This is a genomic window from Veillonella parvula (assembly GCF_042850485.1).
GTDB classification, from domain to species: Bacteria; Bacillota; Negativicutes; order Veillonellales; family Veillonellaceae; genus Veillonella; species Veillonella parvula_Q.
Genome location: NZ_AP031417.1, coordinates 599,041 through 656,711, shown reverse-complemented (window position 1 = coordinate 656,711; position 57,671 = coordinate 599,041). Strand labels below are relative to the sequence as shown.

General features: G+C 38.9%; 50 protein-coding genes (2 of these 50 only partly in view). All 50 read right to left on the bottom strand.

The window, feature by feature from the left end:
* On the bottom strand, positions 1-511 hold the 5' portion of the coding sequence (locus ACGHIY_RS02810) for an aspartate carbamoyltransferase catalytic subunit (protein WP_004698511.1). The gene continues 440 nt to the left of window position 1, outside the view; the window shows 511 of its 951 coding nt (coding positions 1-511); the start codon lies at positions 509-511; the stop codon falls past the left edge of the window.
* A 351-nt stretch (positions 512-862) separates the two neighbouring features.
* A complete protein-coding gene (locus ACGHIY_RS02805) occupies positions 863-3,772 on the bottom strand; it encodes an ATPase (RefSeq protein WP_390525658.1) in 2,910 nt (969 codons plus the stop codon).
* 12 nt (positions 3,773-3,784) lie between these two features.
* Entirely contained in the window at positions 3,785-4,732 is a 948-nt protein-coding gene (gene whiA, locus ACGHIY_RS02800) for a DNA-binding protein WhiA (RefSeq protein WP_390525657.1), read from the bottom strand.
* 15 nt (positions 4,733-4,747) lie between these two features.
* Positions 4,748-6,097 carry a gluconeogenesis factor YvcK family protein gene (yvcK, locus tag ACGHIY_RS02795; protein WP_004698495.1) on the bottom strand — a complete coding sequence of 450 codons (1,350 nt, stop codon included), beginning with the start codon at positions 6,095-6,097 and terminating at the stop codon, positions 4,748-4,750.
* Between the two features lie 12 nt (positions 6,098-6,109).
* Complete coding sequence (gene rapZ / locus ACGHIY_RS02790) at positions 6,110-7,024, bottom strand: RNase adapter RapZ (protein WP_004695526.1); 915 nt, start codon at positions 7,022-7,024, stop codon at positions 6,110-6,112.
* A 12-nt stretch (positions 7,025-7,036) separates the two neighbouring features.
* Complete coding sequence (locus ACGHIY_RS02785) at positions 7,037-7,849, bottom strand: Cof-type HAD-IIB family hydrolase (protein WP_004698428.1); 813 nt, start codon at positions 7,847-7,849, stop codon at positions 7,037-7,039.
* A 286-nt stretch (positions 7,850-8,135) separates the two neighbouring features.
* Positions 8,136-9,377: a putative porin gene (locus ACGHIY_RS02780; protein WP_004698453.1), complete on the bottom strand. Its 1,242-nt coding sequence runs from the start codon at positions 9,375-9,377 to the stop codon at positions 8,136-8,138.
* Positions 9,378-9,986: 609 nt separating this feature from the next.
* On the bottom strand, positions 9,987-11,249 hold the full coding sequence (locus tag ACGHIY_RS02775) for an S-layer homology domain-containing protein (RefSeq protein ID WP_390525656.1): 1,263 nt from the start codon (positions 11,247-11,249) through the stop codon (positions 9,987-9,989).
* Positions 11,250-11,826: 577 nt separating this feature from the next.
* Entirely contained in the window at positions 11,827-12,411 is a 585-nt protein-coding gene (gene lepB / locus ACGHIY_RS02770; protein WP_118091618.1) for a signal peptidase I, read from the bottom strand.
* A gap of 9 nt (positions 12,412-12,420) precedes the next feature.
* A complete protein-coding gene (locus ACGHIY_RS02765; protein ID WP_039965494.1) occupies positions 12,421-13,290 on the bottom strand; it encodes a YitT family protein in 870 nt (289 codons plus the stop codon).
* Complete coding sequence (locus ACGHIY_RS02760; protein ID WP_008603431.1) at positions 13,280-13,807, bottom strand: hypothetical protein; 528 nt, start codon at positions 13,805-13,807, stop codon at positions 13,280-13,282. The genes ACGHIY_RS02765 and ACGHIY_RS02760 overlap by 11 nt, the downstream gene beginning before the upstream one ends.
* A 117-nt stretch (positions 13,808-13,924) precedes the next feature.
* Positions 13,925-15,139: a DUF3084 domain-containing protein gene (locus tag ACGHIY_RS02755; RefSeq protein WP_315307529.1), complete on the bottom strand. Its 1,215-nt coding sequence runs from the start codon at positions 15,137-15,139 to the stop codon at positions 13,925-13,927.
* A gap of 33 nt (positions 15,140-15,172) precedes the next feature.
* The gene (locus tag ACGHIY_RS02750) at positions 15,173-16,264 is read right to left on the bottom strand and encodes an LptF/LptG family permease (RefSeq protein ID WP_008603435.1); all 1,092 of its coding nucleotides are present in this window, start codon (positions 16,262-16,264) and stop codon (positions 15,173-15,175) included.
* A gap of 8 nt (positions 16,265-16,272) precedes the next feature.
* The gene (gene lptB / locus ACGHIY_RS02745; protein WP_008603437.1) at positions 16,273-16,992 is read right to left on the bottom strand and encodes an LPS export ABC transporter ATP-binding protein; all 720 of its coding nucleotides are present in this window, start codon (positions 16,990-16,992) and stop codon (positions 16,273-16,275) included.
* Positions 16,993-17,001: 9 nt separating this feature from the next.
* On the bottom strand, positions 17,002-17,724 hold the full coding sequence (locus tag ACGHIY_RS02740) for an LptA/OstA family protein (RefSeq protein ID WP_008603439.1): 723 nt from the start codon (positions 17,722-17,724) through the stop codon (positions 17,002-17,004).
* Between the two features lie 12 nt (positions 17,725-17,736).
* On the bottom strand, positions 17,737-18,273 hold the full coding sequence (gene lptC / locus ACGHIY_RS02735; protein WP_004698432.1) for an LPS export ABC transporter periplasmic protein LptC: 537 nt from the start codon (positions 18,271-18,273) through the stop codon (positions 17,737-17,739).
* Positions 18,260-19,192 carry a lysophospholipid acyltransferase family protein gene (locus ACGHIY_RS02730; protein WP_004698446.1) on the bottom strand — a complete coding sequence of 311 codons (933 nt, stop codon included), beginning with the start codon at positions 19,190-19,192 and terminating at the stop codon, positions 18,260-18,262. The genes lptC and ACGHIY_RS02730 overlap by 14 nt, the downstream gene beginning before the upstream one ends.
* A 14-nt stretch (positions 19,193-19,206) precedes the next feature.
* A complete protein-coding gene (locus tag ACGHIY_RS02725; RefSeq protein ID WP_008603441.1) occupies positions 19,207-19,728 on the bottom strand; it encodes an HAD family hydrolase in 522 nt (173 codons plus the stop codon).
* Positions 19,728-20,699 (bottom strand): SIS domain-containing protein, encoded by a 972-nt coding sequence (locus ACGHIY_RS02720; protein WP_004695498.1) that lies wholly within the window; start codon positions 20,697-20,699, stop codon positions 19,728-19,730. Before ACGHIY_RS02720 ends, ACGHIY_RS02725 begins: the two co-directional genes overlap by 1 nt.
* Before the next feature lie 11 nt (positions 20,700-20,710).
* Entirely contained in the window at positions 20,711-21,529 is an 819-nt protein-coding gene (kdsA, locus tag ACGHIY_RS02715) for a 3-deoxy-8-phosphooctulonate synthase (RefSeq protein ID WP_004695496.1), read from the bottom strand.
* Positions 21,530-22,261: a 3-deoxy-manno-octulosonate cytidylyltransferase gene (kdsB, locus tag ACGHIY_RS02710; protein WP_004695494.1), complete on the bottom strand. Its 732-nt coding sequence runs from the start codon at positions 22,259-22,261 to the stop codon at positions 21,530-21,532.
* A 44-nt stretch (positions 22,262-22,305) separates the two neighbouring features.
* The gene (gene lpxK, locus ACGHIY_RS02705) at positions 22,306-23,418 is read right to left on the bottom strand and encodes a tetraacyldisaccharide 4'-kinase (protein WP_077708249.1); all 1,113 of its coding nucleotides are present in this window, start codon (positions 23,416-23,418) and stop codon (positions 22,306-22,308) included.
* A gap of 54 nt (positions 23,419-23,472) precedes the next feature.
* Positions 23,473-24,777: a 3-deoxy-D-manno-octulosonic acid transferase gene (locus ACGHIY_RS02700; protein ID WP_390525655.1), complete on the bottom strand. Its 1,305-nt coding sequence runs from the start codon at positions 24,775-24,777 to the stop codon at positions 23,473-23,475.
* A gap of 2 nt (positions 24,778-24,779) precedes the next feature.
* Entirely contained in the window at positions 24,780-26,510 is a 1,731-nt protein-coding gene (locus ACGHIY_RS02695) for an ABC transporter ATP-binding protein (RefSeq protein WP_390525654.1), read from the bottom strand.
* Positions 26,503-27,645: a lipid-A-disaccharide synthase gene (gene lpxB / locus ACGHIY_RS02690; protein ID WP_390525653.1), complete on the bottom strand. Its 1,143-nt coding sequence runs from the start codon at positions 27,643-27,645 to the stop codon at positions 26,503-26,505. Before lpxB ends, ACGHIY_RS02695 begins: the two co-directional genes overlap by 8 nt.
* Positions 27,645-28,481 (bottom strand): LpxI family protein, encoded by an 837-nt coding sequence (locus ACGHIY_RS02685; RefSeq protein ID WP_390525652.1) that lies wholly within the window; start codon positions 28,479-28,481, stop codon positions 27,645-27,647. The genes lpxB and ACGHIY_RS02685 overlap by 1 nt, the downstream gene beginning before the upstream one ends.
* Positions 28,482-28,809: 328 nt before the next feature.
* Positions 28,810-29,622 (bottom strand): acyl-ACP--UDP-N-acetylglucosamine O-acyltransferase, encoded by an 813-nt coding sequence (gene lpxA, locus ACGHIY_RS02680; protein ID WP_004695481.1) that lies wholly within the window; start codon positions 29,620-29,622, stop codon positions 28,810-28,812.
* A gap of 20 nt (positions 29,623-29,642) precedes the next feature.
* Positions 29,643-30,068, bottom strand: a complete 426-nt coding sequence (gene fabZ / locus ACGHIY_RS02675) for a 3-hydroxyacyl-ACP dehydratase FabZ (protein WP_004695477.1) — start codon at positions 30,066-30,068, stop codon at positions 29,643-29,645.
* Positions 30,065-30,904, bottom strand: coding sequence for a UDP-3-O-acyl-N-acetylglucosamine deacetylase (gene lpxC / locus ACGHIY_RS02670; RefSeq protein WP_316604132.1), 840 nt, complete (start codon positions 30,902-30,904; stop codon positions 30,065-30,067). The genes fabZ and lpxC overlap by 4 nt, the downstream gene beginning before the upstream one ends.
* Before the next feature lie 263 nt (positions 30,905-31,167).
* Positions 31,168-32,070 carry a lysophospholipid acyltransferase family protein gene (locus ACGHIY_RS02665; protein ID WP_004695471.1) on the bottom strand — a complete coding sequence of 301 codons (903 nt, stop codon included), beginning with the start codon at positions 32,068-32,070 and terminating at the stop codon, positions 31,168-31,170.
* Between the two features lie 6 nt (positions 32,071-32,076).
* A complete protein-coding gene (gene lpxD / locus ACGHIY_RS02660) occupies positions 32,077-33,108 on the bottom strand; it encodes a UDP-3-O-(3-hydroxymyristoyl)glucosamine N-acyltransferase (protein WP_004695469.1) in 1,032 nt (343 codons plus the stop codon).
* 31 nt (positions 33,109-33,139) lie between these two features.
* Positions 33,140-33,667, bottom strand: coding sequence for an OmpH family outer membrane protein (locus ACGHIY_RS02655; RefSeq protein ID WP_004695467.1), 528 nt, complete (start codon positions 33,665-33,667; stop codon positions 33,140-33,142).
* Between the two features lie 11 nt (positions 33,668-33,678).
* Positions 33,679-34,650 (bottom strand): hypothetical protein, encoded by a 972-nt coding sequence (locus ACGHIY_RS02650; RefSeq protein WP_008715796.1) that lies wholly within the window; start codon positions 34,648-34,650, stop codon positions 33,679-33,681.
* Between the two features lie 29 nt (positions 34,651-34,679).
* A complete protein-coding gene (locus ACGHIY_RS02645; protein WP_004695463.1) occupies positions 34,680-35,168 on the bottom strand; it encodes an OmpH family outer membrane protein in 489 nt (162 codons plus the stop codon).
* A gap of 106 nt (positions 35,169-35,274) precedes the next feature.
* Positions 35,275-37,443, bottom strand: coding sequence for an outer membrane protein assembly factor (locus tag ACGHIY_RS02640; RefSeq protein ID WP_038125908.1), 2,169 nt, complete (start codon positions 37,441-37,443; stop codon positions 35,275-35,277).
* A gap of 176 nt (positions 37,444-37,619) precedes the next feature.
* Positions 37,620-41,909: a translocation/assembly module TamB domain-containing protein gene (locus ACGHIY_RS02635; RefSeq protein WP_123138502.1), complete on the bottom strand. Its 4,290-nt coding sequence runs from the start codon at positions 41,907-41,909 to the stop codon at positions 37,620-37,622.
* A 179-nt stretch (positions 41,910-42,088) separates the two neighbouring features.
* On the bottom strand, positions 42,089-43,549 hold the full coding sequence (locus tag ACGHIY_RS02630) for a TolC family protein (protein WP_038125910.1): 1,461 nt from the start codon (positions 43,547-43,549) through the stop codon (positions 42,089-42,091).
* 42 nt (positions 43,550-43,591) lie between these two features.
* Complete coding sequence (locus ACGHIY_RS02625; protein WP_024061015.1) at positions 43,592-44,851, bottom strand: MlaD family protein; 1,260 nt, start codon at positions 44,849-44,851, stop codon at positions 43,592-43,594.
* Positions 44,851-45,609, bottom strand: a complete 759-nt coding sequence (locus ACGHIY_RS02620; RefSeq protein WP_004695454.1) for an ABC transporter ATP-binding protein — start codon at positions 45,607-45,609, stop codon at positions 44,851-44,853. The genes ACGHIY_RS02625 and ACGHIY_RS02620 overlap by 1 nt, the downstream gene beginning before the upstream one ends.
* Before the next feature lie 21 nt (positions 45,610-45,630).
* Positions 45,631-46,392, bottom strand: coding sequence for an ABC transporter permease (locus ACGHIY_RS02615; RefSeq protein ID WP_004695453.1), 762 nt, complete (start codon positions 46,390-46,392; stop codon positions 45,631-45,633).
* 30 nt (positions 46,393-46,422) lie between these two features.
* Positions 46,423-48,405 carry a SpoIVB peptidase S55 domain-containing protein gene (locus ACGHIY_RS02610; RefSeq protein WP_004695451.1) on the bottom strand — a complete coding sequence of 661 codons (1,983 nt, stop codon included), beginning with the start codon at positions 48,403-48,405 and terminating at the stop codon, positions 46,423-46,425.
* Between the two features lie 12 nt (positions 48,406-48,417).
* Positions 48,418-48,702 carry a biotin/lipoyl-containing protein gene (locus ACGHIY_RS02605; protein ID WP_004695449.1) on the bottom strand — a complete coding sequence of 95 codons (285 nt, stop codon included), beginning with the start codon at positions 48,700-48,702 and terminating at the stop codon, positions 48,418-48,420.
* An 88-nt stretch (positions 48,703-48,790) separates the two neighbouring features.
* Entirely contained in the window at positions 48,791-50,131 is a 1,341-nt protein-coding gene (locus ACGHIY_RS02600) for a phosphodiester glycosidase family protein (protein WP_123138501.1), read from the bottom strand.
* Positions 50,132-50,358: 227 nt separating this feature from the next.
* Positions 50,359-51,744, bottom strand: coding sequence for a rod shape-determining protein (locus tag ACGHIY_RS02595; protein WP_119562099.1), 1,386 nt, complete (start codon positions 51,742-51,744; stop codon positions 50,359-50,361).
* Positions 51,725-52,990, bottom strand: a complete 1,266-nt coding sequence (gene murA / locus ACGHIY_RS02590; RefSeq protein WP_004695444.1) for a UDP-N-acetylglucosamine 1-carboxyvinyltransferase — start codon at positions 52,988-52,990, stop codon at positions 51,725-51,727. The genes ACGHIY_RS02595 and murA overlap by 20 nt, the downstream gene beginning before the upstream one ends.
* Positions 52,991-53,190: 200 nt before the next feature.
* Entirely contained in the window at positions 53,191-54,153 is a 963-nt protein-coding gene (glpX, locus tag ACGHIY_RS02585; protein WP_004695442.1) for a class II fructose-bisphosphatase, read from the bottom strand.
* Between the two features lie 59 nt (positions 54,154-54,212).
* Positions 54,213-54,857 (bottom strand): fructose-6-phosphate aldolase, encoded by a 645-nt coding sequence (gene fsa, locus ACGHIY_RS02580; protein WP_060919858.1) that lies wholly within the window; start codon positions 54,855-54,857, stop codon positions 54,213-54,215.
* Positions 54,858-54,870: 13 nt separating this feature from the next.
* Positions 54,871-56,151, bottom strand: a complete 1,281-nt coding sequence (gene serS, locus ACGHIY_RS02575; protein WP_270279375.1) for a serine--tRNA ligase — start codon at positions 56,149-56,151, stop codon at positions 54,871-54,873.
* Positions 56,152-56,276: 125 nt separating this feature from the next.
* A complete protein-coding gene (locus ACGHIY_RS02570) occupies positions 56,277-57,230 on the bottom strand; it encodes a cation diffusion facilitator family transporter (RefSeq protein ID WP_119562103.1) in 954 nt (317 codons plus the stop codon).
* Positions 57,231-57,472: 242 nt separating this feature from the next.
* Positions 57,473-57,671: the 3' portion of a guanine deaminase gene (gene guaD, locus ACGHIY_RS02565; protein WP_119562106.1), read on the bottom strand. Its footprint extends 1,082 nt past the window's final position; 199 of the gene's 1,281 nt are visible here — the last part of the coding sequence; the start codon falls outside the window, past its right edge — the gene reads right to left on this strand; the stop codon is at positions 57,473-57,475.

Here is a 57,671-nt window from a genome sequence, read left to right as displayed (position 1 = left end):
TATGCATTATATCCCCAAGGATAACCACCTTTAGGCCTTCAATAGATTTCTTTTTCTCTAAGATAGAATACATATCTAGTAATGCTTGTGTTGGATGCTCATGAGCGCCATCGCCTGCGTTAATGATAATAGGATCTACGGCTTTCGTAGCATATAAAGGTGCACCTTCTGCGCTGTGTCGCATTACGATAGCATCTGTGCCCATGTAGGACATAGTTAACAATGTATCGCGGAAGCTTTCACCTTTACCCATGGAAGATCCACTAGGAGAAAGATTGATCACGTCAGCCCCTAAGTATTTGCCGGCTAACTCAAAGGAACTACGGGTACGAGTACTTGGTTCCATAAAAAGGTTGATAATGGATTTCCCCTTTAATAGTGGAACCTTCTTGTCATCAGAAAGAACGATTTTCTTCATTTTCTTTGCCACATCTAAAATCAATTTGATTTCTTCAGGTGACACATTTTGCAAACCCAATAAATCTTTGCCTTTTAGGCTAACTTGTCCCATGATTTCCTCCTAACTCACGTAACAAAAAAGACCTTTTGCCCAGGGCAAAAGGTCAAATAGTTTGCACAAAGAAGCCCCTATGGGCACTTCAACTATATTCCTTTCTCAGCCTCTCTGGACTAAATTAAAAGGTATTGTATTATGCAATGGTCTCTCGTACCATATATGCATTTCTTTATTTATTGTACTGAATCCACCTTTGAAAGTCAATGTAAAACACAAAATTCATATGGATTTTAAAAAGAGGACAAGCATATAAAATTGCTTATCCTCTCTATATTTAAACAGCTATTAAGCCACTACTATATCTTAAACTTTAATCTAACATTTCTTTTTTAGAAATTAAGAACCTTAACCTAGTGGATATAGTCTTGGTGGATTTTCTTCATCATTTTGCTGTTCATTTTGTGGAGTATACGGCATTTGGTCTTGTTGCGACTCATTCGCTACAGGATTTATCTGCACATTTTGCTGATTTGGCAACAATTGAGGCTGACGTTGCTCACGACGACGTGTATTTTGGGATGCCGTCGGTCTAGGTTTTGTTAACTCATCAATGGATACAGCATTTGGAATAGTTACATTTGATGTATCCCCATGAATATCATCAAGTTCACTGAAGGAAGGAGTCCTCTTAGATGCTTGAGCAGCCTTACGTTCGGCTTCAAGTTGTTGACGGGCAAGTTCTGCACGACGACGAGCGCTTTCTTGTTGATCTCGAACACGTTGAATCGCTTCAGCACGCTCTTTTGCTTTACGCTCTATTTCAGCTTGAGCCAACGCTTGTTGACGGGCAGCTTCAGCTTTACGTTCTGCCTCTAGTTGCGCTTTATATCGTTCCTCAGCAAGACGTCGTGCCTCGGCTGCTTGACGTTCTGCTTCAGCTCGTTCTGCAGCAAGTCGCTCTTGCTCCGCCTTACGAGCTTCCGCCGCTATGCGAGCCGCCTCTGCTTTACGAGCCTCTTCGGCACGTCTTGTTTCTTCTATGCGACGAGCTTCTTCGGCTCTACGTGCTTCTGCTGCTAAACGAGCTTGTTCAGCTTTACGCGCCGCTTCAATTCTTGCAGCTTCTGCTTTGCGTGCTTCCTCTGCTCGTTTTGCTTCTGCTGCTAAACGAGCGGCCTCAGCTTTACGTTCCGCTTCAATTCGAGCTTCTTCTGCTCTACGCGCTTCCTCCGCACGACGAGCCTCTTCTGCTTTTCTTGCTGCTTCCATTTGTTGTGCTTCCAAAGCAGCCTTAGCCTCTGCCGCTCTACGAGCGTCTTCTTGGCGCTTCGCTTCAAGAGCGGCTTGCTCGGCAGCACGTTGTGCTTCTAAAGCAGCTTTCGCTTCTGTTGCTTTACGAGCTTCTTCGGCACGTCTTGCTTCCAATGCTTCCTGCTCAGCTTTACGTTGTGCTTCTAAACGAACTCTAGCCTCAGCAGCCAAGCGTTCCTCTTCGGCCTTTTTGGCTTCTAAAGCAGCTTTTTCTGCTGCTCGTTGCGCTTCAAAGCGAGCCTTAGCTTCGGCCGCTTTTCTTTCTTCCTCCGCTTTGCGTGCGGCCTCAATACGAGCAGCTTCAATTCTACGTTCTTCTTCAAGACGTTTTGCTTCCGCTGCTAGTCGAGCTTCTTCTGCTTTACGAGCCGCCTCTAGTCGATCCGCTTCCGCTTTTCTCGCTGCCTCGATACGTGCCATTTCAGCTTTACGAGCCGCTTCCGCCTTTCGAGCTTCCTCTGCTTTACGCTCTGCTTCGGCTTTTTCAGCCATCTTGCGCTCAATTTCAGCATGCTTGGCTTCTGCAGCCTTTCGCAACATTTCAGCTTTTTCTGCAGCTAGTCGAGCCTCTTCGGCTTTTTTACGAGCTAAGGCTTCTTTCTCGTCTTTTGCTTTTTTAAGTTGCGCTTCTTTTTTTACATCTGCTGCAGCTTTATCGCTCATCTTTTTAGTTTCTTCATGAGCAATTTTTTCTGCCCGTTTAGCTGGACTTTCAACAGTAGATTTTTTAGTATCTACTGTCCCTTTATCTCCATCTTTCCCCCCTACAGGACCTACAGGTATTTGTGTCCCCCCTTGAGTTGGGTGCCCTAAGATATCTTTAACATCTTTCGGTACATTAACAGCAATGGTTTGATGTTTTTGTGGATTTGCAAGAGATTCAGGAATCAACAAGAAACGAATTGGCAAATTCGATGCACCAGCTGGCATAAAGTTTAACGTTAATAAATCGCCCGCATTATAGTTCCCTAAAAGACGGCTATCTAATATAGTACCTTCCCCTAATGCGGAAATACCATCTGCACCACCAATGTGATAAGTCCGTGTATCTGTCTGTCCCCTTCTAGCACCTTGTTGATGTAATGTTTTTACCGTAAAGGAACCAGAATAAGGTCCCCCAAGAGGGTTAAAATACAGTCTAAACGGTTCATTACCCTTAGTAGGAATTTTTAGCGTATATGATACGCCATAGTTACCACGATCTCGAACAAATGCTTTATTTTGCATTTCGTCTACACCATTAATAAACGTATCTTCTCGGTCATTACCAATTTCTACAAAGGCACCACCTAAAGCGGTGTCGAATGGTGTAGCAACCTCCATATTACGTTTAGCACCAGTATAGGTACCGCGCAATTGTATTTCATCTATGGGAAGATTTTTCACCCAATGTGACGCATCTACGGGGTCCATCCCCATAGGCAGCATCATAACACGCGCAAATATAGGCCCTTCTGTTTTAATATCTACAATACCCGTAAATAATGCATCTCGATTTACCGGTGTATTTTCTAAGTCACTAAAGATTAATTGGCGCCCTTGTGGTGGAATGCTAAGAGAATATAATGGTCTTGCATCTGGGCTTTCATTAAGAGGTTGCTCCAAATCCTTTCGAGACAAATCACGACCTGCTGCAAAATAATCAGGTGTAGCTACAGATTTTAATTGTCTCATGACATGTACTGAAGTTGGATAAGCCGTTTGGTTTTCTAAGACGATAGCAATCTTGTGAGGTAAATCCATTTCATTTACATGATAGAAATAGATACGACCATTGCCATTAATTGTACCTGCACTTAACGTACCTCCTACAGGTCCTACATATTCAGGACTATCTGATAGGAGCAATGTATCCGTTTGAGACACCAACGATGGTGGCAACGGAGAAAACTGAAAATATCCAATTGATTGTAAATCTATATCACGAGCTTCTACATGGCCTGTAAGGGCAGCCATGGCGGCCATAGCCGCAGCTACACAATATCTTGATTTATAGGAAAACATATATTATTACCTCTATACTTCTTCGAGCCCCAATGGGTCATACGTAAGTGCTAATGCTTCAATCTTCTTTAGTCGATGGCCAATTCCAGATTTAGATAGTTTCCCCTCCATCAACTCTTCAAGTTCTTTTAAACTCGCTTCAGGATTCTCCCACCGAAGTCTTGCAACGACGCGCAACTTTTCTGGTAATTCTTCAATGCCGATTTCTCTATCAATAATACGGATTGCTTTTACCTGACGAACTGCTGCATCCACAACCTTCTGTAAATTTGCAGTCTCACAGTTGACTTGACGATTAATTTGATTCCGTACGGTTTTCATAATCCGCACATTTTCAAATTCCATAAGCGCCGATTGAGCACCCATGATTTGCAAACAATTTGTTACTGCATCCCCTTCTTTAAGATATACTACATACTCTTCCTTCCGCTCCGTTAAGCCTGCATGAATGTGAAAAAGCCGTAATACATGGATAATTTCCCTCGCAAAAATCTCGTTTCCCGTCATAAACTCAAGATGGTAATCACTTTGTGGTTTATTAACAGAGCCTCCCCCTAAAAAAGCTCCCCTTAAAAAGGCACGTCGTGCTTCCATTGATTTGAGCCAACTGCGAGGAATTTGTTCGGTTACAGGCCATAAAGCGAGATCCTCTAAAGCCCGTCTCCCCTCTATAGAAGGTTCCACAGAGAGCGTATACATATTTTTTTTACGCAGGTTTAAACCTTGTCGTACTAATACATTTGTAGGTAATTCGTATTGCTTTTTCAAAATCCCAAGCAACCGACGAGCTACTGCATTATTAGCCGTAGCCAAACGAATGCCAACGGCACCTTTCATCCCCAAAATGATAGATCCGCCCATACGCAATAAGCAAGACGCTTCAATTTTCATGGCCACATCCGCATCACTAGAGGCTTCATATTGGCATAATTCATTTTTTACATCTTCTGCAAATGACATGGGCATCCCTTCTCATTAATGATCATCTCGTTGAAGATAATACTCTAAGATATGCGGTTCAGTGTTAGATTGCATAGCATGAATAATATCCATAATAACTTTACCTAGCCGTTCAGGATCGTGAACAGCTGGTTTTTGAGGGTTAATTAAGGTAGCTCGTATAGTGCGGATTCCTTTGTCTTGTAACTTCTTAGTATCTAATACCAATGGTTCAGATCCTACAGCACTATATTGTTCAACCATTTGAATTGGCAACGGCCCATCATTGGCAAGAACAGTATCTATAATTCCTTCTCCGCCATGAGCAATTAAAGCCTCTACATGATCATTTAATGTGTAGCCTGTGGTTTCACCCGGTTGTGTCATAACATTAGCAATATAGATTTTATTAGCCTTACTGGCACGTACATGAGAGGCCAACTTATCGGTTAGTAAATTTGGGATAATGCTTGTATATAAACTACCAGGACCTAAAATAATTACATCCGCTTCATCAATGGCACGTAATGCAGCCCCCTCTGGCTTAGGCAATGCTGGATCACTATAGATATGACGAATTCGTTTACCCGAGTGTGGTATATTACTTTCACCTTCTACAATAGTGCCATCTGTCATCTCTGCACGCAATTTAATGAACTCTGTAGAGGAAGGAATTACACGACCACGGACACGCAACAATTTACTAGCCGCTTCAAGAGCTTCTTCAATATCTCCATCATAAACTTGAGCAAGCGCAGTGATAAAGAGATTACCAAAACTGTGCCCAGAAAGCTCATTTTCACCATCGAAACGATAACGGAATAAGTTCTCCATTACTCCTTCTTGTTCAGCTAATGATACTAAACAGTTTCGCAAATCACCAGGAGCTATCATTTGAAAGTCTTCTCGCAAGCGACCAGAAGAACCTCCATCATCAGCGACAGTTACAATCGCAGATAGGTTTGATGTATGTGATTTTAAACCACGCAATAAATTTGATAAGCCCGTACCACCACCGATTACTACAATTTTTGGGCCCTTATCGAGTCGGATATTTTGAAAAATAATATCCGATACCTTGCTGTCAGGATTAGGTAGTACCGCACGAATAATCGTTTTAATAACTTTACTCGTACCGATGAGCATTAATACAGCACCAATCGATAATACTACAGTCCCTACAGCAATGAGTACATTATAATTGTAAAAGCCCGTCATATTATAGGAAAAGGCAAGTACAATATCTTCAAGAACCGCAAGCCATTGATAGTTAAAAATCAAAGAAATACCAATAATTAAAAGACCTACACCACAACTAAATAGGGCAAGCCAACGTTTTATATTTAGACCCGGAATTAGCCACCGGAACCATCCTTTTCGCAACATAATCCCCCCTACCTAGTTATCAAGTGTTATAATTTCATGAGGATTATAATCTTCTTCTACATTATTTTTCATCATATCTCTATGTTCAACAGTTACACGATATCCTTTTTCTAACAAGTGGGAGTATAGAGCCTCTGCCATAGCTACAGATCTATGCATACCACCTGTGCAACCTACTGCCACAATAAACTGAGATTTCCCTTCTTGTTCATAATTTGGTACAAGGAAGTCCATGGTATCAAAGTAACGTTTTTTAAATTCCTCGGTTACTTCAAAGGAATGGATATATTCATTCACTGCTTTCACACGACCTGTTTTATGACGAAACTCAGGAATATAAAATGGATTAGGTAGAAAACGAACATCCCATACCATATCTGCATCGAGAGGAATACCATACTTAAAACCAAAGCTCACTACAGTAATCGCCATACCATGAGCTTCATCAACTTGAGCAAAGCGCGTTTTTAAATACTCTTTCAAGCTAGCCGTCTTCATATTAGTGGTATCAATAATAAAATCTGCTTTATGGCGCACAGAGTTAAGAATTTGGCGTTCTTTTTTTAGCCCTGTTGTAATTAGCCCATTAGGAGCCAATGGATGACTCCGTCGACTTTCCTTATATCGACGAATCAAAGTCTCATCTGTAGCATCCATAAATACAATTTCAAAATCTACCTTCATATCTTTTAATGTATCTAAAGATGAAGAAAGAGCTTCAAAAAATTCGCCCCCCCGAATATCTACAACAAGAGCAACGCGATTAGTCCGTTCTCCACCTTGTCGGCAAATTTCACTTAATTTAGGAATCAGCACAGGGGGAATATTATCAATACATAAATACCCCATATCTTCTAAAGCTTGCAATACTTGAGTTTTGCCGGCACCTGACATACCTGTAACTATTAACAAACGAAATGCTTCCATAGTTTTACTCCATTATAAAAGATTATCTTTAATCCAATGGGCTACTCCATCGTCATTATGATGGCCACAAATTGTATGAGCCACAGATTTTACATGATCTGTAGCGTTTTCAACAGCTACAGAGTAACCTGTTTTACGTAGCATAGAAATATCATTTTCTGCATTACCAAAAGAAACGATATGTTCTAAACTAATATGATTATCTAAAGCTAGTTGTGTCAAAGCACGCCCCTTTGACACATTAAGGGCAACGATTTCTAAAAAGTCTTTTTGGCTACGAACTAGATTAACCAAATCGCCCACTTCAGGAGTCAAAGTATCAATAATTTGATCAATCCCCTCTACTGTATCAATAGCGATTAGCTTATTTGGTTCAGACTCTAAAGTATATAACCCATCACCTAAAAACTCTGCTTTCGCTCCCGTTTGAACTTCATAGAGATCGGACTGCCATGTTTTATGATGACATAGCAAATGATCATCTATATAGGATTGTATATGCCAATCATATTGTTTTGCTAATTCATAAATACGCTGTACAGCCTCAACAGAAACGGTCTGCTCAAATAGTTTACACCCTGTTTCTAATTCTTGAATGAGTCCTCCAGAGAACAAAATCATGGGTACATTACCAAGCTTTAAAGCAGAACCAATAGGCTTTGCCGTTTGATACATCCGTCCCGTAGCAATGGTAACAACGATGCCCCTTTGCTGTAAACGATGTAACACATCTACTGTATAGTCAGATACAGTATTATCACTGCGTACCAAGGTTTCATCACAATCAATGGCAACCATTTTAATATGAGAAAAAGAAGGATTCATGTTTGCCTCCTTTATAAAAATTTTAAATACTCTTTATTATACCATTAATAGTGGCTATATAGATAGAAATTAGCGGTAAGAACTCTAATAATGATTAGAAAGTATAGTCATAAAACTTTCATTAAATGCAAAATCCTCTATTATCAATTAATTATTATTTCTTAATCAATTGTATAATATTAATAAAACACTATAATAAACACTTCATATAATTTTCATTTAACTTTATATTAAACACAAAAAAGAGACTCCCGAAGAAGTCTCTTTCATATAATTAACTATCAAATTAGAATTTGTAGTTAAGGTCTGCACGGTAAAAGTCACCTTTGTCAGTACCATCTTGAGTTTTCCAGTCGAAACCATAGTTAGCAGATAAACCAACGTTATTTTGCAATGCATAGTCAACGGAAGCCATCCAACCTTTAGCATCTGTAGTGTAGAATTGATTATAAGTAGTATCTACAATTGGTGCATTTTTCTTTTGGTTGAAGTATTGACCTTTTACGCCCCAAGTACCTGCTTTTTTGATGTCGTAGTTACCAAAGCCAAGACCTGCAGTCCAAGCTTGAGAGTCGTCTACATGGGAATCTTTCAACCATTCGCCACCAACCCAAACTTTGTCGAAGTTAGCATCAGCATTGAAGCCATAGATGTTTTTGTAACCATTATCAGTATCTTGATTTACACGGTCGTAGAAACCGCCTACCATAGTGTGTTTACCTACTTTACCAGTTAAACCAATATATGTGTTAGTTACATTTTGATCTTTTGTTAATTCGTTACCATTGGTATTATTGGCAACAATTCTACCATTATCACCGGATACCATGTAACCGTATGCAGCTTGTACATTAATTTTATCGTTGCCAACATTCAATTGAGCACCGTCGAATGTGCCGTCGAACATCAAGCCGCCACCGAAGGATTGACCGAAACGACCAGCTTTAGCGGATACGCGTTCGCCGAATTTATGGTTTACATAAGCGCGGTCAATTGTAGCATCTGCTTTATCTTCATTTTCAGAATTGCCTAATTCGAAGTTACCAGAAGTCAAACGAACTACAGCGTCTGTACGATCGTTTACTTTTGCGTTGAATTGTACACGTGCACGAGCGTCAAATTTGGATTTAGCATGTTCAGCATCTTTGTAACGAAGACGAGCATCACCAGTAACTTTTACATTACCAACGCGGTCTTCCAAGCGAGCTACACGAACGCCCAAGTTGTTCAATTCGTTGGAGAATTCATCAGCCAAACGGTTGATCATAGCTTGTTGTTCAGCGTTAGCGCGGTCTTGATTAGCCATAGCTTTAGCTACCATTTGAGCCATTTCGTAACGAGTGATGTTATTTTGGCCTTTGAAAGTACCATCTGGGTAACCATTGATAACACCAGCGTTAGCCAATTGAGAAACTGCTTGGTATGCCCAAGAATCTGGAGTTACGTCGGAGAATGGGTTAGCTGCGAATGCAGTAGTTACACCCAATACTGCTGTTGCTGCAAAGATTGCTGCGAATTGTTTTTTCATAGTTAAATTCCTTCTTTCTGAAAAAAATAGAAAATAAAATGTTACAAGTCATAACATTCACATTCTACTCAGTTCTTCAGATTAAGAATCTTTGGGAGTGTCCACGTTTCCTCGCCACATTCTACATCGAAGTTCTTCATTTCATGTGTTTGCTACTTCTCGTACGGTGATATTAGCACAACCACTTTTTCGTGTAAACCCTTTTTTCTCAATTGTGTTCTCATTATCTTGTTTTTATAACTTAAAATGCTTGCTAAGTTAGATTTTATCTAGTTTTATAGGATATAATTTTTTTCATAAAAAAATTTAATTTTATATCCTTTTCTATTAATTGAGAATTTTTATTATATTTTTCATTAAGTTAAACTTATTAATATATATATAATTAATAAGAAATTTATCTTTCTATACAGAAAGATTTTATAAATATATCCTACAATATAAGGGATATAATTCTTGATAACCACTAAATTATTCGATTACTTTTAATATTATGTATTTATAAAACATTTTACTATATATATATACTATTATATATAAAATAATTCATAATACTTTTATGCAACAAAAAAAGACTTCCGAAGAAGTCTTTTTTTGTTTGTGAGGGAATTAGAATTTGTAATTTAATTCTGCACGATAGAAATCGGAAAGATCATTACCGCTTTGGTCTTTAGAGTTGAAGCCATAACCTGCGGATAAACCTACGTTATCTTGTACTGCGTAGTCTACGCTAGCCATGTAACCTTTGTAACCATTAGATGTATTTGTTAAATCATATGCTTGATCCCAAGTGGAACTTACGATTGGTGCATTAGCTTTTTGGTTGAAGTATTGACCTTTCACATCCCATGTACCTTTTTTAGCGATGTCGTAGTTACCATAGCCAAGACCTGCTGTCCAAGCTTGAGAATTATCTACGTTGGAAGCTTTCAACCATTCACCGCCAGCCCACAATTTATTTTTACGGAAGTCCGCATTGAAACCGTAAACATCTTGTTTATCGGAATTAACTGTTACACCATTATGGTTCAAGTTGCCGCTAGATAATCTGGAGTAGAAACCACCAACGGAGGATTCTTTACCAACTTTACCTTTTAAGCCTACATAGGATACAGATGGGTTATCAGATTTGGAGTTGCCATCAGCAGCACCATCAATCATATAACCATACGCACCTTGTACTTGAACTTTATCATTACCTACGTTCAATTGTGCACCATCAAATGTATCATCGTACATCAAACCGCCACCAATTGTTTGTTGGAAACGACCAGCTTTAGCAGATACGTTGCTACCAAATTTGTGATCTACGTAAGCACGATCGATTGTTGCTTGAGAACCTTTAGTAGAGTCACCAAATTCGTAATTACCTTTTACACGAACAACTGCTTGTGTTTTATCATTTACATTAGCATTGAATTGTACACGTGCACGGCCGTCAGTTAAAGATTTACTATTAGCTTTGTAAACACCTTTGTCTTCAGAACCTTGATAACGGATACGAGCATCACCAGTTACCTTTACATTACCTACACGGTCTTCTAAGCGAGATACTCGAACTCCGAGGTTGTTCAACTCGTTAGAGAACTCATCTGCCAAGCGGTTAATCATAGCTTGTTGTTCAGCGTTAGCACGATCTTGGTTAGCCATAGCTTTAGCTACCATTTGAGCCATTTCATAACGAGTGATATTGTTTTGGCCTTTGAAAGTGCCATCTGGATAACCATTAACGATACCAGCTTGTGCTAATTGGGATACTGCTTGGTATGCCCAACTATCTGGAGTTACATCGGAGAATGGATTTGCAGCAAATGCTGTTGTTACACCTAACACTACTGTTGCTGCTAACATTGTTGCGAATTGTTTTTTCATAATGAATTCCTTCTTTCTTATAAATAAGAATTTATATTTGCAGAAGACATTCACTACATAAGTAGTATCACTATGAAAGATGTATTAGGAGTGTCCATGTTTCCTCAACTAAATTATCTATCTTAGCTCCACTTCTTTGTAGCGTAGCCTTTCTGTTGATGTGAATATACCACCACCCCAAAACTTTGTAAAGCATTTTACACAACTAAATTTTATGAAATTTCTTTCATGAATAAAAATTATACCAAAAACATAGATTATTACTGCATTTTTAAAAATTTAATTTTACAAAATTTCATTTTATAGTCTAAAAAAATAGATAATTTTATTATCTATAACCACAAATTTAATAATTATCACTTATTAAATTCAGCTATGCTTATAATTTATATTAATTCATTTGTTTGAATTATTTATTTTCTATAAGATTGATAAGTGATATATCTAGATTCGACCTAGCCGTCTTGCTAAATTTTATTTAGTATACATTTCACAAGATACAACATAACTTAATCCTTCTTAACTTATAAAAAGCCTATCTACGATGAAATTTATCGTAGATAGGCTTTCACGATTATTAAATTGCGTAAGAAACAAATCCTAGAATATGATCAACAGGAACTGGGCCGATAAAACGACTATCACTAGAATGGTTGCGATTATCCCCCATTACAAATACATGACCTTCAGGAACTGTTACAGGTGTAGACCGAGTATAATTGATTTTTGTATCTTTTGTATATGGTTCTTGTAATTTTTCTCCATTACGCCATACATAACCATCTTTAAACTCTAGTACATCACCAGGTCTACCTATTACACGTTTTACCCATACATCATTTGTTTGAGCGGATTTATTAAAAACAGATGCATAGTTCATCAGTGGTTCTTTTACATCATCCACCCATGTACGAATACGATTAACACGACTATCAATAATAACGATTTGTCCATATTCGGGCATATCATTCATAATATGATGCCATTTGGTAACAATCAAATATTGTCCATTGTGTAATGTATCATCCATTGATTCCCCAGACACTCTAGTAGGTTGAATCAAGAAAATATGAATTACCATAGCAATGATTAATGCCAATGCAATAGCATAAATCCAATCTAATATTTCTTTTACTATTGTACTACCTAATTTATTACTCATAGTTTCCTCTTAATGACCACCTTTCGTAAATCTCCCACCAAAGACATCATGTACGTCTTGGATCGTAATAAATGCTGTAGGATCTACTTCATAAACGGTATCCTTTAATCTTGTAATTTCTAGCCGCGTTACTACAGAATATAATACATGTTTCGGTTGTTTTAAATACCCGCCTTCTCCATACATAATAGTAACACCACGATTAAGATTAGCATTTAATGCATCAGCAATAATCTTGGAATTATCTGCATCGGTAATAATCATAACCCCTTTAGATTCTTCAAGTCCAGTGATGGTCACATCAATCATCTTATAAGCAATAAAATAAGCAATTAAGGAATACATGGCACTATTCCAACTATATACAAAGCCCGCTGCTCCAAGAATAACTAAATTCATGGCCATTACAATTTCGCCTACAGAAAAGGTGGACCGTTTATCAAAGATAATAGCTACGATTTCAGATCCATCTAATGAGCCACCATTACGAATAATAAGCCCTACTCCAATACCTAAGATTATACCACCAAAGATTGCCCCTAAAAATGGGTCAGTTGTAATAGGTGTAAAGCGGTGTGCAATGGTAGAAAATATTGCCATCCATATAATAGAGAACAAAGTAGACAAGGTAAATCCTTTACCAATTACTTTATAGCCTAAATATAAAAAGGGTAAGTTGAAAAGTACTACGAAAATACTAAAGGAAATACCTGATAGTTCCGCAGCCATCAAAGAGATACCAACTATACCGCCGTCGATGATGCTATTTGGTACTAAAAACAAATCTAAGCCCACCGTATATATTAGGGCGCCTAGAATCATCATTACACAGCGCATAATAAGATTTGACCAGTTACGCGTTGAAGTTTCACTTGTCATGATTATCTCCTTTTCCGTATAACTGCTCCATAGCATGTAATCTTTTCTCTTCTAACTCACTTGAACTCATAGTTTCTTCTTTGATTGCCGCTTCGTTCTGAGCTAACTGCTTCGTATAGCGCAATCCAATAACGAGAGCCGTCAAATCATCTACAGGTTCTGGTGGAAATTGCATAGATGTAGGAATAATCTTGCGCCACCCTGTAGGAGGATTATATTGCCAATATAATTTACGGGCCTCCTCTGTACTATGAGATTCGTCGATTAAACTAGTTGTAATTTTATGATTACGTCCAATTTGTTGAAGCGAAGGATACAAATGTTTATGATTTGTACCATTTCCACAAACAATATGAACAATACCATAATATTCAGTTAAAATACGCTCAATATCTTTATTGAAAGTATTTGAAGAAATAATTTTACGGCATATCATCTCACCGGAAGGTGAGAGTATAGCTACGCCAGTTTTCTCATTTCCTGGATCCACTGCTAAAATATATGTATTTTCAGTCATTTGATTATCCCCTTTGTAAGTACAGTAGTTATATTTTAACATAAAAAGAAGGTCTTATGTTGAAAATTACATAAGACCTTCTTTTATAATGTATGAAAACAGCATACCTTCATTATATTAATTAGTTTGCATTTTTGCCTTATCATTGAAATCTGGCATTTGAGTAATACGCAACTTGAGGTGAACAGGACCAGATGAATATGTATCTCCATCAGTATAAGCTTCCACATGAACCTTGCCACGCATAGTACTTATTCTTTTAATAGCTGTAAACAAATCATCACCAGGTATCGTTCCAATATCACCTGATAAGGAATCAGGAATAATCCCCTTTGCCTTAGCACGCTCATTTACTTGTTTCAAGAATTGAAGCATAGACGATTGAGCATTAGTACCCCCATCAATTACCGTAGAGTGAATTACCTCTCCATTTTTATAGATAAACTGTTGTGGATATACTTGAATAACTGCAACTGCAGGTTCACCTGAAATAATATTTCCGGCTGCCACAACTTGAACCACCATAGGAGTCTTGGAATTGATTAGCTTTTGAGTAGCTACCTCAACATTTTGTCGATCTACATACACAACGGATTGACCATTATCTTCTATACCTAAGCGACGTAAAACAAGTTTATTTGTATCATCGATAATATGTTTAATAGCATTATTACTATCTTCTTCACTTAAACCAGGTCGTACAACAGCTTGTGCTAATAGCTGATCTACTTGGAAGAGAATGGTTCCTTCCCGTAAATGAATGATGCCATTCTGCAATTGTTCTTGTGTATTTTGTAGATTCTTAATATGCGCTTCCATCTTAGCACGTGTTGCTTCAAGCTCAGCTACCTTTTGAGACACCTCTGCATAAGAGGCTTGTAAAGATGCCAATTCGGCTTCTGTTGCGTCTTTAGCAGCTTGTGCACTCGCCAATTCAGCTTTTGTAGCCTCTACTTCACGGCGAATTTGTTCGATCTCAGCCATCCGTTCTTCAAGCTCTTGTTTATTTTGTTCTAACAAAGCCTGCCCACGAATCAGTTCTTGCGTCTTTGCAGCAACCTCATTATTCAACTGCTTCATATCAGCTCGCAACTGATCCATACCGAACAATGCGGTTCGCACACTTTGAGACGTAAAGGTTAATACCCCAACTGTAGCTGCTGCAACCAAAAGGCCTGTCACAATAGTAACTATAATAGATGTGTGCTTAGGTCGTAATCCAAAGAGGGACATACGACGTTTACCAATTTTAGTGCCTAGCTTATCCCCCATGTAAGCAATGAGACCACCCATAAGAGCGATAATTATTAAGATTTTGACACCTACTAACATCATGTCCCTCCTTTCTCCTAAGAATACAATCTGTTATTTCGATACGCGCCAATTCAAATACAACCCTGCAATAATACCTAATGTATCCGGTATTAATGCAGCTAATACGGTTGGCAATGCTCCACCTTTCCCTAAGGCACCAGCAAAGGTCATCACCCCATAATAAATAAAGATGATAAGAATACTAATACCAAAGCCGATAGATGAACTAGAACGTTGTTTTTGAAGGCCTAAAGGTGCACCTACAAGAGCAAATACAAAACTTGCCAACGGAATTGTAAAACGTTGGTACATTTCCATTTCAAGTTTATTAGCATTAGTATAAGCAGCCTTATAAGCTCTGATTTGATGACGTAACTCCTTAATCGTTAATTCCTCAGGTTTACGTTGATCTTGTTGAATATCTTTTGGGGCAGACTTAATCGGCAAGGATTGCTCCTTAAATTTCATGGTACGTTCAACACCATTACCAGCTGATAGATCATAGATGATACCATTCTGCATCACCCAATATTGACCATTCCAGATAGCTGTATCAGCATTTTCAACTTGTTGTAACTTGCCGCCCTCCCCAAATTGTTGAACCGTAATCATGGACAACTGTTTGGTTTCAGCATCATAGCTCTTAGCATACAGCAATGTGCCTAGCTCGTCACCATTCATCGTTTTTAACACAATATGATTTTGTGTTTGAGGTGATGCATTTTTCATAATTTGTTCGCGCACAATCGTTTGATACATATGATTTGTACGAGGCACAACAAATTCATTAAATGCTACAGCCCCAATGGAAATGATGAGTGCAATGATATATACGGGCATGGCCAAGCGTAAAAAGCTTAGTCCACCAGCACGCATAACAACGATTTCACTAGTGCTACTCAAACGACTAAAGGTCATAAGAGAAGCCAATAAAACCGACATTGGGAATGTTAAGATAACAATACTTGGTAAAGCCAAGACAAATGCTTGCATGACAAGCAACAATGGCGCTCCATATTCAGTAATATATTGAGCAATCCTAAACAATGTGCCTGTACCAATAAAAATACTAGTAAAAGCAAAAACCCCAAATAGGAATGGGCCTACAAAAGCTTTTAAAATATATTTATCTAATAATCGCATAGCCCCTCCTATAATTTAAAGTTATCCCCTAAATAATGTTCACGAGCGATTGGATCATTCGCAATTTCATCAGGGGTACCCTCTAGGAGGATTTTACCATTACTCAAAATATAAGCCTTATCTACAATCCCCAATGTTTCGCGAACATTATGGTCTGTAATCAAGATACCAATACCGCGGTTCTTAACGTGTAAGATAATTTGCTGAATATCAGCAACCGCAATTGGATCGACACCTGCAAAAGGTTCATCAAGAAGGATGAAATTAGGTTCTAAGGCGAGGCAACGCGCAATTTCTACACGGCGTCGTTCACCACCAGATAATTGCATCCCCATACGGTCACGGACATGTCCAATATGAAATTCTTCAATCAATGATTCCACGATAGCTTCAATCTCATCAGGCTTTTTTGCCGTAGTCTGTAGCATGGCACGAATATTGTCCTCTACAGACATGGAACGAAAGATTGATGCCTCTTGCGGTAAGTATCCAATACCTTCAGCCGCCCGCTTATACATAGGAATATTTGTTATATCCTTGCCATCAACGGTAATGATACCAGAACTTGGTCTTTCAATGCCTACAATCATATAAAATGACGTAGTTTTACCGGCCCCATTAGGCCCTAATAGACCTACAACTTGGCCTTTATCAACGCGTAGACTTACACCATCTACCACATTGCGTCCGCTAAAGGTTTTAACTAAGTTTTTGGTTTCTATATACATATATTATCCTTATTTATTCGGAACAATGACGAGTGTACTACGTCCACCTAATGTTTCAGCAGAATCATCAGCTAAACGAATTTTCAGTTCCGGTGCATTCAGTACATTACCATTTTGAACGGCATGCGCAGAACCAGATAAGAGTACCACTCCATCATTTTGGTTTGGCGTTTGTGTATATGTAGCTCGGTCAGCAGAACCAGACACGTTTCGTTCGGGATTAGAGAAAGTAACATTACCTTGCGCTACAGCACGAACTTCCTTCATCCATCCTTCTACCTTATCACCGGTTAAGGTTGTCCCTTCAGCAATCAAACGGGCATTGCCTGTAACAAGACCGTATTCAGAGTCAGTATTATACTCAACACTGTCACCAAAGATTTGGCGATCAGCACGTTGTAAATGAACGCTACCATTAGCAGTGAATTTATTATTATTGTAACTGTGAACCGCTTGAGCAGACATGGCCATATCAGAACCAATCATAGATACACCACCATCAAGATTTGCTTCTTGAGTTTTTGTATTGTACCAACCCTTGGCACCAGTCATAGTTTTATCCGCTTGGGTAATAACAACATTACCTGTTGCATCTGCACGACCTGAATTGCCATCATAAGACAATGTATCAGCGCTGATAGTCAACGGATCATTTGCAGCCCAAACTGTAACAGATGCAGTCATGAGTACAGCTAATATAGCCATACCAATCTGTTTTTTCTTATTCATCATATTTCCTCTCAATTACTTCTTTGTTAATTTCGCATGTCCAATGGCTTTAATAATTTTTAAAGACATATTGCCCTCAAGCTTGTCCCCTGTGAGGGTTACATCCTTACTGTTATAAGTGAAAGCCGTTTTAGATGTCAATGTTTTCGTTTTGTTATCAAAATGAAGGGCCTCAGTTTTAAATTCTGCACCTTCCGTATTAGTAGCAGTAACGCCTTGATCAATATCAAGAGAATTTCGATCGCCCGTCAGGACAGCATGAGGCGCTGTAATCGTAGTAGTCACATCATCTTGATAGAACAGACCTTTCAAATTGGTCAGAACGATAGCTTTTGTACGCGGGTCATATTCAATCTTCTCAGCCGATAATGCCCATACTAGCTTGCCATCTTTTTCCTCTTGCAAGTCCGCACCTTGGAAATTAACGAGTTGTCCACTTTGATTTTGAGTGGAATTAGCCTCATTAGAGTCTTTCATAATAAATACAATAAGACCGATTAGAGCTAATACTATAGCGACCACAATGGCAATTAACTTTTTATTGTTTTTCATGCGCTCTCTCCCGTATAGCTATCTTCTTATCGTAATCAATAATTTGATCCATCTTAGTCATCCAACGGTGTTGGAACCAAAGCCACTCATCTGGATGTTCACGAATAAATTCTTCCGTAACACGTACACAGGCTTCAGTTAGACGATACATATCAACATCTTCATCGCCAGTTTCCTCATAATGTAATGCTGGCAAGATATGAACGATATGTCCTCCTTCAGGCTTACGAGATGCAAAAATAGGTACTACAGGAGAGCCAAATTTCTTTGCAAATGTTGCTGGTCCCATAACAGCTGATGAATCTTGTCCCAAAAACGGAACTGGTAAACCATTTATATATCCATCTTGGTCAGCTAAGAATCCAAGTAGTTTTTTCTTTTTTAAAGCCTTAGCAGCAGAAACGATTTCGTTGCCACCACTAGCAAATACGTCAAGCCCCACCATCTCACGATATTCATTCATAAGGCGTGTGAATTGAGCATTAGGTTGTTTCTTAACAATTGTAGTGGAAGGATATCCATGAGCTGCCATAGCAGCCCCCATCCATTCCCAGTTGCCTACATGGCCAGTAAGAACGATAACTCCCTTATCTTCAGCAATGGCCTTTTCTAAATGTTCAACACCACGCATCTCTATGTGTTTATTGATAAAGGATTTCGTCAGGTTTGGCATGTATAATACTTCCATAACACTTCGACCAAGATTCTTGAACAACTTATTAATTAATTGTTCCGCCTCTTGATCGTTCATATTCATACCAATTTTAATATTATTTATGCCTCTAAGCTTTTGCTTCTTCGCTATTAGCCCATATACAGGACCTAAACAAGCGCCTATGAGCAAAATGAGCTTGTATGGTAGTCGACAAACAAGCCAACTAATGCCTTTAACTAAATGGTATTGCCATTCGTTATTCATTCTGCCCACCTCCTTTATTGTCCATGAGCATGGGCCTCTTGCGCATAATCTGCAACAACAGAATCCCATAAACCTTGATTCTTCAAGATATATTCTACAGCCTCTCTAACAGCACCATGTCCACCATTGACGGTAGAAATAAATTTAGCTATTGATTTAACCTCTAATACCGCATTATTTGGTGCCATCGGCAAACCTACGAGTTGAAGAGCTCCTAAATCATTAAGATCATCCCCCATGTAAGCAATCGAGTCTAAGTCGATTTGATGTTTTTTACAAAGAGTTCTTAATGCTTCAGTTTTATTAGCATGCCCCATAAGAAGTTCATCAAAATGCAACTCCTTCGCACGGCGCTCTACCATCGGAGATACACGAGCCGTAATAATTGCTAGCTTTATCCCTGATTTACGAGCCGCAGTCAAGCCTAAACCATCTTTTACAGAAAAGGCTTTGAGCTCTTCTCCAGTCGATGTATAAATTAGAGTGCCATCTGATAAAACTCCATCAACATCGAGAACAATCCATTGAATATTCATTATACAATGCCTCTACGCAATAAATCGGTAATGTGAACAATGCCAAGACATACATTATTAGTATCAACCACAGGTAATACGGTGATAGGGCGAGGTTGATTTTTCTCCATCAAATGAAGCGCTTCTGCGGCCAATTTATCCTTTGTAATCGTACGCGGCATAGACGTCATCATATCCTCTACGGGCCATTCTAAAAAATTGCTGCCAGAATCAAGTCCACGTCGAACATCACCATCAGTCACTAGACCTAACAAATGTCCTTCTTCATCAATAACATTTGTAGCACCTAACCCTTTTTCTGTCATTACAAAAAGTGCATCACGAACGGTAGCCCCTTTAAATACTGTTGGATTATCCTCGCCACCATGCATGATATTTTCTACAGTCAACAATAATTTGCGACCTAAGGAACCACCTGGATGGAATACAGCAAAGTTTTCTGGAGTAAAATGATGGCGTTCCAATAAACATACTGCTAACGCATCACCTAGTGCTAGGGCAACAGTAGTACTTGTAGTAGGTGCTAAACCTAATGGGCAAGCTTCTCGTTCTACCTCTGCCAACAATACAATATCAGAATTTTTTGCTAATGTAGACTCTGGTTTCCCTACAACACAGATTAATTTAGCCCCTATGCGGCGCAGAGACGGCAAAATACTAATAATTTCTCCTGTTTCACCACTATTAGAAAAGGCTAACACTACATCATCTTCAGTAATCATACCAAGATCACCATGCACGCCTTCACCAGGATGCATAAAAAGTGCCGGTGTCCCTGTACTAGCCAAGGTAGCCGCAATTTTACGACCAATATGACCAGATTTTCCCATTCCTGTACATACTACACGGCCCTTACAAGCCAAAATCATATTTACAGCATTTACAAAATTGTGATCCAAACGAGAACTTAATTCTTCAATAGCACGAGCTTCCTCATGAAGCACCTGTGCCGCTTGTTCTAAAATAGTCACAAATACCGCCCCTAACCTTTTACGATTTTATCAATAGCTACTAAATCACGAAGCACATCTTCGAATTGATCTAAATACAACATATTAGGACCATCAGATAATGCTTCCTCAGGATTATCGTGCACTTCAAAGAATAGCCCATCTACACCACTAGCCACAGCCGCACGCGCCAAATTTGGTACAAATTCACGGTTACCACTAGATTTAGTCCCTGCACCACCTGGTAATTGAACGCTATGAGTAGCATCAAAGATTACTGGATAGTCGAAAGAACGCATAATTGGGAACGATCTCATGTCAACTACGAGATTATTATAACCAAAGCTAAAACCACGTTCGGTAAGCATAAGATTTTCATTACCTGTTTCTTTCATTTTATTAAGAACATTTTCCATGTCCTTAGGAGCCATGAATTGACCTTTTTTAACATTTACGCATTTACCAGTTTTAGCAGCGCCGTAAACAAGATCAGTTTGACGGCATAAAAAAGCTGGAATTTGTAGAATATCTAATACTTCAGCTGCAGGTTCAATTTGCTCGATAGAGTGAATGTCACTGACAACAGGTACATTGAGTTCCTTCTTAATAGAAGCAAGCATTTTTAACCCTTCCTCAAGACCTGGTCCACGGAAGGAGTTAAAGCTAGAGCGATTAGCTTTATCAAAGGAAGCTTTAAAGATATAAGGAACACCTAAACGTTCGCATATCTCTTTTGCTCGTTTACCGATAGCTAATGTGCGGTCATAGTCCTCAATAACACATGGACCTGCAAGGACAAATAAACCCTTGCCGCCACCCACAGTAATATCTTTAATTTGAACTGTTTTCATTTATTTCTCCTCTTGCTCGTAAATTGCATTAACACGAGCTAAGTCTTCAGGTGTATCAACACCGATAAATCGTTTATTTGTTAGAATAACACGAATTGTATAACCGTTTTCTAGAGCACGTAATTGTTCTAGAGATTCTGTTTGCTCCGCCGGAGTTGGCTCCATCTTAGCGTAGTTTAATAAGAACTCTCTACGATATGCATAGATGCCAATATGTTTTAGTGGCGGACGCACAAAGTCATGACGAGGATATGGGATTAAAGATCTAGAAAAATACATCGCATCATTACGATTATTTAAAATGACCTTTACCGCTGATGGCTCCTCGTACTCTTCCTCTAATAAAGGAGTAGCTACTGTGGCCATCTGCAAGTTTGGATCTTCCTCAAATAGACGTGCCAAGTCATCAATAAGATTTGGATCAATCATCGGTTCATCACCTTGGACATTGATAACAACATCTAAGTCTGTATAATGACTAGCAACCTCTGCTAATCGATCCGTTCCTGTAGGGTGATTAGGATCTGTCATCATAACAGTTCCCCCAAACTGTTGTACTGCAGAATATACGCGGTTATCATCAGTGGCTACAATTGTACATACTGTCTTTGTAGCTTGTGATACCCTTGCATAAACCCGTTCAATCATAGGTTTACCTGCAATATCAGCTAATGGTTTGCCTGGTAATCTTGTAGAACCATAACGCGCAGGAATAACACATCCAAACTTCACGATAAAACCCCATTTCTGTTATTCGTGTATCTTATTATTATACACTAAATCTCTAAATTTTCTATGAATTCTTGTTTTCCAGAAACAAATTCAATCCCTATAGATAGCACCAGAATCGGTATTTTTAAGTCTTCAATTGCATGCAACTGACTTAACTTAACTGCATCCTTTTCTGTAATACAAATAGCATCAGCTTGATGAGCAAATGCTTGTTTCCAAATCTCAACTACATCATCATTTGAAAAGTCATGATGATCTCCAAATGGCAAGGTATGAACAACGTTATACCCTACATCAGTTAACGTTTGTGTAAAGGATTGAGGGTTTCCGATTCCACTTACAGCCATAATGCGTTGTTCCTTGTAAGCATCTACAGAAGCCCCAACAAAACCATTAGCCCACTCATCTAAGGTGTACATAAATTGCGGTTTATGTGTTGTTTCATAGACAGGTATATTGGGAATCATCTGAGTTAATCGCTTTCGAATGCCGGATACAATACCTGGTGCTACTTGATCAACCTTAGTAAGAACGATAATATCCGCGCGCTGTAAACCACTAAGGGGTTCACGTAATAGTCCCCGTGGTAACACATGTTCATAGCCAAACGGATTGGATGCATCAATTAGTACAATATCAATATCTCTTGCTAGTGCACGATGTTGAAATCCATCATCCATAATAAGACAATCGGCACCTAGCTCATTAATAGCGATTTCTGCAGATTTGGAACGTTCACGTCCAATAATTACATTGGATTTTTGTAAAACCTTAGCCAGTAACCAAGCCTCATCACCACTGATAGATGGCTCTACAAGCATTGTTCCGTCTTTAGAAATAATAATATTTTTGTTATTATCTTCTGCACGGTACCCACGACTAAGAACAGTAGGATGAAGGCCTTTCTGAGTAAGCACATCACAAATAAATCGCACCATCGGTGTTTTTCCAGTACCACCAGCCGTAATGTTGCCAACGCTGATTACAGGCACTATAACTTTCGTAACGCCTTTACCCTCATCAAATCGAGCATTGCGTATTGATACAGCTTTCTCATAACCTTTACTCAAAAGGCCTAAACTGGAGCGAGCTATATCACCTAATACGGATTGATCTTCACCACTAACGATGGATTTGAATAATGCTTCCCCACTCATAGGTGACGCCTCCTATTATGTAATACAGTAAACTAATCTACAAATTTAGTCTTACTACGGAATAATTTGATGTTTCTCAAATAGCAAACGCAACTCTTGTGTATTACGTCGCGTAGCACCACGATTTTCTTTAATGATATCCAGGCAGTTTTGCCCCATCTTTTTAGCCAAGTCTCTATCATTACATAACCGCAAGACCATAGCGGTTAACTCTTTTCCATTCTTCACTTGCTCACAAGCATTTCGAGAGTTTAATAAGGCGAAAATTTCTTTAAAGTTAAACATATGAGGCCCAACCAAAATTGGCTTACCATGTGCAGCTGGTTCCAAAATATTATGGCCTCCAGTTTTAACAAGGGAACCACCAACAAAGATAATATCGCCTAAGCTATACAGTCGTCCAAGTTCACCAATGGTATCTAAAACAACAACGGGAATGCCTTCGTGAACAGGCTTCTTCATATCGCTACGACAAATAGCACTCAATTCATAACGCTTTGCAATATTTTGCACATCATGACCGCGATAAATCTCACGAGGTGCAATCAATAAACGAGCTTGTGGATACGCTTTCAATACTTGCTTGAAAGTTTCAAAAATAGCCTCTTCTTCACCTTTGTGAGTACTACCTGCAATAATGATAGGATGATTATTCCCAAAGCCAAATTCATCGAGAAGAGCTTGTTTTTCTTCATATGATACGGTGGCATATGTTTGATCGTATTTCATATTACCTGTTACGGTAATATCAGGTGTATGAGCACCTAAACTTTCAATATACGCCGCATCAAATTTGGACTGCATGCAGAAACGCTCAATAGAACGTAACATTTCACGCGTAAAAGCACTGATATACTTATAACGTTTCATACTGCGATCTGAAATGCGTCCATTAACCATCATAACTGGAATATTTTCCGATTCGGCGATACGCAAGAAATTTGGCCAGATTTCAGTTTCTACAAGTAAAATAGTAATCGGCTTAATAATATGTAAAATTTTACGAGTTAAATATGGTAAATCAAGGGGAAAGAAAATAATTCCTTCGGCTTCAGGAATGATACGATGAGCCATAGCATGACCAGTAGCAGTAACTACAGACACGACCACAACAGCTTCAGGAAACTCCTTTTTGACTTCTTTTACCAATGGACTGGTAGCCACAATTTCCCCTACAGAAGCGGCGTGAATCCAAATAGCACGACGCCCTTCAATTTTCTTTAATAGTGAAGCTGGCATATAGCCTGCACTCTGTTTGATACGCTCATAAAATCCATCTTCAAAGGCAAGTCGGTATAAAATAACCGGAATCAAGCCAATCCAATAGAATATGAGCAATACGTTATATATCCAGTACATGGTTATCCTTTATTGGAGAATTGAACGGAATAAAGATGGTTGTACAATCCGCCGTCAATAGCTAATAGCTCTTGGTGAGTCCCCTGCTCTACCAAGCGGCCTTGATTGAGTACAACAATTTGATGAGCATTTTGAACAGTGCTCAATCGATGGGCAATAACAAATGCCGTACGCCCTTTCATAAGGCGATCTAACGCCTCTTGTACAAGTTTTTCACTCTCCGTATCTAAAGCAGATGTAGCTTCATCTAGAATTAAAATACGAGGGTCTTTTAAAATAGCGCGTGCGATGGCAACGCGTTGACGTTGTCCACCAGATAATGAACTGCCTCGTTCGCCTACAATTGTATCGAGACCATCAGGCATCTTCTCAACGAACTCAAGTACGTTAGCCGCTTTAGCCGCTTCATACACATCTTCATCAGTAGCATCTAAACGGCCATACAAGATATTCTCTTTAATTGTAGCATTGAATAATACGGTTTCCTGTGGTACAAGACCAATTTGTTCACGCAAAGATTTAAAAGTAACATCTTTTATATCATAACCATCAATTGTAATAGAACCACCAGTTACATCATAGAAACGAGGTAGTAAGTTAGCGAGAGTTGTCTTGCCTGCACCAGATGGTCCAACAAGGGCTACACTTTCGCCAGCCTTAACTGACAAGGTAAAATTTTCTAAGGCAGTCTTTTCTCCATCATAGGAGAAAGAAACATCATTAAACTCCACATTGCCGGTAATAGCAGGCAATGTAATAGCATCAGGTTTCTCCACAACATCTGTTTTAGTATCTAAAATTTCAAATACACGATCGGCAGCAGCCAACGCCTTTTGAATATTACCATATACTTGACTCAAACGTTTTACGGGATTTGACAAGTTAATAGCATAAATCAAGAAAGCAATCAAAGAACCAGCAGTGATGGCACCTGTTACTACGGAGTAACCACCGTACCAAAGGATGACCGCTACAGCGATTGCCGCAGAAAACTCAACCATTGGACTTAACAAACTAGTCAATTTAGTAGCTTTAATAACCGCTTTAAAGTTACGGTCGTTTTCATCTTCAAAGCGCTTGCGCTCAAAATCTTCACGAGCAAAGGATTTTACAACGCGAACTGCACTAATTACCTCTTGTAAAAGTGCCGTAATATCAGCTACACGCCCTTGGACATCATGCCCCGCCACGCGAAGCTTCTTACCAAAAACATTGATAATCACTAAAACTACGGGAACCGTAATAAAAGTAACTAACGTCAGTTTCCAGTCAATGAGAAGCATTGACACCAAAGAACCGACAAGTGTTACCGATTCAGTGATAAAAGAAATCAAGTTATCTACCACGGCCGTTTGCAATGCAGCTACGTCATTTGTAAGATTACTCATGATAACGCCCGTTTTGCGGCGATCAAAGTAAGATAAACTTAATCTTTGTAAGTGATTGAATATGGCCTCACGGACATCGATAATCACGCGTTGTCCAATGTAGGACATATTATAGGTTTGACCATAGGTTGCAAAACCACGAATTAAGAAGATGAGTATGATAGCACCTACAATAAGGTTCAACATAAACATATTCTTTTCATCTAACACTTGGTCTACTACATTCTTAATCAGCCAAGGCACTACCAAATAGGCAGCAGCGGCAACAATCATGCAGAACACTGCAAAAAGCATCCGCTTATAATAAGGCTTTACAAAATATAAGAGCCTAGAATAACTATTCATTACATTTCTCCTTACCGAGGTTGTACACAAGATGTGCCACTCGTTTTACTGCACCAGGCTCACCTAATTTATGACGTACTTCGCGCAATTCACTACGCATAGCTTCGTTTTTCTCTACATCACTAATCAATGGTTCCACCAAAGACACAATTGCTTCTGGTGTGACAGCATCTTGTAATAATTCAGGAATGACCTCTTTACCAGCTACAATATTAGGCAAGCCCACATGTGTTACATTTACAACCATCTTACCAATACCATAAGTAATTGGTGATACGCGATACAATAACACTGTTGGCAATTCCATCATAGCCGTTTCTAATGTAGCGGTTCCTGATGCGGCAAGGCACACATCACAAATCTGCATCAAGTCATATGTATGGTCTTCCGTAATCGTAACAGGTACCTTATGAGCATCGATAAAAGCTTCTAGTTCACTTCGATCAATCGTATGTGCTCGAGGCAAGAAGAATTGAACATCTTCATACTTCGCCATCAATTGCTCACCACTTTTTAACATCGTATCAAGCAAGGATAAAACCTCTTGTTTACGACTGCCAGGCATGAGCAATACCTTTTTAGCCTCTTTGCGAGCCCCAAAGTATTCTTCGGCCGCATCCTTAGTCATCGTAGGATGTACGATATCGAGTAAAGGATGACCTACAAAGTCTACATCACATTTGTACTTGCGATACGCTTCAGCTTCAAATGGGAAGATAGATGCTACCTTGGTTACATACTTACGAATTGTATTACCACGACTACTGTGCCAAGCCCAAATCGTTGGAGCAATATAATATAAAACAGGAATCTCCAGTTCATGCGCCACCGCAGCTAATTTCATATTAAAACCTGGATAATCTACACAAACGAGAATATCTGGTTTTTCCTTCATCATGACACGTTTCAAGTACGTGCGCAGCTTAAAGAATTTTGGCAATGATTTCACAATCTCTACAATACCAATGACACTAAGGTTCTTAATATCATACACGATACGAACACCAGCGCGTTCCATCAGGTTGCCACCCATACCAAACATCTCTACAGAAGGATCTATTTCTCTCAATGCATTGGCTACACTTGCCGCATGAGTATCGCCGGAAGCTTCACCGGCGGAAAACATGACTTTCATTATGCATCCTTTCTGGAATTTACAAATTCTTGGTCTACAGCACAGATAACAATACCATGACGATCTGCCATATTAAGCACGTCTTGTTGTTGTACGAAAATAGTCTTTTCCGCTTCTACAGCTAGCACCTTACAACCGCTATCAATCATAGACATGAGAGTTTTTATGCCTACTGCCGGCACATCAAAGCGTACGTCTTGATTTGGTTTTTCGGTTTTAACGACAATCGCATCCCCACGACCCAGTTCGCCACCTCGTAAGATACACTTATCAGTCCCTTCAATGGCTTCAATAGCCATGGCCGCCTTATGTTTAACAACAACGGTTTGACCAATATCAAGGGCCCCCATTTGTTTAGCTAATTCAAAACCAAAACAAATGTCAGCCCATTGCTCATCTGTAGGTTGTGCTTTTGAAAGCACCCCTACCTTTGGCATAAATGGTTTTAAGTATGCTGTTTGATCTAATACTTTAAAGCCTTCCCGTTCTATTTCATCAACGATAGCGAGCATAATCGTATCATCTTTACGATTTTTAAGACGCTTTAAAACGCCTAATGTTTTTAAATCAGGAAACGTAAGGCCTTTAAAAAGAATCTCTTTAGTAACTTTCCCAAGCATAGTTAACTCTTGAACCTCTTCTTTTTTCAAGGTTTTGAAGATTTTACCTAGTTTAGCAACACCAATATCGTAGAAAGCATCAGCCTCAGCCTTTAGAGCTGGGTCTATATCAGGTACTACACCGATAACAACCACCTCGTGGCCCAATACATGAGCGGCACGCATGAATTCTACAGGCAAAACACCTATGCCCGCAATTAATCCTACCTTTGCCAAGACTATACCTCCTAGATGACCTCACGGCCTATATATCAATTAGTAATTTCAAGTTCCCTATGAAAATGCCTAAAAATAGACATAATCATATACAATATATTTTACTATAAATAGCTACTTTTTACCATTAAAAAGCCAAGCTTTATGCCCTTTTCTTCATCATTTTATTAAAATTTTCTTATTACTTTTAAGCACTAAAACATCTACGAATATATCTATCAAAACTTTTTATAATTATGAAAATATAGTACAAATTATCATTAATATAAAACTCAACCAGTTATAATATGCACAAAAAGACCTCGTACATGGTACGAGGTCCTCATAATTAGTCGCGACGAGTACGCATAATGCCTCTATCGGCATTGCGTAGGAATCGTAATAAATTTTCAATTTCTACGGAAGAGTCCAATTGTAATTCCATTTCTTCAATCGCCTTGGATAAGCTGAATCCAGAACGATAAATAATGCGGAATGCCTGTTTCAAATCACGTCGTACATCTTCGGAAATCCCTGCACGAGATAATCCTACAGAGTTAAGACCGATAACACGTGCCGGTTGACCATCGGCAATTACGTAAGGTGGGATATCTTGTACCACCTTAGCCATTCCGCCAACCATAGCGTTACGACCGATTTTAACAAATTGATGAATACCTGCAAGGCCGCCAATAACCACGCGATCTTCAACGATAGCGTGCCCTGCAAGACCAGCACAATTACTCATTATTACATTATTACCAACGATACAGTTATGAGCCACATGTGTACAGGCTTGAAGTAAACAATTATTGCCTACACGTGTTTCTTCACCTTCACCAGTAGCGCGGCTAATAGTTACGAATTCACGAATAACCGTTTCATCGCCAATATTACAATAGCTTTTTTCGCCTTTAAATTTTAAATCTTGCGGTTCCAACCCAATAGATGCGTTAGGATAAATTTCACAACGCTTACCAATGGTTGTCCAACCACCAATTACAACATGTGCACCGATTTGTGTGCCATCGCCAATCTCGACATGTTCGCCGATAACAGCGCCAGGACCTACGATTACATCTTTGCCCAATTTAGCATTTGGATGGACTATGGCTGTACTATGGATGTTGGATTCCGCATTTTCCATGCCTACAACTATCACTACAATCACTCCTCATTCTATTATACAAGGGCAAACATGTATTCACCGCTAGCGCACAATTTGTCGCCAACATAGGCACGGCCTTCAACCTTGCCCATTTTACCTTTAATTTTAACAATATCTACCTCCATGCGAACTTGATCGCCAGGTTTTACAGGATGGCGGAAACGCACTTTATCAATACCTGTAAACATAGGAGTAAGACCACGATTTTCCTCAGGGTACAATAATGCAATACCACCAACTTGAGCAATAGCTTCAGTCAATAATACACCTGGCATAACTGGGTTCCCTGGAAAGTGACCTTGGAAGAACAATTCGTTGAATGTAGCATTTTTAATACCCACAGCACGTTTCATAGGTTCTAACTCAACAATACGATCAACCAAAAGCATTGGGTAACGATGAGGTAAAATTTCTAAAATATCTTCGTGATTAAGAATCATGGCTGTGTCTCCCTTATTTCTTCCATTATACTGCGAGCCAATCTTGAATTTAATTCATGACTCGATTTCAAAGCAATTACATGGCCTTCAATCGGTCCTAACAAGAATAAATCCCCTATAACATCTAATGCTTTATGGCGAACTAATTCATCCTCAAAGCGTGGTACAGATAGACATTTCTCATCATCATAGACTAATGCATTATCTAGGCTACCGCCTTTTGCAAGCCCCATGGCCTGTAATTGTTCCAATTCCTTCATAAATCCGATAGTCCTAGCCGATCCAATGTGTGCTTTGAAATACTCAGGCGATACTTCAAAATCACATTGTTGAGTACCAAGCAACGGATGGCTGTTAATTGATGTAAAAGTCATGCGATAGCCATCATATGGCAAAATCACAATAAAACGATCCCCATCATAAACAGCATGAGATCGAGTCACTTTGTATATATGACGCGACGCTATTTGTTCTTCAATGCCAGCCTCTTCAATAAGATTGACAAAAATAGCACTACTACCATCACCTACAGGAGGTTCTGGAGAATCCATTTCAATATAACAGTTATCAATATTCATAGCACTGAACGCTGCCATCACATGTTCAACAGTAAATACCTTTGCTTCACCATTTTCCAACGTGGTAGCGCGCATAGTGTTCGTCACATTATCAATGTGTGCTCGCACAGAAGGATGCCCTTCAATGTCCGTGCGGACAAACACAATTCCTGTATCTTCAGGTGCAGGCTTAAAAACCATATGTACTGGTTCACCGCTATGAAGGCCAATCCCTTGATATGAAACAGCCTTTTTTATTGTTTGTTGTGGCTTACTCATAAGAATGTCCTTTCATAATCCGAATTCACGTTTACTATACACCAATATGTATTATACCCTATTTGCATAGGCGTTACAAGAAATTTACCATATATTACGCTAATTGGAAAGACTATTCTTAGTCTTTAAAATTTTAATAGACTATTTTTAAACACTAAGTTATAAGTTATAAAATAAAAAGAGATTTCATCCATGCTAGTAGGAATCAGTTTCATCTTGAAGATTCCACAATCGCATAAACAAAATCTCTTTAAAATTATTAACTATTGAAAAACATCAGGTGGTGTATCTATTTGTTCACCATAAAAACGACGAGTCCATTTCCAACGGTTATGAAGCCAGAACCAATCTTCAGGATATCGTCGAATATAATCTTCAATAAACTCATTTAGACGAGTTGTTGTTACCGCTATATCACGCTTTTTATCATCTGTACGTTCCACATAAATTGGTGGATGTGCTTCAATCTCATATTTCTCAGAAAACGGGCTATAATGTATGGTTACAAAAATAATAGGCACATCTTGCATACGAGCCAGTACAGCTGGCCCAGCAGCCGTCAATGTTTCATAGCCAAAGAATGGTACAAGAACGCCATCATCACCAGGGTCCTGATCCATAATAAGGCCTAAAAATGCACCTTTTTTTAGTTCATTAATCATTTCACGAACACCTGTTTTATAGGTCACATGTTGATGCATAATCCGACGATATTCATTGATAAACTTATCGGCATCACCATTCTGTTTCATAGCCACAGAAATCAATGGATATCCTTCAGAAGCAAGAACGCCACCTAAAAGTTCCCAGTTACCACTATGAACAGCAGCTAAAATTGCACCTCGACCATTTTCTAAGGCATCATCTAAGTACTCTCGATTAATAAACTCCACCATATCTTTGTATGCGCCATCTTTAATTTCAGGATAGCGCAATACATCAATAATCATACGGCCAAAGCGTGTAGTACTAGCTTTCGCAATACGTCGAGCTTCTTTAGGATCATCTGTAATATTACAGAATAAAATTTGGCCTATCGCCAGGCGCTTGCGTTTAGGTGGCACCACTAACCACGCAATTTCACCAAGCAATGTACCAATAGCATATTGCAAACCTTTAGGTAATAAGCAAATAAAGGCACTAAAGATTTTCATAAACCTATACATGGATTATTAGCTCTCCTTAAGCTGTGCTTTCAAAGCGTCAATTTCTTTTTGTAATTGTTTTACAGTTTTCACCATTTCTGGCAAACGATTCTCGTAAGCAGCCAATTTTAGCCACTCTTTATGAGGTCTCATTGGATACCCAGCCATAACAGAATTAGAAGGCACATTGCCAGTAATTCCTGTTTTACCTGCAAATTGTACATTATCTCCAATTGTAATATGACCTGTACAGCCTGTTTGTCCTGCAAAGATTACATGGTTACCACATTTTGTACTACCTGCAATCCCAACCTGTGCGATTAAGAAACAATCTTCTCCAATCTCAACATTGTGGCCAAGGTGAACAAGATTGTCAATTTTGGTACCGCGGCGTACCAAGGTAGATCCCATTGTAGCATTGTCGATAGTAGTGCAAGAGCCAATTTCTACATCATCTTCAAGAATAACATTGCCTACTTGAGGAATATGCGTATGAATACCATTTTCTGTGGCAAAACCAAAACCTTCACCACCGATAACTGCTTTAGCACGCAATACAACGCGTTTACCCAAAATACAGTTCTCATGTACGATAGCACCCGCATAGATGTCAGAATCTTCCCCAATTCGTACATTATGACCAATATATACATAAGGTCGAATCGTTACATTATCACCGATAACAGCATTATCATTAATAACACAATAGGCACCAATAGCTACATTTTTACCAAGTGTAACATTCTTGCCAATAATAGCAGTACTATGCACTTCACGGGGAACTACAACAGGTGGATGGAATACTTCTAGCACTTGGGCAAATGCAGATTTTGCATTATCAACTACGATTTGCGCCATCGGTGCATTTTTTACTTCTGATTCAACGATAACAGCACCCGCTTGGCATAACGCAATATGTTCAACATATTCACCAATTGCAAAAGTTATGGATTGTTTTACCGCTTGTTCAAAGCTACGTGTCTCAGTAATGACAATAGACTCATCCCCTATAAGTTGACCGCCTACTAAATTTGCGAGTTCCTGTAAAGTTTTTTCCAAGGCAAACTCCTCCCCCTGTGGTAATCCTCAATTATTGTGCAGCTTCAGTTGTACTTGTTGTAGCTTGATCTGCTTGCTGTGCATTTTGCTGAGCATCTTGTTGCTCTTGAGCTTTAGCTGCGTTTTCAACTTCTTTGATTTGATCGTCAGAAGCCTTACCCATTTTTGTGATCAAATCATCGGTTACATCAGAGCCACCACCAACAACAGCGCCTTTTTCAATAATAACATCAAGTTTTTTTTCTTTCACAAGTTCATTGATTTTTTGTTCTTGATATTGACGGTATTCTTGTGCTTTTGCATTTGCAAAGGCATTTAATTCTTGATTCGCTTGGTTAAATACATTTTGTTTAGATGCTTCATCAGCAGCAGCAATTTTAGCATCTAATTCCGCTTTTTTAGCGTTAATCTCTTTAGTAATTTCAATACCTTTTTCAGTACTATTTGCTACTTTCACGCTATCCACATAGCCAACATTGTTAGAACCACAACCACCTAAGATAGCCATAGAAGCTACTAAAGCTGCACTTAATACTAAAGATTTAATACGTTTATTCATAATATAACTCCTTATTGAACTCGATAGGACGCCTTCACTGCATCAGTAATATCAAGCCCTTTAATATTACCACCATCATCGATGATGACTAAATCCAAATGTTGTTCCTCAGCAATAATTGCTACGCGCATACGAACATCTTCTAAAATGGCCTCATGAAGCGCACTCACTTCAGCTTCTTTATCTGAAAGCTTTTTTGCCCATGTATCATTCCACTCTTGCGCCACAGGCAGATTATTATTAGCAATGATGGCTTGTGCTTGTTGTTGCACCATGGAGTCTCGTTTCTCAGCTAATTCCTTCTGTAGGGATGCAGCGTATTGATTGAGCTCTTCCTGCCCTTTTTGTTGCATTGGAGCAAGCTCAGCCTGTACCTTTGCTTTAATTGAATCCACATCGAAATCCGACGGCTTTCTCTTAGCTAATAATTCTTTTAACCTTTCTTCTTTTTTAGCCTTTTCAGCCATAGCCGCTGCTCTTTGTGCATCATCTATATATACACGTGCATCATAGGCATATAAGTCTAATTGAAGGTTTACGATTTCCAGATCATATTCATTAGTACTAACCTTTAACTCAGCTAAATACTTTTGAGTCAATTCATTGCGCTTCGAATTTAATTGCTGATTTAGTTCATTTTCTTTTGTTGCAATACGAGTTTGCAATTCTACCGTAAGAGCATCTGACAAGGTTGAATCCAGTGCAAGTGTTTTCAACTGTTCATCTTGTGTCTCTGACTTGGCATTTAAGGCTTGTTGTTCAAGTTCATATTGACGTTGTAAAAGTTCCAGTTCATTCTTGGCTTGTTTATAATCCGCATAGGATGGATTAAACGCTAGTACATCATCAATGCGTACAACACCTATTGACATGCCATCAGGACCCTGTTGGCGATTTGTTACAAAACCATAGGCCCAAACCATAGCACTTATTGCAGCAACGAGAAATATGACTAGTCCTATATATCGTTGTTTCCCGTTCATTGTCGTTCTCCCTTACATAGAACTACAGTTTATTTTTTTGCATCAGTAGCTAGTTTTTTCAATACTTGATCTGTAATGTCAACACCGCCATATAGTACAGTATCTTTAGTCATAACAACGCTAAGACCCTTAGCATCACCAACTGCTTTTGCAGCCTCCATAGCTTTATCTTGAACGGATTTAGCAATTTCTTGATCTTTTTTTGCTAGGTTTTGACGCGCTTCTTCAGCGATTTTTTGTTTAGTAGCATCATCTTGTGCTGCATCAATTTTAGCTTGCGTTTCTTGTTGTAATTGGCTTTGATAGCTCATATATTCTTGAGCTGCAGAGATATAAATTGGATTATCTTGAGACAACATACGAGATGTATCAATAACCCCAATAGTACTAGTCCCACTATTACTACTAGGCGAAGCCATTTGCGTATAAGCTAACGCACCAATACCAACAATAAAAATTGCAGCAATGACGATGGAAAAAATCTTTACATTCGCCTTGTTGTTCATCATTCGCATCATAATAGAGTGCCCTCATTTCTTTAAATCACTGCATCAAAGGATGCCATATAGAGATATTGGTGAAAGCCTCTTTAAAAAGAGGCCTTCACCATATACATTTACTATATTAGAATTGTGTACCGAAGCTGAAGTGGAATTTATTTTTGTGTTTACCCACGCCATAGTCAAGTTTAACTGGACCAATTGGAGTCGTAATACGAACACCAGCACCAACGCCATAGTTAAAGGTTTTCTTGCTATTATACCATGTAACATTTGGTGCATCCCATGCATCACCGATATCAGTAAACAATACGCCACTAACCTTTTTAACGATTGGGAAACGGAATTCCAATGTAGCATTGTACATATACTTGCCACGGAATTGATCATCTTCATAACCACGTAAGGAATCAGCACCACCCAATGTGAACAATTGGCTATAAGGAGCATCACCTTGAATAAAGCCACCACGTGCACGGAATGCCAATACATTCTTAGCACCAAGTTTTTTATACATGCGTGCTTCAGCTGTGAATTTATAGAAGTCGAAGTCACCGCCTAAACCATGACCAGCCCATTGTGTAGTATAGGAAATACGACGACCACGAGTTGGTTCATAGATATTATCACGAGAATCGTATACTTTTTGCCATGTTACGGAGTTAATGCGACCGAAGTTATTTTTTACATAGTTGTCAGATGCAAAGTTATAGGAACCATTATCCCAGTTTGTACCTTTACCCGCATTTTTATCATAACGGAAACCAGAGCTATCATCATCATCCCATTTATAAGTATCTTTACGAGATTCTAATGTCAAGTAATCACGAGTATATTCCCCAGTTTGACGACCGAAGGAAATATTGAAACCACGAGATTTCTTATTGTATTCTGCTACTTCACTACCATCTTCATTGTAATCTGTGTATTCATCTTCGCGGTTGAAGAAGGAGAAGCCAAGGGATGTACCTTTGCTATCAATCCAAGGTTTCAAATAGGAGATTTGGTAGTTCTTATATTTTTTCTTACCACCGATTTCCCAGTGAACTTTAAATTTATCGCCAGTACCACGTAAATTATCTTCACCAAATTCAACAATACCCATCAATCCATCAGATTTAGAGTAACCAGCGCCTAATGTGATGGTACCAGTCTTATGTTCCAATACATCGATTTCAATAATTACATTATTTGGATCTTGTTCACCTGGCAACATACGAACGTTTACGTCATCAAAGAAACCTAAGTTATATACGCGTTCTACAGAACGACGTACCAAGAATTTATTAAAAGGTTTTCCTTTCTTTTGAACAAATTCACGAGTAATAACTTTATTGCGGGTTTTCTTGTTACCTGCTGGAATGATATCTTCTACGACACCTTCAACAATGTGTATATGAAGTATGCCTTGGTCATCTACACGGATACCATCAACGTGTGCTAACATATAGCCATCGCGAGCATATGCAGCATTAATGCCTTGAACTTTTTGCCCTACGGATACAGAGTTAAGAACTTGACCTGGTTGAATATCCATGAACTTAGTCAATACTTCGGAGGAATATACAGTATTACCTTCAAAGGAAACGCCAGTAGTAACTGGATTTACTGTTACGGCAAAGTCCAATTTTACGCCTTCAGGCACGGAAGTAAATACAGGATTTACTTCGGAGAAGTAACCAGTATTACCAAGATTAGTTACATCTTTAAATACGCCATCAACAGATACGGTATCGCCAACTTTTTCAGTTAAAATTGGCAACAAATTTGCTTGCTGTTCAGCTGTAACGCCAGATATAGATAAACCGGTAATCAATTTACCTACGTAAGGATTAACAGATTCAGCACTAGCAGATGTGACATATTGTGCTTCTACTGTTGTAACAGCTTGAGTTTGGCCATTTTCAGCAGCCTTATCAAGATCAGTACCACCAGTAGTTTTAGATACCATTTTTACTTGTTTATCATCAGTTTTTAAAGCAGCATTATTGACTGTAACAGTTCCATCAGAACCTTTTACTACAGTGCCGTCACTAGATATAGTCGTATCACCACGAGCAGCTAAGATAGCTGCATCAGTTTCATCTTGTATAGTTGTAGTAGTTGCATCAGCATTATAAACAGCTTGTGTAGTAGCTGCATCATTTGCTGTAGCAGCATTAGTCGTCGTTGTGCTATTTAAATCTGGAGTATAGCCAGCTTGTACCTCAGCAGCAAATACACTGCCTGTCCCCATGACAGCAGTCAACACGGACGCTGCAAGCATACTTTTATAAGCTTTTGGTTTAAACATAAATTCCTCCTAGAACTCATCCCCATAAAGAGTTTACATCTTATTTATAAAGACTAATAAATCTTTATCATTATAGCATAAATTGCTTGGAATGAGTACTATATTAAACAAATTTTATGAAATTAATATGACTAGAATGTGCATACCTAAGGGGTTTACACATTCTAGCCATACTCTTAAAAGCTACGTGTCCAACGACCACCTATATAATTGTTCCCTTTTGATGTATGCCATCCCGTGAACTTAAGGTTTCGTTTAACAGAATATTCTATACCATATTTATTTTGTTTGTTATTAATACCTTGAGAATAAGTCAACATGACTCTCGGTAATACATATTTACCGATTTCAATATTATAATTACTTGCCGTATCCCTATTGGTTGGCTCATCGGGATCAATTGACCCTGTTGTAATATTGATGCGGTCTAACCCAAGTGTATTTTGTAATGCATCTTGTACATAGCCAAAAGCAAACATTTGAAGCCCTGCTGTAGCCACGGCATTCACATCTTCATTTGTCAAAGTACTACTATTTGAATCTGCACCGCGGCCGAAGGTCAACATGGAAATGATTTGCTTTCTAGACAGTCTAGGATTAGAGGACAATGATAAGTCCATATGATCCACTGTCCCTTTTACGCCAAGCATAATAGTGTAATTACTTACATTTGTTTCAGCCTCTAATTGTAAGTTTGGTAAATAAGAGCCACCTACGAAATGGGCATTCCCTTTTGTAATATTAAATACATGGCTCAAATACTTAAACGTGCCATTTCTAACATCAAATTGACCACTAGCAGTTGGATTTTGTAAAGATCCACCAAAATGAACATCGCCACTGATAAACATGTTGTATAAGGTGCGATCATATAAACGTACACCTTTACCCGCATGAACAGTAACATCCACCCCCATATCTTTGGTACTTTCACTAGATTGTAAGGAAAGAGGAATTTTGAATTGAATCTTTTCAAGATTTAAAGTACCAATAAGGGTCGGCAATCCATCTCGGTCAGCAATATAAAGTTCACCATTCAACGGTCCTCTTACATATTCACTGCGAACCTCTAAGTCTTCTAGCTGAACTGCCGCCTTGTAATTAGTAAGAGTATGTCCAGACCAATTTACTTTAGCAGCCAAACCAGCTGAGCCTTTGCCCATATTAATACGGGATTGGAAATCACCTTGTTGACCAGAGAAAATTAAGTCACCATCAATACCAGTAATTTGATTTTCTACACTTGCTAATTTCATCGTACCATTACGTACGGATACAGTACCATATGCTTCAGGCTGATCAATAGTGCCTGTAATGTGAACCGTGCCTTTTAACGGACCTGTTGCCTCCTTAACACTAGTTGTAAGAAGAGGGATAACAGCCATATCTGCTTCGTTAAAATCAATAGTTACATCCATAGATTTGCTATCATTTGCTGGAATATACCCAGACGTAAAGATTGCCGCTAATGGAATCTTACCATAGACGCTAAGTTTATACCCACTTTTGGCACCTTGAATTCGTTGAATCTGAATAACTTGATCTTGCATTGTAGCCAATACAAAACCTTCATCAATACCAACACCATTAAAGGACCCCGACTCTACAGCACCGGATAATTCTACTTTAGGATTCTTAGTTTCCCCAGTGATATTTACAACGCCAGTCACCCAACCAGTAGCTTGAATATCCTTACCCATAAGTGGCAAGAACGGTACTATATCAACATCCTTTAATGCAACCTGTAAGTCCGCTTGACCATCAAGATCCATCGTACCGCCTATTGCAATGAGACCTTCATCAACAGGCAGTTTCAAAGTTGTAACTTTGAATTTACGATTAGCAAGACTTGCATCGATAGTTGCATCACCAACAATCTTTTCATCAATACTTACATCATTAATCTTGCCTGTTACATTAACGCTTGGATTGTCGCGTGTACCTCCGATTTCAACAGAACCATTTAATTTGCCATCAATGTGTTCATTGGACCGGTCTAGCAAGGTTAGCAAATTCTTTACGCTACCATTAGTAACATCTAATACACCAAATAGTTGTCTACTATCATCAAACTTCATACCACCTTTAGCAGTGTAGCGACCACCATCGGCTTCAGCAAAGGTGAAATCTTGCACATTTACAACCGATTTATCTGCATAAACACGACCATGAATATCGTTCAATAATTCCCCATTAACTGATAAGGCATCGGATGAAATATAGCCATTGAATTGAGGGTTATCCACAGATCCAGTAATTTGTCCTCGACCAGATAGCAAACCATCAACTTTGTAATCCGTATTAATGAGCAATCTGCCCATATCAATTTTTTTGCCTTCAAAATCAATATTAATTGCTTCTTTAGATACTGTACCGCCACCTGTGATAGTTGCACCATAACCTTCAATATCAAATCTATAAAGCTCTAATGTATCATTCTGATAGTTATATTTTGCAAACGCATTGGTCACGAGTTTGCCATAAGCAGAACCATCCCACAAATGAGCACGACCTTCTATAATCGGATTTGCAGCCGTCCCTGTAATATGATTGTCTGTTTCAAACCAACCTGTAATAGGAACATCTGTAACAGTACGAATCACATTTTCAATACGAGCAGCCCGAGCCTTGGCATTTAGATCTAACACATCTGTATTAAGATTATACCAACCATTAACATCATAGCCCCCATCGCCATCACCAATATGTCCATTGGTGATAGTGAGAATATGGTTATCTAGCTTAATATCTCCATGGATATTATTGAATCGAGCCCCTTTATAATGTACCTCTTGCCCCCATACAGTGCCCATTACATTTGGATTATCCAATGTACCTTGTATCGCAAAAGAGGTATTCAAGGTGCCATCAACATCTTGACCAATAATAAGACTTAGTGCGGTCAATGGCAATGCATTACCGGAAATAGTGGCATCTATATTACCATTTTGGATATAGCCATATCCGCTTAGCGCCCCATCTCCTATAGTGCCTACAACGGTCATATTTGTACTATTATCAGCATGCGTAAAGTTAGCTTTTGCAGTATCAACTACAACACCGCGAATGCCTATTTGGCGACCTTTAACAGAGCCTACAACATCTGTAACTTGATTATTTTTTCCTAAGATACGCATCTCACCATCGATATTACCTGTAACCGGTGAGATCATATCTTTTGTGAAAGTGCCTAAAGGTAAATTTTGAATCTTTATAGTAGTATCAAAATCCCCTGTATCAACCACATATTGGCCCTTAACCTTTGCACTACCTTCGCCTACTGATAGGCGCACATCATCCGTACGAACTAAACCGTTATCATATACAATATCACCTTGTAAACGATCAATATAGTAACCATTATAAGAAATACCATCACTAGCAATCGTTGCATCTACACGTGGAGCTACTGTCGTGCCACCAATATGTGCACGCCCACCTACAATACCAGAAACACCGACGTCTGTTATCGCCTCTAAATCTACTTTATCGGCCACAACATTAAGATTTAAATACTCTTCATCTTTGCCTAGTGTAACTAAGCCATTGATCTTTGTTACTTGATCATTTACCCTCCAAGAACTACGACTAATAACGATTTGATCATTATTAAGCATAATGCGACCCGTGCCATCGGTAATATTATAAATTGTATTACCCCGTTTATAAGTGCCTGTTAAACCTTTAAAGCCTACATTACCACTCATAATGTATTTGCCATCTTCACTTTTAAGATTTAAATGTAAATCTTGTAACTTACCACTCGTTACAGATAGATCCTTACGAAGTGGAACAAAACTCATAATACCAGCAGTATCAATTTCATCAGCTTGTACAAAGAGATCAAAATTAGATACATTGTTCATATCAATTTTGCCATTCAAGGTAATTGCGGAACCATCTACATCAGCAGTAAAGGCACCTTTAGACATGCCACTCATATCAAGCGCCATAGTCCCATCAAGATTTTCTACATTCCTCTTTATTCCATCTTTAGTACGTAGCGCTACGCGACCATCATTAATAGTCACAGAGCCATCAAAAGTACCCGACTTATTTGGATCGGATGGTTTTACTAACTTAGTTATACTCCACGACCCATCAGCTAGTTGCCATATATGAAAATCTGGCGCCTCAACGATTACACTAGAAATAGCCGTAGCCCCTGATGTGTTGCCACCGACAATCTTCGGCAAAGAAGATAGTTTAACTCCTACAGCTACCTCTTGAGCAGTTCCAACTAAATGACCATCTCTATCTTTGATAGTCACATCTGTTAGAACAACATCACCATTCCAATTAATTCGGAGAGAATCATAGTCTATAGATCCGTTTATGACATTATTTACTTGTTCTTTAACCATAGGTGCAATGTAAGTTTGAGCCATAGGATTGATGCTGGCACCAACAATACTAGACAAACCTAAAATCGCTGCACCGATAAGGAGCCACTTTTTACGGGTCATAATGATACTCCCATACACATTATGAATAATATAAATATATATACTAATCTTACCACAGACACAGTAATAACTATAGTATTTTCAGAGTGAATTTTATAAAACCTATCAAGAACACTCATTGTCTATAATGTCCATTACAAGAAAAAAAGACGACCGAAGTCGTCTTTTTAAAGATCATATTATTGATTGCCGCCTAGTTTTGACAATTGTTCAACAGCACCACTATTAGCGATAACTTCAGCACCTTGACCTACAGGTGTAGACAATGGAACGCCTGTTAATTGTTCAAGAGCCGCAATGCTAATATTGTAATTATAAAGAGCTTCTACATAGTTATTACGAGCTGTTGTCAACTTAGTTTCTGCATCAAGTACATCAAGGTTCGTACCAACACCTGCACGGTAACGAAGCGTAGCAATACGGAAACTTTCTTGACCTTGTGCGACTGCAGTTTGTGTACTTTGGATTGTTTGTTCAGCAGCTCGTAAATTCAAGTATGCTTTTTGTACGGCTAACAATACAGCATCAACAGTTGCCAAATTAGCTTCTTTTGCTTGTTCAAGTTGTGCATTTGCTTTTTTAATAGCATTTTGTGTTGCACCACCATCCCATAAGTTCCAAGTAGCACTAGCACCAACACTCCAGGACTTTGTACTTGTACCAAAGTAACCATCTGGATCACCATAGCCACGACCAGCTTTTACAGCAACCGTAGGCAAATAACCCGCCTTAGCAGATTTTACAGCTTCTTCCGCAGATTTTACATCAAGAGCTGATTTAACAAGAGCGGAACGATGAAGCATAGCATATGCTTTCGCTTGCTCCAAGGTTACATTATATGGTTTATATTGTAAATCATGCTCTGCTGTAGTAATAGCCGTTTGTGCAGGGTATGCAATAACTTGATTTAAGTTCGCCTCTGCTAAATTTGCAGCATTTTGCGCTTTTACAAGAGATGTTTGAGAATCATCAAGATTTGTTTTAGCGGCCAATACATCGGAGCTCGCCACTAAACCAACATTATACTGTGCCTCTACATTGGTTACATGACCTTGATAATCTTTAACAGCTTGTTGTGCTACATCTACCATATTACGGCTCATAATCAATGTATAATAACCGTTAAGAGCATCATATTTTGATTGTTGTAAAGCCTCTTCATAGCTAGCACCAGTACCTTCACGAGTATAACGTGCAGAATCAATGCTTGCATCGAGTTGTGGATTGAATACAGGCGCACTAATGGAGAAGTTATGACTACCAGATTTGCCACTACCTGTGTCACCGCCCGTTTTTTGAGCACTCCAACCATAACTAACACTTGGATTCTTACCAGCTGCTACTTGGCTTACTGCAGATTTAGCAGCTTCATAACCCCATTTAGTTTGCTTAGCTGTACGATTATTAGCTAATGCTAAATCAACCGTACGGGCTTCGTTTAAAGCTAATGTACGTTCATAGGTTTTACTGTCTAAAACAGATTTTTCTGCTAATTGCTTTTGTGTTAATTGAATAGCTTCTTTTTGATATTTGCTTAATTGGTCTCCGTTGTTAACGGATGTAGTTACTACATCAGCGGCGAATGCACCAGTAGTAACTAAAGAAAGCATTACACCTAAGGAAAGAACCTTTTTATTCATAATATGTACCTCCATACTCATATAGAGTAAATGTGTTAGTCATTAGAATACTTGTTTAATACCGAAATAGGTACCTCCATTCGTAGAACTGAACGGTCTGGTCATTTGAATAACGCCATAGGTATCTTTATGCAAACGTATATCACTACGAATACGATATTTACGATGATTAAGGTCATATAGCGCGGCTGATAAGGACACTGGACCACGGAGGTTATAATCCACCCCAAGACCCAATTCACTTTCAAAAATACCACCACGCACCAACCATTTAGAACTGATAAATCGACCTGCATTCAGATCAAAAGTAGTATCATCACCCATATTAGAAAGGCCAATTTCAGCCATTCCTTTATTGTTAAAGGCACGTACTCTACCATTGACACGGAATTCATTATCCGTTGTGTTATACAACAAATCTACAGATGGTTCAATCTTGGTAGATGACTTTTTTTCAGTCATACCAACCTCTACACTATTTCCATTTACATCCGTTTGGTACGCCTTTCCGCCCATCAGTTTATTGATGCGAGCTGAAATCTGTGCCGTATTATGTAAAGTCTCCTTAATATTTTCTTGTGCTTTAGGATCTGTTACAGTTGATTCCATGGTACGAGCCATATTATCTACACGATCAGTAGTTTGTTTTAAATTAGTTAAAATAGCACGCATATCATTGCCTGCATTACCATCAGCATTAAATTGCTGTGCTGCTTGATTTAGCTGAGCCGTTACATCCGCCATATTTTGTGTAATAGCTACCGCATTATCAGCCATCACAGCTGTAGATTGCAAAGAATATTTAAGTGCACTTTGAGTTGCAGGATCACCAATAATACTATTAATAGACTGTAGCATCTTCTCAGTACCATCCATTAATTTTTGTGCACTCTGCATGGCCTTATCCACAGCATCAACGCCTTCACCTTTAACGGAGTCACCATCTTGTAAATATACTTTAGACTGTCCTGGTGAAATTTGAATAAATTTATCACCTAAAAAACCATCTGACCCCAAGGAAAAGATTGAGTCACTTGGAATCTGCGTTTTTTCATCAAGTTTCATCTTAACCACAACGCCACGCGGTGTAATTTCAATATCAGAAACAGTCCCAATGGCCACGCCGGAAAATTTAACCTGATTCCCATTTTTTAGGCCATTTACTTGAGTGAAATCACCTGTAATTGTCATTTGCGGTTTAGCCCAAATATCGATACGGCCTACAAATAGTATGCCTGCAATAAATAGAACTATACCTATTATTGTAAAAGCCCCTACCTTGGCCTCCGTCGTCCACTTCATTATATATCTCCCATCGCAGATTCGTTAATCGGCTCTGCTTCACCATGAATAAATTGTTGTACCTTCTTATTTGTAGAATTCTTAAATTCTATTGTATCAGAAATTTCTACAAAATGCCCCTGATCGAGTAAAGCTATGCGGTCAGCAACATAAAATGCTGACTGCATATCATGTGTTACCACGATAGAAGTACAACCAAGCCGATTCTGCATCCCCTTAATTAGCATACTAATCGTACCTGATGTAATAGGATCTAACCCTGATGAAGGTTCATCATAAAGAATTAAACTCGGATCTAGTGCTATAGCACGAGCTAAGCTAACCCGCTTTTTCATACCACCAGATAACTCATTAGGCATATAGGACTCATATCCCTTTAAACCAACCCAATCAAGTCTTTCTGCCACAATGCGTTTGATTTCGTCATCCTTTAACTTCGTATGTTGACGCAAACCAAAAGCTACGTTCTCACCTACCGACATAGAATCAAACAAAGCTGAATATTGGAATACCATCCCCATTTTTCTTCGTACCGTATTAAATTCATCTTCAGATAATGTAGTTATATCTGTGCCATCTACGATAATCTGCCCTGATGTAGGACGTTGTAAACCTATTAATAAGCGAAGTAATGTACTTTTACCACTACCACTGCCGCCTAATATAACTAACGTCTCCCCATCATTAATAGTGAGATTAACAGAGTCTAAAATCACACGTGACTCGTAGGCAACTACAACATTGCGTAGTTCAATCATAAATCCCTCTAAAAATATCCACTAAAATAACAATGTAGATAAAAAGTAATTTAATACAAATACTAGAATAATACTAGTTACTACAGAACTAGTAGTGGAAAAACCAACAGCTTCTGCGCCCATTTTAGTTTCCATGCCCTTATAAGCACCTACCAATGCAATGACAGCACCAAACACACTAGACTTTATAAGTCCTAAGGTGAAATCTGAAATGGTAGAAAACATTTGAATAGAATCTAAATATGTACTAGGCGCCAAACCCTTGATAACAGTGGCTACAAAGTAACCACCGGCAATACCGATAACAACACCATAAAATGCCAAAATTGGCACCATAATCATACACGCTACTACACGTGGTACCACGAGGTAACCAACAGGATCAACAGCCATAACACGTAGGGCATCAATTTGTTCTGTTACCTTCATTGTACCAATTTCAGCCGTGATAGCTGCGCCAACACGGCCGGCTAATACTACACCAACTAAGATAGGACCCAATTCACGGCCCATAGCTACAGCCATAAGACCACCTACTGTACTTTGAGCACCATAGGTAATGAGTACATCTGTAATCTGTAAGGTCATAACGGCACCAGCAAAGAGTAGAGTTAAGCTAATAATAGGCAAGGAGTCTACCCCTAAGTGAGCCATCTGTTGAAATACATGCCACAGATTAATCATTTTTAATTGTTTTATTGTTTGCCACACTAATAATGTAGCACTACCCATCTGCGATAAGCCGTTTATGACGACTCGACCTATCGATTCTAGCCAACTCAACAGTCTATCCCTTTCCCTTACAGTTTCAACTTATTCAGCTGTATTTGTTCCACCAGCATTAGCCTCGTCTTTTTTATTAGTTTCTTTCGACTCTTTTTTAGAATCCTTTTTAGACTCAGCTTTATCCGTTTTATCTTTTTTAGATTGATCTTCCAATTCTAACTTGCGTTCCATCTTAATCTGATGTTTCGCTTCTTTGACACGTTTTGCTAATTCTTTATCCCGATCAGCAGGCTTCATTACATGAATCGTAAATTGACCATCACCTTGCACAATGTACTCAGTATCAACAGCAGTCTTTTCAGGTTTCTTTTCATCATCCTTACTAGAACTCAAATCTTCTTGACCTGTTTTTTTCTTTACATCCCCTGGCATAGGTTTTGATTCCACATCTTTAAGCTTAGCCTTTTTAACAGATTGAGAGCCATCTTCATCAACTAAGCTGATACCATCTTCCAAAAACTCTACAACAATTTGATTATTTGTATCTGTCTTTTGAATTTCATCATAAAGCTCATCAAAATCTTTATGAACCTTCAAACGACGTAAAATTTCATCTGTTAAATTATATTTCTGTTTTTCCAATACGTATGGCAATGGAATCTCGCCACCGCCACGCACCTCTAAGGTATACTTACCAATAGCTTGATCTTCAGGTACCTTAAAGAAAATTTGTTTAATAACCTTTTCACCGCGGAACGGCTCTAATGTTACATCTACTACGATAGTATCCCCAGGAGAAACTACAGTAGACGAAGCAGAAGCATCGATAAGCTTTGCTGTTTTCTTATCTTGCGTTACGTTTGTTTCAACCGAAATATCCGAAATTTCATAGTTGATGAATCGATTGTTCATAAGAACATCAATGACATTATAAAATTCATCAACTGCTTTTTCACTAATAGAATCAGAGCTGTAGAACATATTTGTCCGCGTTAATGGCTTATGTTCTTTCCCTTTTGGCGTAATAGTATAAGAAATTGTAGCCGTACCAGAGCCACTGCGATCCAATGTTTTATTCAACATATTGTATAAGGCTGTAGCTGCTAAAGTTGGTGTCATTTCACCATCTTCAATAACCTTGACGGAACTAGTTCTATCACGGCCCATATCAATATCCTTTAAATGGAATCGCAATGGAATACCTGGCGAAATCACGCCTGATACACCTGCAATACCGGCACCTCTATCTTCGGTAACAGAGCCAATCTCTTTACCCATAGAGCCAAGCTTAAAGGCAGCATTATAGCTTTTTACAACGGTAAAGATACTTGCATTGTGCATAAAATAGTTAGAAGAACCATGTTTTAAGAATGGATGACCAAAGGCAACAACCTTTTCACCATCTACATGAGTAACAGTACCAATAGCGCCCAATTTAAGGTCACCATCAACTAGCAAAGCCGCTACTGAGCCACCAGCTTCTAAAGGTTTTGCAATTTCATCACCACTAGCACTTGCGGTGTCATATGTTTCATATTTATATTGTGGTAACTTCGATTTAAAGTATTCCATTGATGCCGCATCGAAGCCATATGCCATAAGTGGAGTACCTAAAGGAATCAATTGTGTATCATCCCAAGGTTTAGATAAGTTTTTCTCATATGGTATATTCCATAGTTTGACCATATCCTCAATAGGAGTAATCATACCTATCGTACCATCCGCAAACCCCCAGCCATAAGCAACAGCCCCAACGAGTTTACCATTTATATATACAGGGCTACCACTCATACCATGCGCAATGCCACCAGTTTGATCCATAACGGGTCCGGAAAACTTGGCTAAAATAAGATGACCAGATGGTCCCTTATCCTTCATGACACCCAGTACCTTTACATCAAAGGTGGAAATAGTATCCCCTACGATTACAGTTTTTGCAATACCTTCCATACCTGTTGTTACATCATTGACAGGCATAAAATCAATAGCCTGTGCAGTTGTAAGTGAAGTACAGAAGAAAAGCGCCAGTATCGCTTTTCTATACCGACGCCAAGAATGAGAAAACTTCATTCCTTCTCTCCTTTATTTACTTTCTACAGTGACAACGATTTGATCACGAGAAACGTCTGAACCCACTGTAACATTAACCGCCGTTACAGTACCAGTTACAGTAGATTTAGCAGCAGCCATAGGACCAGCCAATGTCTCTACAGTCACCAATGTTTGGCCTTCTGTTACAGAAGTACCAACAGAAACTGTAGAAGCAACTTTACCTGTTAATACACTTTGGTATGATACAGGGGCCGCCATTACAGAGCTAACACTTAAAATGCCTAATGCAGCTAAAGCTAACACTACTCTTTTCATAACGATCCCTCCTTTTACAAAATTAGTTATGTATTTATAGTATACTAAATTATTAGTAATATTTCAAACAAAATTGTATGCAGCGAATCTATTTTATGATTACTATATCCTCATAACTCATAGGTGCAGAAGATTTGTGTACATAATCATCATTGATAACTATATCAATGCTACCTTGATTTGATAATTCAGCGCCATCAACAACACCTAATTTAGACAATAACTGAGCTCCTTCTTTTTGAGTCACACCTACAGATTGAAGTTCGGATTTATCAACTGTTAGCACAACTAAATCATGTTCCTTTGTGGTTCCAATGAAGCTACGACCTTTGTTATTAGATTCATCAGCGCCTACATAGCGACCGCCTTTCATCACCATAGTGCCCACTTCTAAACTAGCTCCTCCAGTAGTACTAACTTGAGCAAGTTCTTCTCTATTTTGAATCGTAATAGGTGTTCCAACTTTTAATTTACGTAAAGCATTTCCAGATTCGCCATGACCAGACAATACGTATTGGTTTTCCCCAATTTTAGAATTTCCCTTTTGTTTACTAATAACCTTGCCATTAGCTATAGTCACTTCATAACCATATTCATTGGTCTTTGTAGAAGGACCATAAGTTGACGTATAAAGAGTCAAGGCATTCTCTTTACGAACCGTATCAACGGAGGTGATTACAAAACTCTCATTCTTTGTTTTAGCTTGAAGTAAAGGTTTTTTCTCTTCTATAAAGTATCCTCTATTAGGCGTATATCGTAACGTACCACGATTAGAAATACGCTCTAAATCAATGGCTCCATCACTCGCCACTGAGTAAGGTCGTTCAAAACTGCCCCCTTTTACCTTTGCTCCAATGATAGCTGTATGAGCTTGAGTAACAGAAGATAATGGTTTACCTTCTGGAACATGCGCCACCACCATAGGTGAATCATTATCTACGGTCAATGCAAAGGCTTGAATTTTCCCTTCAGCTACGGTGTTATTAATTTTGCTATACGTTACAGATTTATTTACATCTTTTGTAGTCTGTTGCGCATAGCCAGAAAATAAATCCACTACTATACGCGAAGGCTTTTCTAATGCAAACTCATGATGTTGTACATCCTTATTCGCTGTTAATGTTACTCGTAAAGCCCCATTAACCTGTTGTAAGCCAATGCCTTTAAGAACTCCCGTTTTTTTATCATTTTGTGATATGGGGCCAGTTAAACCATTTGTAGTACCCCCTAAGTTCAATGTAAGAGCATGTGTTTCTTCATTATAGGATTGAGTCCAAGATACAGGCATTTCAGATACATCTAAAACAATTCGGCTTGTACCTTCATGATTAGATACGCGCACCCCTGTTAAATTACCGGCCTCAGCATGAGGAACGGTACTACCCAGTAGACCTAAAACAGCAAAAGTCATATACAGATATCGTTTCATCTTTAATTCCTCTATAGCTACAAACCATAATAATGGCCTTATATCATTACATCAATTTTACGCAATATACTTTTACTATAGTATACAGCATAAAGATGAAAAATTCAAAAAATAAACGAAAAACGAGGTTACAATCTAAAGATACTCCATACATAAAATAGAATAACTGTAGACCATAACCTCGTCAATTTAAGCTCACTTCATCATGGTATATTATTGTAACTATATTATTGTAACTCATCTAATGTATCACGAAGCTGTGACATTTCATCTAAAGCCTTTGCAACACCTTTAATTACTGCATATCTTGGAGATTCTACAAGGTATGCCGCGATTCCAATAGAACGTGTAATAACACGGTCTAATCCATCGATGAGCGCGCCACCACCAGTAAGAATGATACCATGATCATTGATAGCGGCCACAAGTTCCGGTGGAGTTTTTTCTAAAATGGACTTAACGCCTTCCAAAACATTCATCACTTGTGCTTCTAGAGCACGTTGAATCTCTAAAGAATTCACCGCAACCATCTTTGGTAATCCAGAACTTGCATCTCGTCCTCGTACCTCAATCGTACGCTCCTTTGCACGACGATCCACAGTCCCTACAGAAATTTTAATTTTCTCTGCCGTTAGCGGACCAATAACGAGGCGCTTCTTACGGCGGATATAACGAATAATAGATTCGTTAAAAGAATCTCCACCGATGCGAAGTGATTCACTTACAACCACACCCGTATCACAAAGAACGGCAATATCCGTAGTGCCACCGCCAACATCGACAACCATCGCCCCTACGTGCTTAGCATCATTGAGACCAGTCCCCATAGCAGCAGCCAATGGCTCTTCAATAAGGACCGTCTTTTTTGCACCGGTTCTGAGTAAAGCCTCTAAAATGGCGCGTTTCTCTACAGGTGTAATGCCTGATGGCACACATACGATAATACGCGTCTTCATCAATCTAGAAGCAGGTACAACGGAGCGAATAAAGTACTTCAACATGAATTCTGTCATATCATAATCTGCAATAACGCCCGCTTGAACTGGACGGATGACGGAAATCCCTTTTGGAGTGCGGCCTACCATAGAACGTGCAGCCTCACCTAAAGCAAGAATATCACCGGTTTTATTATCCCGTGCAATATACGCAGGTTCATCTAATACCAAGCCTTTACCCTTCGCAAAAATGAGGATATTTGCAGTCCCTAAATCAATTCCCAAATCGAAGTTTAAGGATCGATTCAAACGACTCATAAAATCTCCAACTTGCTCAGGTCGAACTAAACGTTTTAATGTCATGGCTGGCGTTGTTTTAGCAATCGCTACAGTCTCACGACTACGTCGTTCAGCACGGCGCATTTTTGTAACTTTAATCATGGTCTCGCGCATATTGGAGGCTAAATGATTAGCTTGCTTTGCCACGCCATTTGAAAGCTTAGTGGACTTACGTTTTGTCCTTCTCAATGGTTTGCGTGTAGTACTTGCTTTCGAATTCTCAACCTTTGCAGCACCTAAGCTCTGTTGCTCGTTGTATAAAGCCGGCCCTTTAGAGCGCCGGCTTCTTTTCTTTTTATTTTGTTTTGGCTGTGTACTCTTATTCGTCAACCCGAACAATATCAGCACCTAACCTTTGCAATTTACCTACAAAATCATCATAACCTCGGTCAATATGATGTAAACGACCGACTTCTGTTCTACCTTCCGCAGTCAATGCAGCGCATACCAGCGCCGCTCCAGCACGCAGGTCAGTAGCATTCACTATAGCCCCGTGTAAGCTTGGCATACCTTCGACAATAGCTTGACGATTATCGATGTCAATATGCGCCCCCATTTTACGAAGTTCAGCAACATGCATAAAACGATTTTCAAATACAGTTTCTGTTACTGTACTAGTGCCTTCCGCAATCGTAGTAAGAGCCATAAATTGAGCTTGCATATCTGTTGGGAATCCAGGGTATGGCAATGTTTTAATATCGACAGCTTTAATGCCTTTACCACTACTGATAACGCGAATGCCGTCGATTTCTTCCTCTACTGTTACACCAGCTTCCTTTAATTTAGCCACTACTGGTTTTAGATGTTCTGGCAATGCATTTTCTACGAATACATCACCACCTGCCATAGCAGCGGCGATTAAATATGTACCAGCTTCAATGCGGTCAGGAATAACTGTATGAATAGCACCGTGTAATTGAGGTACACCTTCAATACGAATCACATTTGTACCAGCTCCGCGAATATTAGCCCCCATAGCATTTAAGAATGTAGCTAAATCAACAATTTCAGGCTCTTCTGCAGCATTTTCGATAACGGTTTTACCTTCCGCCATAGAAGCAGCCATAATTACATTCTCTGTAGCCCCCACACTTGGGAAATCCAAATAAATTTGAGTCCCTTTAAGTCCTTCCGGAGCATGAGCATATACATAATCTTCAGTAATTTCAATTTTTGCACCTAATGCTTCAAATGCTTTTAAATGAAGATCAATAGGACGTGCACCGATAGCACATCCACCAGGCATTGAAATTTTAGCCTCCCCTTTACGAGCCAAAAGTGGACCCATGACAAGGAAGGATGCACGCATTTTACGCACAAGTTCATAAGGAGCTTCCGTAGCAGTCAATGTAGAAGCATCGAAAACAATTTCACCATCTGCATTATTACGAGTGATTTTAACCCCCAAAGACTCGATAACTTGGCAAATCGTGCCTACATCTTCTAAATTTGGAATTTCAAGCAATTTACTAGGCGTTGATGCTAGCAAAGTACCGGCAATAATAGGGAGTACTGCATTTTTAGCACTACTAACACGTACACGTCCTTCCAATCGATTGCCACCTTGAATGATTAACTTTTCCAACAGAATTCCTCCTACACTTTATATCGTTCATCTTGTATAAGCTACAAGACCTTGTATTTATAACGTCATATACTAAATGTTATTATACTATTTTTCGATATATCTCATCAAGAGAATGAGAGAAAATACAAAGAAAAAAAGCCCTGAATATATCTCAAAAATTTATATCCAATTTTTGAATATATTTCAGGGCTTTATTCTTATTTAGCTTTTAATGTTTTAAGTTTATGATCCATATGTACTGTATCAAGGAAACGAACCGTACCAGTTTTAGACCGCATCACAATAGTATGTGTACGCGCACCACCTGGGAAATATTGAATTGGATTTAATAAGTTACCACGTGTAATAGCAGTAGCCGCAAAGATAACATCATCAGTACGAACTAAATCATTTAATGTGAGCACTTGGTTTACATCGGCAATGCCCATTTCATGGCAACGACGAATTTCTTCTTCCGTTTCTGGTTTTAAACGAGCTTGCATATCGCCGCCTACACATTTTAAGGCTGCAGCCGCTAATACACCTTCAGGTGCACCACCAGTACCTACAACCATGTGCACCCCAGAACCTTCGATACAACATTCCATAGCTGGATTAACATCACCATCAGAAATGAGCATAATACGAGCCCCTACTTCACGAGCCTCTTTCATCAAGCCTTGATGACGCTCACGATCAAGCATAACCAACGTGATTTCATCTACATTACGTTCCATTTTAGCCGCTACATTTTTGATATTTTCGGTCAAAGATTTCGTAATATCAATAGCACCTGCACCTCGAGGACCAACACAAAGTTTCTCCATATACATATCCGGTGCATGTAACAAGCCACCTTTTTCTGCAATCGCCATAACTGCAATAGCACCATTTTGACCTTTAGCAATCAAGTTTGTCCCTTCAATAGGATCAACGGCGATATCTACTTCTGGTCCGCCAGCACCTACGTGTTCTCCAATATAAAGCATAGGAGCTTCATCAATTTCGCCTTCTCCGATAACCACAGTACCAGAAATGCGAACAGAATCAAACGCTTGACGCATAGCATCTACAGCAAGACCATCGGCTGCATCCTTTTGCCCACGGCCAAGCAAACGACCGCTACGCAAAGCTGCGGCTTCAACGACACGAGCAAATTCCAAAGATAATGTACGATCCATAATGGGCCTCCTTATAAGTCCTCTATGTATTGATATGACTCTTACCTAGAGTCTCTAACTTATTGATTAGCTTGTTTCCAATCTTCCATAAATTTTGCAAGTCCTGCATCAGTCAACGGATGTTTCATAGCTTGCATGAGTACTTTAAATGGAACAGTTGCAATATGAGCACCTGCTTTAGCACATTGAATAATATGCAGCGGTGTTCTCACACTAGCAGCAATGATTTCAGTTTCAATTTCATGAATAGCGAAAATATCTGCAATATCTTGGATTAATGTAAGGCCATCCATGCTGATATCATCAATGCGTCCCACAAATGGACTCACATAACTTGCACCTGCACGAGCAGCTAATAAGGCTTGGTTTGCAGAAAAAATCAAAGTCACATTCGTTTTAATGCCTTCTTTGCTCAAAACAGCAACAGCTTTAAGGCCTTCTGGAGTCATAGGAACTTTAATAACCACGTTAGAGCCTAATTTCACAAGGTCATGTGCTTCCGCCACCATGCCTTCAGCATCAGAGGAAATAACCTCTGCGCTAACAGGTCCATCAACAAGGTTTGCAATTTCAGAAATAACTTGTTTCAAATCGCGTTTAGCTTTCACGATAAGCGATGGGTTTGTAGTTACGCCATCAATAAAACCAAAGTCATAGGCCTCTTTAATCTCATCAAATTCTGCTGTATCAATAAAGAATCTCATAAAATGCCCCCTCTTATTTAGCCGGTGAAATCACTTCAACGCCACCCATGTATGGCACGAGAACTTTTGGAATTACAACGGACCCATCGGCTTGTTGATAGTTTTCCAAGATAGCGGCTACTGTACGCCCTACTGCAAGGCCAGATCCATTTAATGTATGAACGAATTCCGGTTTACCCTTAGGTCCACGACGGAATTTAATATTAGCACGACGAGCTTGGAAATCAGTCATATTAGAGCAAGAGGAAATTTCTCTATACTTGCCTTGTGCAGGCATCCACACCTCTACATCATAGGTTTTAGCAGAACCAAAGCCCATATCACCTGTGCACAGAGTGATAACACGGAACGGTAATTCTAATAAGCGCAATACTTCTTCTGCATTATCTGTTAATGTTTCTAATTCTTTGAAAGAATCTTCTGGTTTAGCTAATTTAACCATTTCAACTTTGTTAAATTGATGTTGTCGAATAAGGCCACGAGTATCACGCCCCGCGGAACCCGCTTCAGCACGGAAACATGCGGTGAATGCAGTATAGTATTTAGGCAATTCCTCTTCACTCAAAATTTCGCCACCGTGATAATTAGTCAATGTAACCTCAGCAGTTGGAATCAAGAAATATTCCGTCCCCTCTACATGATACATATCTTCAGCAAATTTAGGCAATTGCCCAGTGCCCGTCAAAGTTTCACGAGTTACCATATATGGCGTCATCATTTCAGTATAGCCATGTTTGTCTACATGAAGATCCACCATGAAGTTGATAAGCGCGCGTTCCAAACGAGCACCTAACCCCTTATACACAGTAAAGCGAGCTCCGCTCATTTTGCCTGCACGGTTGAAATCAAGAATATCAAGGCTTTCACCTAAATCCCAATGAGCTTGAATATCAAAATCAAATTGACGTGGTTCTCCCCATTTACGTTGCTCCACATTTTCATCTTCATCAGCACCTATAGGAACAGATGCATCACACATATTTGGCAACATCAATGCCGCATCACGCAATTTTGTTTCTACTTCGCGAATACGGTTATCAAGCTCAGCAATCTCATCGCCTACTTTTTTCATTTCTTTGATTTTTTCATCAGCATTTTCTTTGTTGCGTTTTAATTTGCTAATTTCTTCTGTTACAGAATTGCGAAGCGCTTTTAATTCTTCTACTTGGCCGATCAATTGACGACGTTCATCATAAGCGGATACAAAGGTTTTCAGATCGCCTTTTGTATGACGATTATCTAAATTTTGTTGCACTAAATCAATATTTTCACGGACAAATTTTAAATCTAACATACTATAAACCTCATTTTCCAACTATGTTACGCACAATATATTCAATACGTTTAAGTATACCATATATTGGTGTATTTATCATTAAATTATGTGCTATATACTAGACTTCTCACCAATATTTTATATTATTCATCCTCTTCTTCATCTAGCAAATAATCTTTTGCCATCCATTTACGCGTGCCTGTAAAAGAAATGGTCACCCATTTTTCCGTTGGGTTACCGCCGATTTCTTGGTCAATTTCATTGCGAATAGCATCAATTTCAGCAATAGTTTGATATGGAAAACTTTTAGGAACTAAAATATCAATTTCAATGATTCGAGTATTGCCGTATACTTGCACGCTCGTCACATAATCTTTAAAATTATACTTTTCCATAAATCGATCCATAATTTCTTGCACTTCATTATGCAATGAAGTTGGTGCCCATCCCAATATTTGTTTCATGGATGGCACAATGATACGAAATGCAGAGGGTATCATCTGTACCGCTAAAATAATTAATACAATAGGGTCAATATAGGTAGCCCATCTAGCATATTCAGTACTTTCTAGCATAGTAGCTACAACGAAACTAATCAAGATAGCCGCTTCTAACAAAGCATCGACATACCAGCTTACATTATCAAATTTAATCAAGTTAGACTGTAAACTTTTATTAATACGACGTACATAAAGATAGTAAGCAGTATCTGCAATAGTAAAGAATATAGCATAGAAAATAGCTGGTCCGAAGTCTACGTGGCGTCCACCAGACAAAAGATCTGTAATCCCACTAGATAAGGCATAAATTACTATGAGAAGAATAAAAAAGCCCTCCACGGCGAGCACCAGAGGTTCAAATTGCCAAAAACCGAATTGGAATCGCTTACTCGTTTCTCTAGCAACTAACTTAGCTGTCATAAGCATCATAATCTTAATAACAACATCAACGAAGGAGAATACCCCATCTAACAACACTGCACTAGATCCCGTTACAATCCCCATCACAGTGCCGCTCACCGCAACTAGCGCCATCAAAGCAACAGATTGCATTAATAGCTTTTGTTCAATAGAGCGTCTTGCTCCTAATATATCCATTAAGACCCCCACTTTCTTAATTTGTACATTTTTTTATTATACACCAAGTGAATTGATGAGCAAAATCGCCCTGTTCAGTAATATAAACAGGAAAGCTATAAAACCTACCATAAATCATAATCAAAAGTTTATCTAACACCTCGGTCAGGTTCTGAAAAATGCAGCGAAAAGCAGCTAGTTTGAAGGACATACAAACTAGCTGCTTTAAATACATCAGTATTCTTTTCTGTAAAATATAAACTTTACCCTTTTGGACTCGGAACTACGCGACCAGCCACATAGCGTTCAATAATATGGCGATCATCCCCTACATATAGCCAGCGCTCTAAACGCTCTTCCAAAGAACGTTCATTTGGGTCGAATAGGGACGTATCATCGATAATAAGGGCATCTAATTCATAGCCTTTTTCAAAGCTTCCAACGTGGCCAAAAAATTGTCCA

Bases quoted from the DNA above. Each gene is read 5' to 3' on its own strand.
- ACGHIY_RS02805 (WP_390525658.1), bottom strand. From the start codon at position 3,772: ATGTTTTCCTATAAATCAAGATATTGTGTAGCTGCGGCTATGGCCGCC.
- whiA (WP_390525657.1), bottom strand. From the start codon at position 4,732: ATGTCATTTGCAGAAGATGTAAAAAATGAATTATGCCAATATGAAGCC.
- yvcK (WP_004698495.1), bottom strand. From the start codon at position 6,097: ATGTTGCGAAAAGGATGGTTCCGGTGGCTAATTCCGGGTCTAAATATA.
- rapZ (WP_004695526.1), bottom strand. From the start codon at position 7,024: ATGGAAGCATTTCGTTTGTTAATAGTTACAGGTATGTCAGGTGCCGGC.
- ACGHIY_RS02785 (WP_004698428.1), bottom strand. From the start codon at position 7,849: ATGAATCCTTCTTTTTCTCATATTAAAATGGTTGCCATTGATTGTGAT.
- ACGHIY_RS02780 (WP_004698453.1), bottom strand. From the start codon at position 9,377: ATGAAAAAACAATTCGCAGCAATCTTTGCAGCAACAGCAGTATTGGGT.
- ACGHIY_RS02775 (WP_390525656.1), bottom strand. From the start codon at position 11,249: ATGAAAAAACAATTCGCAACAATGTTAGCAGCAACAGTAGTGTTAGGT.
- lepB (WP_118091618.1), bottom strand. From the start codon at position 12,411: ATGAGTAATAAATTAGGTAGTACAATAGTAAAAGAAATATTAGATTGG.
- ACGHIY_RS02765 (WP_039965494.1), bottom strand. From the start codon at position 13,290: ATGACAAGTGAAACTTCAACGCGTAACTGGTCAAATCTTATTATGCGC.
- ACGHIY_RS02760 (WP_008603431.1), bottom strand. From the start codon at position 13,807: ATGACTGAAAATACATATATTTTAGCAGTGGATCCAGGAAATGAGAAA.
- ACGHIY_RS02755 (WP_315307529.1), bottom strand. From the start codon at position 15,139: ATGTTAGTAGGTGTCAAAATCTTAATAATTATCGCTCTTATGGGTGGT.
- ACGHIY_RS02750 (WP_008603435.1), bottom strand. From the start codon at position 16,264: ATGCGATTATTAGATAAATATATTTTAAAAGCTTTTGTAGGCCCATTC.
- lptB (WP_008603437.1), bottom strand. From the start codon at position 16,992: ATGTATATAGAAACCAAAAACTTAGTTAAAACCTTTAGCGGACGCAAT.
- ACGHIY_RS02740 (WP_008603439.1), bottom strand. From the start codon at position 17,724: ATGATGAATAAGAAAAAACAGATTGGTATGGCTATATTAGCTGTACTC.
- lptC (WP_004698432.1), bottom strand. From the start codon at position 18,273: ATGAAAAACAATAAAAAGTTAATTGCCATTGTGGTCGCTATAGTATTA.
- ACGHIY_RS02730 (WP_004698446.1), bottom strand. From the start codon at position 19,192: ATGAATAACGAATGGCAATACCATTTAGTTAAAGGCATTAGTTGGCTT.
- ACGHIY_RS02725 (WP_008603441.1), bottom strand. From the start codon at position 19,728: ATGAATATTCAATGGATTGTTCTCGATGTTGATGGAGTTTTATCAGAT.
- kdsA (WP_004695496.1), bottom strand. From the start codon at position 21,529: ATGAAAACAGTTCAAATTAAAGATATTACTGTGGGTGGCGGCAAGGGT.
- lpxK (WP_077708249.1), bottom strand. From the start codon at position 23,418: ATGAGTGGGGAAGCATTATTCAAATCCATCGTTAGTGGTGAAGATCAA.
- ACGHIY_RS02700 (WP_390525655.1), bottom strand. From the start codon at position 24,777: ATGTACTGGATATATAACGTATTGCTCATATTCTATTGGATTGGCTTG.
- ACGHIY_RS02695 (WP_390525654.1), bottom strand. From the start codon at position 26,510: ATGAATAGTTATTCTAGGCTCTTATATTTTGTAAAGCCTTATTATAAG.
- lpxB (WP_390525653.1), bottom strand. From the start codon at position 27,645: ATGAAAGTCATGTTTTCCGCCGGTGAAGCTTCCGGCGATACTCATGCG.
- fabZ (WP_004695477.1), bottom strand. From the start codon at position 30,068: ATGATTCTTAATCACGAAGATATTTTAGAAATTTTACCTCATCGTTAC.
- lpxC (WP_316604132.1), bottom strand. From the start codon at position 30,904: ATGAGTAAGCCACAACAAACAATAAAAAAGGCTGTTTCATATCAAGGG.
- ACGHIY_RS02665 (WP_004695471.1), bottom strand. From the start codon at position 32,070: ATGTATAGGTTTATGAAAATCTTTAGTGCCTTTATTTGCTTATTACCT.
- ACGHIY_RS02655 (WP_004695467.1), bottom strand. From the start codon at position 33,667: ATGAATAAACGTATTAAATCTTTAGTATTAAGTGCAGCTTTAGTAGCT.
- ACGHIY_RS02650 (WP_008715796.1), bottom strand. From the start codon at position 34,650: ATGAACGGGAAACAACGATATATAGGACTAGTCATATTTCTCGTTGCT.
- ACGHIY_RS02645 (WP_004695463.1), bottom strand. From the start codon at position 35,168: ATGATGCGAATGATGAACAACAAGGCGAATGTAAAGATTTTTTCCATC.
- ACGHIY_RS02640 (WP_038125908.1), bottom strand. From the start codon at position 37,443: ATGTTTAAACCAAAAGCTTATAAAAGTATGCTTGCAGCGTCCGTGTTG.
- ACGHIY_RS02635 (WP_123138502.1), bottom strand. From the start codon at position 41,909: ATGACCCGTAAAAAGTGGCTCCTTATCGGTGCAGCGATTTTAGGTTTG.
- ACGHIY_RS02630 (WP_038125910.1), bottom strand. From the start codon at position 43,549: ATGAATAAAAAGGTTCTTTCCTTAGGTGTAATGCTTTCTTTAGTTACT.
- ACGHIY_RS02625 (WP_024061015.1), bottom strand. From the start codon at position 44,851: ATGAAGTGGACGACGGAGGCCAAGGTAGGGGCTTTTACAATAATAGGT.
- ACGHIY_RS02620 (WP_004695454.1), bottom strand. From the start codon at position 45,609: ATGATTGAACTACGCAATGTTGTAGTTGCCTACGAGTCACGTGTGATT.
- ACGHIY_RS02610 (WP_004695451.1), bottom strand. From the start codon at position 48,405: ATGAAGTTTTCTCATTCTTGGCGTCGGTATAGAAAAGCGATACTGGCG.
- ACGHIY_RS02605 (WP_004695449.1), bottom strand. From the start codon at position 48,702: ATGAAAAGAGTAGTGTTAGCTTTAGCTGCATTAGGCATTTTAAGTGTT.
- ACGHIY_RS02600 (WP_123138501.1), bottom strand. From the start codon at position 50,131: ATGAAACGATATCTGTATATGACTTTTGCTGTTTTAGGTCTACTGGGT.
- glpX (WP_004695442.1), bottom strand. From the start codon at position 54,153: ATGGATCGTACATTATCTTTGGAATTTGCTCGTGTCGTTGAAGCCGCA.
- fsa (WP_060919858.1), bottom strand. From the start codon at position 54,857: ATGAGATTCTTTATTGATACAGCAGAATTTGATGAGATTAAAGAGGCC.
- serS (WP_270279375.1), bottom strand. From the start codon at position 56,151: ATGTTAGATTTAAAATTTGTCCGTGAAAATATTGATTTAGTGCAACAA.
- ACGHIY_RS02570 (WP_119562103.1), bottom strand. From the start codon at position 57,230: ATGGATATATTAGGAGCAAGACGCTCTATTGAACAAAAGCTATTAATG.